The sequence below is a fragment of the Luteibacter yeojuensis genome, from assembly GCF_011742875.1.
Lineage (GTDB): Bacteria > Pseudomonadota > Gammaproteobacteria > Xanthomonadales > Rhodanobacteraceae > Luteibacter > Luteibacter yeojuensis.
The window spans coordinates 57,672-114,941 of sequence record NZ_JAAQTL010000003.1; the positions used below are offsets into that span (position 1 = coordinate 57,672).

At 67.0% G+C, this 57,270-nt stretch carries 47 protein-coding genes, 1 tRNA gene and 1 riboswitch (2 of these 49 running past the window's edge); of the genes, 22 read left to right on the forward strand and 26 right to left on the reverse strand.

The window, feature by feature from the left end; genetic code table 11:
- A protein-coding gene (locus HBF32_RS17805) for a bifunctional 2',3'-cyclic-nucleotide 2'-phosphodiesterase/3'-nucleotidase (protein WP_166701154.1) crosses the window boundary here: on the reverse strand, positions 1-1,493 show its 5' portion. The gene continues 499 nt to the left of window position 1, outside the view; the window shows 1,493 of its 1,992 coding nt (coding positions 1-1,493); it begins with the start codon at positions 1,491-1,493; its stop codon lies beyond the left edge, outside the window.
- Between the two features lie 135 nt (positions 1,494-1,628).
- Here HBF32_RS17805 and HBF32_RS17810 point away from each other — a divergent pair, with 135 nt between their 5' ends.
- The 3 genes from HBF32_RS17810 (at position 1,629) to HBF32_RS19755 (ending at position 4,895) form a co-directional block, all read left to right on the forward strand.
- Positions 1,629-2,663 carry a glycerophosphodiester phosphodiesterase gene (locus HBF32_RS17810; RefSeq protein ID WP_240148063.1) on the forward strand — a complete coding sequence of 345 codons (1,035 nt, stop codon included), beginning with the start codon at positions 1,629-1,631 and terminating at the stop codon, positions 2,661-2,663.
- A 92-nt stretch (positions 2,664-2,755) separates the two neighbouring features.
- Complete coding sequence (locus HBF32_RS17815) at positions 2,756-4,264, forward strand: amino acid permease (RefSeq protein WP_166701156.1); 1,509 nt, start codon at positions 2,756-2,758, stop codon at positions 4,262-4,264.
- A 331-nt stretch (positions 4,265-4,595) separates the two neighbouring features.
- Entirely contained in the window at positions 4,596-4,895 is a 300-nt protein-coding gene (locus HBF32_RS19755; RefSeq protein WP_205287770.1) for a DUF4879 domain-containing protein, read from the forward strand.
- 117 nt (positions 4,896-5,012) lie between these two features.
- Here the strand turns inward: HBF32_RS19755 and HBF32_RS17825 are convergent, their stop codons facing one another.
- Complete coding sequence (locus tag HBF32_RS17825; RefSeq protein WP_166701158.1) at positions 5,013-5,657, reverse strand: outer membrane protein; 645 nt, start codon at positions 5,655-5,657, stop codon at positions 5,013-5,015.
- Positions 5,658-5,976: 319 nt separating this feature from the next.
- Here HBF32_RS17825 and HBF32_RS17830 point away from each other — a divergent pair, with 319 nt between their 5' ends.
- The 9 genes from HBF32_RS17830 to HBF32_RS17870 all read left to right on the forward strand — a co-directional run bounded on the left by HBF32_RS17830 (position 5,977) and on the right by HBF32_RS17870 (position 17,038).
- Positions 5,977-6,483, forward strand: a complete 507-nt coding sequence (locus HBF32_RS17830; protein ID WP_166701159.1) for a hypothetical protein — start codon at positions 5,977-5,979, stop codon at positions 6,481-6,483.
- Positions 6,484-6,627: 144 nt separating this feature from the next.
- Complete coding sequence (locus HBF32_RS17835) at positions 6,628-7,332, forward strand: glutathione binding-like protein (protein WP_166701160.1); 705 nt, start codon at positions 6,628-6,630, stop codon at positions 7,330-7,332.
- Between the two features lie 253 nt (positions 7,333-7,585).
- A complete protein-coding gene (locus HBF32_RS17840) occupies positions 7,586-9,490 on the forward strand; it encodes a M61 family metallopeptidase (protein ID WP_166701161.1) in 1,905 nt (634 codons plus the stop codon).
- Between the two features lie 147 nt (positions 9,491-9,637).
- Positions 9,638-10,543 (forward strand): LytTR family DNA-binding domain-containing protein, encoded by a 906-nt coding sequence (locus HBF32_RS17845; RefSeq protein ID WP_240148054.1) that lies wholly within the window; start codon positions 9,638-9,640, stop codon positions 10,541-10,543.
- Between the two features lie 56 nt (positions 10,544-10,599).
- Positions 10,600-10,676, forward strand: a tRNA-Arg gene (locus tag HBF32_RS17850).
- Positions 10,677-10,790: 114 nt separating this feature from the next.
- Positions 10,791-11,186 carry a hypothetical protein gene (locus HBF32_RS17855; RefSeq protein ID WP_166701162.1) on the forward strand — a complete coding sequence of 132 codons (396 nt, stop codon included), beginning with the start codon at positions 10,791-10,793 and terminating at the stop codon, positions 11,184-11,186.
- Positions 11,187-11,253: 67 nt separating this feature from the next.
- Positions 11,254-12,537 (forward strand): TolC family protein, encoded by a 1,284-nt coding sequence (locus HBF32_RS17860; RefSeq protein ID WP_166701163.1) that lies wholly within the window; start codon positions 11,254-11,256, stop codon positions 12,535-12,537.
- The gene (locus HBF32_RS17865) at positions 12,534-13,835 is read left to right on the forward strand and encodes an efflux RND transporter periplasmic adaptor subunit (protein ID WP_166701164.1); all 1,302 of its coding nucleotides are present in this window, start codon (positions 12,534-12,536) and stop codon (positions 13,833-13,835) included. Before HBF32_RS17860 ends, HBF32_RS17865 begins: the two co-directional genes overlap by 4 nt.
- Positions 13,832-17,038: an efflux RND transporter permease subunit gene (locus tag HBF32_RS17870; protein ID WP_166701165.1), complete on the forward strand. Its 3,207-nt coding sequence runs from the start codon at positions 13,832-13,834 to the stop codon at positions 17,036-17,038. Before HBF32_RS17865 ends, HBF32_RS17870 begins: the two co-directional genes overlap by 4 nt.
- On the opposite strand, the gene HBF32_RS17875 is transcribed toward HBF32_RS17870, so the two are convergent.
- The 6 genes from HBF32_RS17875 to HBF32_RS17900 all read right to left on the reverse strand — a co-directional run bounded on the left by HBF32_RS17875 (position 16,957) and on the right by HBF32_RS17900 (position 21,737).
- Entirely contained in the window at positions 16,957-17,964 is a 1,008-nt protein-coding gene (locus HBF32_RS17875) for a TolB family protein (protein WP_166701166.1), read from the reverse strand. The two genes, HBF32_RS17870 and HBF32_RS17875, sit on opposite strands and share 82 nt — an antisense overlap.
- Positions 17,965-18,062: 98 nt before the next feature.
- Positions 18,063-18,812, reverse strand: a complete 750-nt coding sequence (locus HBF32_RS17880) for a LytR/AlgR family response regulator transcription factor (protein ID WP_166701167.1) — start codon at positions 18,810-18,812, stop codon at positions 18,063-18,065.
- A complete protein-coding gene (locus HBF32_RS17885) occupies positions 18,809-19,894 on the reverse strand; it encodes a histidine kinase (protein ID WP_166701168.1) in 1,086 nt (361 codons plus the stop codon). Before HBF32_RS17885 ends, HBF32_RS17880 begins: the two co-directional genes overlap by 4 nt.
- A gap of 195 nt (positions 19,895-20,089) precedes the next feature.
- Positions 20,090-21,118, reverse strand: a complete 1,029-nt coding sequence (locus HBF32_RS17890) for a D-cysteine desulfhydrase family protein (protein WP_166701169.1) — start codon at positions 21,116-21,118, stop codon at positions 20,090-20,092.
- 207 nt (positions 21,119-21,325) lie between these two features.
- Positions 21,326-21,499: a DUF1328 domain-containing protein gene (locus HBF32_RS17895; protein WP_072323948.1), complete on the reverse strand. Its 174-nt coding sequence runs from the start codon at positions 21,497-21,499 to the stop codon at positions 21,326-21,328.
- 28 nt (positions 21,500-21,527) lie between these two features.
- Entirely contained in the window at positions 21,528-21,737 is a 210-nt protein-coding gene (locus tag HBF32_RS17900) for a CsbD family protein (RefSeq protein WP_166701170.1), read from the reverse strand.
- 216 nt (positions 21,738-21,953) lie between these two features.
- Between HBF32_RS17900 and HBF32_RS17905 the strand changes: the two genes are divergently transcribed.
- Entirely contained in the window at positions 21,954-22,730 is a 777-nt protein-coding gene (locus HBF32_RS17905; protein WP_205287771.1) for an isocitrate lyase/PEP mutase family protein, read from the forward strand.
- A 63-nt stretch (positions 22,731-22,793) separates the two neighbouring features.
- Here the strand turns inward: HBF32_RS17905 and HBF32_RS17910 are convergent, their stop codons facing one another.
- The 7 genes from HBF32_RS17910 to HBF32_RS17940 form a co-directional block, all read right to left on the reverse strand.
- Positions 22,794-23,369, reverse strand: a complete 576-nt coding sequence (locus HBF32_RS17910; RefSeq protein WP_166701172.1) for a hypothetical protein — start codon at positions 23,367-23,369, stop codon at positions 22,794-22,796.
- A 130-nt stretch (positions 23,370-23,499) separates the two neighbouring features.
- The gene (gene queF / locus HBF32_RS17915; RefSeq protein ID WP_166701173.1) at positions 23,500-24,327 is read right to left on the reverse strand and encodes an NADPH-dependent 7-cyano-7-deazaguanine reductase QueF; all 828 of its coding nucleotides are present in this window, start codon (positions 24,325-24,327) and stop codon (positions 23,500-23,502) included.
- 55 nt (positions 24,328-24,382) lie between these two features.
- Complete coding sequence (locus HBF32_RS17920) at positions 24,383-25,375, reverse strand: aldo/keto reductase (protein ID WP_166701174.1); 993 nt, start codon at positions 25,373-25,375, stop codon at positions 24,383-24,385.
- A complete protein-coding gene (locus tag HBF32_RS17925) occupies positions 25,372-25,827 on the reverse strand; it encodes a MerR family transcriptional regulator (protein WP_166701175.1) in 456 nt (151 codons plus the stop codon). The genes HBF32_RS17920 and HBF32_RS17925 overlap by 4 nt, the downstream gene beginning before the upstream one ends.
- Positions 25,828-25,893: 66 nt before the next feature.
- Entirely contained in the window at positions 25,894-26,301 is a 408-nt protein-coding gene (locus HBF32_RS17930) for an acyl-CoA thioesterase (protein ID WP_240148055.1), read from the reverse strand.
- A gap of 24 nt (positions 26,302-26,325) precedes the next feature.
- Positions 26,326-27,354 (reverse strand): ribonucleotide-diphosphate reductase subunit beta, encoded by a 1,029-nt coding sequence (locus HBF32_RS17935; protein WP_166701176.1) that lies wholly within the window; start codon positions 27,352-27,354, stop codon positions 26,326-26,328.
- A gap of 114 nt (positions 27,355-27,468) precedes the next feature.
- The gene (locus HBF32_RS17940) at positions 27,469-29,976 is read right to left on the reverse strand and encodes a ribonucleoside-diphosphate reductase subunit alpha (protein WP_166701177.1); all 2,508 of its coding nucleotides are present in this window, start codon (positions 29,974-29,976) and stop codon (positions 27,469-27,471) included.
- 153 nt (positions 29,977-30,129) lie between these two features.
- Positions 30,130-30,340: riboswitch (cobalamin riboswitch) on the reverse strand.
- 125 nt (positions 30,341-30,465) lie between these two features.
- On the opposite strand from HBF32_RS17940, the gene HBF32_RS17945 reads away from it, so the two are divergent.
- Positions 30,466-32,055 (forward strand): response regulator, encoded by a 1,590-nt coding sequence (locus tag HBF32_RS17945; RefSeq protein ID WP_166701178.1) that lies wholly within the window; start codon positions 30,466-30,468, stop codon positions 32,053-32,055.
- A 23-nt stretch (positions 32,056-32,078) separates the two neighbouring features.
- Here HBF32_RS17945 and HBF32_RS17950 read toward each other — a convergent pair whose 3' ends face one another.
- The gene (locus HBF32_RS17950; RefSeq protein WP_166701179.1) at positions 32,079-32,987 is read right to left on the reverse strand and encodes an SDR family oxidoreductase; all 909 of its coding nucleotides are present in this window, start codon (positions 32,985-32,987) and stop codon (positions 32,079-32,081) included.
- A gap of 79 nt (positions 32,988-33,066) precedes the next feature.
- The gene (locus tag HBF32_RS17955) at positions 33,067-33,498 is read right to left on the reverse strand and encodes a DUF2501 domain-containing protein (protein ID WP_166701180.1); all 432 of its coding nucleotides are present in this window, start codon (positions 33,496-33,498) and stop codon (positions 33,067-33,069) included.
- A 92-nt stretch (positions 33,499-33,590) separates the two neighbouring features.
- On the opposite strand from HBF32_RS17955, the gene HBF32_RS17960 reads away from it, so the two are divergent.
- Both HBF32_RS17960 and HBF32_RS17965 read left to right on the forward strand, forming a co-directional pair.
- On the forward strand, positions 33,591-36,197 hold the full coding sequence (locus HBF32_RS17960; RefSeq protein ID WP_166701181.1) for an alpha-L-rhamnosidase: 2,607 nt from the start codon (positions 33,591-33,593) through the stop codon (positions 36,195-36,197).
- 58 nt (positions 36,198-36,255) lie between these two features.
- A complete protein-coding gene (locus tag HBF32_RS17965; protein WP_193570549.1) occupies positions 36,256-37,926 on the forward strand; it encodes a methyl-accepting chemotaxis protein in 1,671 nt (556 codons plus the stop codon).
- A gap of 96 nt (positions 37,927-38,022) precedes the next feature.
- On the opposite strand, the gene HBF32_RS17970 is transcribed toward HBF32_RS17965, so the two are convergent.
- Both HBF32_RS17970 and HBF32_RS17975 read right to left on the reverse strand, forming a co-directional pair.
- Positions 38,023-39,237, reverse strand: coding sequence for an MFS transporter (locus HBF32_RS17970; RefSeq protein WP_166701182.1), 1,215 nt, complete (start codon positions 39,235-39,237; stop codon positions 38,023-38,025).
- A gap of 118 nt (positions 39,238-39,355) precedes the next feature.
- Positions 39,356-39,871, reverse strand: coding sequence for a gluconokinase (locus tag HBF32_RS17975; protein WP_166701183.1), 516 nt, complete (start codon positions 39,869-39,871; stop codon positions 39,356-39,358).
- A 93-nt stretch (positions 39,872-39,964) separates the two neighbouring features.
- On the opposite strand from HBF32_RS17975, the gene ltaE reads away from it, so the two are divergent.
- A complete protein-coding gene (gene ltaE / locus HBF32_RS17980) occupies positions 39,965-40,978 on the forward strand; it encodes a low-specificity L-threonine aldolase (RefSeq protein WP_166701184.1) in 1,014 nt (337 codons plus the stop codon).
- A gap of 84 nt (positions 40,979-41,062) precedes the next feature.
- Here the strand turns inward: ltaE and HBF32_RS17985 are convergent, their stop codons facing one another.
- The 4 genes from HBF32_RS17985 to HBF32_RS18000 form a co-directional block, all read right to left on the reverse strand.
- A complete protein-coding gene (locus HBF32_RS17985) occupies positions 41,063-41,848 on the reverse strand; it encodes an N-acetylmuramoyl-L-alanine amidase (protein ID WP_166701185.1) in 786 nt (261 codons plus the stop codon).
- Entirely contained in the window at positions 41,845-42,288 is a 444-nt protein-coding gene (locus tag HBF32_RS17990) for a hypothetical protein (protein WP_166701186.1), read from the reverse strand. Before HBF32_RS17990 ends, HBF32_RS17985 begins: the two co-directional genes overlap by 4 nt.
- 90 nt (positions 42,289-42,378) lie before the next feature.
- Complete coding sequence (zapE, locus tag HBF32_RS17995) at positions 42,379-43,482, reverse strand: cell division protein ZapE (protein ID WP_240148056.1); 1,104 nt, start codon at positions 43,480-43,482, stop codon at positions 42,379-42,381.
- Positions 43,483-43,487: 5 nt separating this feature from the next.
- A complete protein-coding gene (locus tag HBF32_RS18000; protein WP_425482254.1) occupies positions 43,488-44,138 on the reverse strand; it encodes an alpha/beta hydrolase in 651 nt (216 codons plus the stop codon).
- A gap of 96 nt (positions 44,139-44,234) precedes the next feature.
- Here HBF32_RS18000 and HBF32_RS18005 point away from each other — a divergent pair, with 96 nt between their 5' ends.
- The gene (locus tag HBF32_RS18005) at positions 44,235-44,825 is read left to right on the forward strand and encodes an acyl carrier protein phosphodiesterase (protein WP_166701189.1); all 591 of its coding nucleotides are present in this window, start codon (positions 44,235-44,237) and stop codon (positions 44,823-44,825) included.
- A 92-nt stretch (positions 44,826-44,917) separates the two neighbouring features.
- Here the strand turns inward: HBF32_RS18005 and HBF32_RS18010 are convergent, their stop codons facing one another.
- Entirely contained in the window at positions 44,918-45,415 is a 498-nt protein-coding gene (locus HBF32_RS18010) for a c-type cytochrome (protein ID WP_166701297.1), read from the reverse strand.
- A 362-nt stretch (positions 45,416-45,777) separates the two neighbouring features.
- Between HBF32_RS18010 and HBF32_RS18015 the strand changes: the two genes are divergently transcribed.
- The 4 genes from HBF32_RS18015 to HBF32_RS18030 all read left to right on the forward strand — a co-directional run bounded on the left by HBF32_RS18015 (position 45,778) and on the right by HBF32_RS18030 (position 56,006).
- A complete protein-coding gene (locus HBF32_RS18015; protein ID WP_166701190.1) occupies positions 45,778-47,022 on the forward strand; it encodes an efflux RND transporter periplasmic adaptor subunit in 1,245 nt (414 codons plus the stop codon).
- Between the two features lie 69 nt (positions 47,023-47,091).
- Positions 47,092-50,337, forward strand: coding sequence for an efflux RND transporter permease subunit (locus HBF32_RS18020; RefSeq protein ID WP_166701191.1), 3,246 nt, complete (start codon positions 47,092-47,094; stop codon positions 50,335-50,337).
- A gap of 133 nt (positions 50,338-50,470) precedes the next feature.
- A complete protein-coding gene (locus HBF32_RS18025) occupies positions 50,471-53,605 on the forward strand; it encodes an efflux RND transporter permease subunit (RefSeq protein WP_166701192.1) in 3,135 nt (1,044 codons plus the stop codon).
- Between the two features lie 163 nt (positions 53,606-53,768).
- Positions 53,769-56,006: an NADP-dependent isocitrate dehydrogenase gene (locus HBF32_RS18030; RefSeq protein ID WP_166701193.1), complete on the forward strand. Its 2,238-nt coding sequence runs from the start codon at positions 53,769-53,771 to the stop codon at positions 56,004-56,006.
- Between the two features lie 98 nt (positions 56,007-56,104).
- Here HBF32_RS18030 and HBF32_RS18035 read toward each other — a convergent pair whose 3' ends face one another.
- Together HBF32_RS18035 and HBF32_RS18040 are read right to left on the reverse strand one after the other, a co-directional pair.
- The gene (locus HBF32_RS18035; protein ID WP_166701194.1) at positions 56,105-57,052 is read right to left on the reverse strand and encodes an aldo/keto reductase; all 948 of its coding nucleotides are present in this window, start codon (positions 57,050-57,052) and stop codon (positions 56,105-56,107) included.
- Positions 57,053-57,119: 67 nt separating this feature from the next.
- A protein-coding gene (locus HBF32_RS18040; protein WP_166701195.1) for a hypothetical protein crosses the window boundary here: on the reverse strand, positions 57,120-57,270 show its 3' portion. It continues 38 nt past the right edge of the window; the window shows 151 of its 189 coding nt (coding positions 39-189); its start codon lies beyond the right edge, outside the window — the gene reads right to left on this strand; the stop codon is at positions 57,120-57,122.

Below are 57,270 nucleotides of genomic sequence, written 5' to 3' on the forward strand. Positions count from 1 at the left end.
CGTGTGGCGGCCTTCTCCAGCCAGGCCTTCACGCCTGCGCCGTCGGTCTTCACCGCGGCGAGCGTGTTCGGATAGAAGTAGAGGTCCGCGGCGTTGCGGATCGTCATCGGACCCTTGGGCACGTCGGTGAAATCGTCCGGTCCGCCGAAGCCGGTGCGGAAAGCGGAGGCCGAGGAGATGACCGGCACGTCTTTCAGTTCGGGATGCGTTCGCCCGAGTTCCTCGCGGGTGTAGTCGATCTGCGCGGCGTTCACCACCGCGAGCGCGGACATGTTGCCCTCGTCGGCGAAGTAGCTCGTGAGGTCGTGGTCGGTGGCGCCGATCGGCGTGTTCACGTAGGCGACGGCCGCTTCGTGCGCCTCGTGCACGATCGGGGCGATCGCCGGATCCGGCGCGACGCACGCGTTCTTCTTCGGGCAGATCGGACGCACCTCGCTCCGGCTCTTGTCCTTCTCCACTGTCCAGCGCCCGTCGTCGCGGCGCAGGGTCAGCCGGATCACGCCGAGGTCCTTGCCGAAGAAGCCGCCCATCACGGCGGGTACGCCGCGCACGGTACCGCGCTTCGCGTCGACGTCCTTCATGCCGGCATAGTGCGGCCCCGGGAACTCGGTATGCGAATGGCCGAGCAGCAGTGCGTCGATCCCCGGCACGCCCGCCAGGTACCAGCCCCCGTTCTCCATCTGCGGCGTGTAAGGCGCCGTGTTGAGGCCGCCATGCAGGATGGCGACGACGAGGTCGGGCTTCTGCGCGAGCACCTCCGGCATGTAGCGGTTCGCCGCTTCCACGACACCGTCGACGGTGACCTTGCCGGCGAGGTTGCGCTTGTCCCAGTCCATGATCGGCGGCGGCGTGAAGCCGATGATGCCGATCTTCAGCGTCGCGGGTACCGGCTTGCCGTCCATGCCGAGGGCGCTGACCGTCTTGGTCACGATCGTCCACGGCTTGAAGATCGGCTTGCCGTCGCGCGCGCTGTAGACGTTCGACAGTACGAGCGGGAACGTCGGTCCGGCGCACTTCCGCGCCTCGACCCCGTCCACGTTCATCGCGGTGCCGGTGACCTGGGCGAGGAAGGGCAGGCCGTAATTGAATTCATGGTTGCCGGCGGTGCCGCCGTCGTAGCCCATGGCGTCCATGGCCTTGTAGATCGCCAGTTCCGAATCGCAGCCCAGCGGCTTCACGAGCGCCTGGTAATCTGCGAGCACGCTACCCTGGATGGTGTCGCCGCTGTCGAACAGCACGGTGTTCGGGAACTCGGCGCGCGCCTGCCGGATCAGCGTGGCGACACGCTCGTAACCGAGCGTGGGATCGTCCTTCTGCTTGTAATAGTCGTAGGACAGGATGTTCGAATGAACGTCGGTGGTTTCCAGGATGGCAAGATCCAGCGTCGCGCCATCCTTCACGCCGGCGGAGGCGGCGGACTTTCCGGCGGGCGCGCCGGTGCAGGCGGCGAGCAGGGCGACCGAAAGCGTGGCGAGGGCGAGGGGCTTGAGCATCGTGGGGATCCGGCGGAAACGAGGTTCGGAGCGGGAAACTAGCAGAAACACCATGACCTTACCCACCCTGCCATGAAAGCGTTTGCCCTATCCTCCTGTGTCCTGATCCTGGCCCTTGGAGCGCTCCCGGTGCATATGTCCACCGCCACCACGACGCCCATCGCGTCGAAAGTCCTCGTCATCGGCCATCGCGGCGCGAGCGCGTTGCGGCCCGAGCACACGCTGGCCTCCTATGCGGTGGCGATCGAGGATGGCGCCGACGTCGTCGAACCCGACCTGGTGTCGACGAAGGACGGCGTGCTGCTGGTTCGTCACGAGAACGAGATCGGCGACACCACGGACGTCGCCGCGCATCCGGAATTCGCCTCTCGGCGCACGACGAAGACCATCGACGGGGAGGCGGTGACGGGCTGGTTCACCGAGGACTTCACCCTGGCGGAGCTGAAGACGCTGCGTGCCCGCGAGCGGCTGGGCGAGGTGCGCAAGGCCAGCGCCGCCTACGACGGCCAGTTCGCCGTGCCGACCTTCGACGAGATGATCGAGTTCGTGGCCGCCGAGGCGTCCGCGCGTCGCCGCGTCATCGGCATCATCCCGGAGATCAAGCACGCCACGTATTTCCGCGGGTTGGGTCTTCCCCTGGAAGACAAGCTGCTGTCGACGCTCGCCGCACACGCCTATACGCGCACGGCACCGGTGGAGATCCAGTCCTTCGAGGTCGGGAACCTGAAATACCTGCATGGCAGGCTCGGCAAGGATCACCCGAACGTGCGCCTGCTCCAGCTCATGGGGTCGGCCGGCGAGCATCCGGCCGACCTGCCCTCGACCACCTATGGGCAGATGATGACGCCGGCCGGCCTGAAGGACGTCGCCGGATATGCGGGCGCCATCGGTCCGTCCATGCGGAGCGTGATTCCCCTGGACGAGGACGGCCGGCTGGCCGCGCCCACGTCGCTGGTGCGGGACGCGCACGCGGCGGGACTCGAAGTGCATCCGTATACCTTCCGGCCCGAGAATCGCTTCCTCGCCAGGGAATTCCGCGGCGAGGGAGGCGATGCGGCGCGCAACGACGCCGGCTCGATAGCCGAGATCCGGACCTATCTCGCCGCGGGCATCGACGCGTTCTTCACCGACGACCCGGCGTTGGGGCGCAAAGCCGTGGACGGACGCTGAGTCGAAACCCCCGCGGATTCGGAGCATTCCCTGACGACACCCCGGGGCTGCCCCGCTATGATCGCCCGTCAGCCAGTCCCAGGGGTCTCCCGATGTCGTTAGCGAAATTCCTCCGCCACAAGTCCGTCGAACAGCTCCAGGCCGAGGTCGGCCAGCGCAAGGACTTCCGGCGGGTGCTGGGCCTCTGGCAACTCACCGCCATCGGCATCGGCGGCATCATCGGCGTGGGCATCTTCGTGCTGGCCGGCCAGCAGGCGGCCCTCAACGCGGGCCCGGCCGTGGCGCTCAGCTTCATCATCGCCGGCTTCGGCAGCGCCTGCGCCGCGCTCTGCTACGCCGAGTTCGCCGGACTGATCCCGGTCACCGGCAGCGCCTATACCTACGGTTACGCGGTGCTGGGCGAAGGAGCGGCCTGGATCATCGGCTGGGACCTCCTGCTCGAATACGCACTGGTGGTCGCGGTGGTGGCGATCGGCTGGTCGGGTTATGTGCAAGTGCTGCTCGCGAGCGCCGGTGTGCACCTGCCGGAGTGGGCGCAGAAGAGCATGAGCGCCGACACCATGAAGTACTACTGGCAGCAAGGCCTCGGCTCGCTCGGCGTACACTTCGCGAATCCGGTCGCCGGCCCCACCGACGCGCATCGCTTCAATATCATCGCCGCGGGCGTTTCGCTGCTGGTCGCGATCCTCCTGTCGGTGAAGACCGAGTGGGGCGCGCGGCTGAACACGCTGATCGTCGGCATCAAGGTGCTCGGCGTGGCGCTGGTCATCGGTGTCGGCGCGTTCTTCATCAACACGGCCAACTGGCACCCCTTCATTCCCGAGCGCATCTTCGACGACAAGGGCGTCGGCCATTTCGGTTGGCACGGCGTGCTCACGGGCGCCAGCGTGGTGTTCTTCGCCGTGTTCGGCTACGACACGCTCACTACCGCGGCAGAGGAAGCGCGCAATCCGCAGCGCGACCTGCCGCGCGCGGTGCTCCTGTCGCTCGCCGTGGCGATGGTCCTCTACATCGCGGTGTCGCTGGTGCTCACCGGCATCGTGCCGTACTCCACCCTGAGCGGCGAAGCCTCCGTCTCCGATGCGTTCAACGCGATCGGCCTGCCCTGGATCAGCAACGTGATCGCCATCGCCGCCGTCATCGGCGTGATCAGCGTCCTCTTCGCCTTCATGCTCGGGGCGGCGCGTATCTGGTTCGCGCTCTCCCGCGACGGCCTGCTGCCGGCATGGTTCGCCCGCGTGCATCCGCGTTACGGCACGCCGGCACGTCCGACGATGATCCTCGGCATCTTCACCGCCGTCGTCGCCGGCCTGCTGCCGATCGGTGAAGTGGCCGAACTCGTGAACATCGGCACGCTGAGCGCCTTCATCCTCATCTGTGCCTCGGTACTGGTGCTGCGCGTGCGCAAGCCGGGGCTGGAGCGCAAGTTCCGCACCCCGGCCGTGTGGTTCATCGCGCCGCTGGGCATCCTGTTCTCGCTGGCGCTGATCTGGGGCCTGCCCTGGATCACCTTCGAGCGCTTCGCGATCTGGATGGCGATTGGCCTGATCGTTTACTTCGCCTACGGCGTCCGCCACAGCAAGCTCAATCGGGGCGGCTGACCTTAGCCGCCGCGCTGCTCGGCTCGGCTCCGCCATCGCGTCTGGTTCGTACACTATGGCGCTTGACGGGGAGGCGCCGGGCTGTGCCCCTCAGCGCTCAAACAGCGGTCGCAAGCGACCGAACTCGCTCTGAGGGGCACAGCCCGACACCTCTCCGATCACCGAGGTAGTCCGACGGGCGAGCAAAGGCGAGGCACTACGGTGCTGCGCCGAGCGCTCACGCTCTTGCTGTGGGAGCCGCTATAGCGGCTCCTGCGCCTGGGTGGCAGTCGCCGCGCGGGATTGTTCCCACACCATGCGTCCGTGCGCTTCCGCTGCGCAACGCATGCCGATGCTCATCATCCGCTTACCGTCCACGCCACCCGCTTCGCGAACGAGGTCGATCAGCAGACGGTTGAGTCTTCGCGTGTGCTACTGCAACGATGAATGCGTCGTTCTGAGGGAGCTCAAGACGGTCGGTGTGTGCGATCGTGGAGGTGGGTATTGGGTCCAATGCAGGAATGGTCAGACGATCGAAGGCCGCTTGCGTGTATGGGACGCGACAGGCAAGGGCAGCGGCAGGTTTGTCGTACGATCGACGTCAACTAACTCGCCGTATAGGACCATGTCCAAGTCCCTTTCCATCTGGTGAGGGAAGCTTTGCCTGAGCAGGATATAGAAGGGCCGGAGTCGTTCGTCGGGTGACGAATCCGGCCCTCCTCGCGGCGGCGTCGCTCGCAGGCATCCGGCCCGCCGCGTGTCCATCGCGTCAGAAGCGATATTCGACACCCGCATTGAACGTGTTGGCGGACCAGTCGCGGACACCGCCGTTCTTGTACTGCGCCCGAACGGATCGCGCATCGTAGCGGGTGGCCTGTACGGTCAGGTCGAGTTCGCGGGTAAGGGCGTAGCCGAGCCCCACGCCGAAGTAGGGAGTGTTCCGCGACACGGTGCCCAGGGTCGCGGAGGCCGACGTGGCGAGATTCTCGGTCGCGAGACGGCTGCGCACGCGGGCGATGCCGGTGCGTCCGATCAACGACAGGTCGTCGCTCATGTTCCACCTTGTGTTCAGGCCGGCGAGCCAGGCGCCCGTGAACAAGCTGTTCCGTGTCCCAGCCGGCGAAGCGTCGTCGTAGACGCGCTGGCGGATGCTGCCGAGATAGGCGAACCCGCCTTCGGCACCCAGGGCGAGGTTGCTGCCCAGGCCCCAGCGGTATCCGGCCATGATGTCGTAGCTGTTGGGCCTTCTCTGGTCGGGCGTCTTGCCGTCGACTATTTCGATATGGCTGTTGTGCCGCGCTTTACCCGCACCGAGGTGCACGAATGCCCCGTCGGAGCCATTGGCGGCGACTGCCGCGAAAGACGCGAGGGAGACGGAGGCCGCGACGGCAGTCGCAAGAAGCAGCTTTTGCATGACATGTCCTTGTGTCGGGAATATGCCCGCGGCGAGTGGGCGCGGACGGAAAGAGTCTACGTGTGCAAATTGCCGAAGAGGGAACGGCGGGAGAGGGCGGGGCATTCCCCTACAAAACACCAAGGCACATTCCTACCGCGATGTCGGCCGCGTTGAGCATTTACCTTCCCAGGGAGCGTAGAGGTGGCGCGTGGCGCCTCCACGCCCTGCGAGCGGCATCGGTATTCCAGTCCGGCGTCGTATGTCTACGCTCGTGGCCGAGCTGCGCCATAATGTGCCGCCGGCGGATGGTCGGCAGGAACACATCAGGGGGAAGATAGTGAGGAAATGGACCTATACCGCGTTGCTCATGCTGGCCGCCGCGCCGGCGGTGTTCGCCTCGGACAGCGTGACCGTGCAGAAGCCCGTGAGCATCGATGACGACGCCGACGTGCCGCAGGCGGTGCTCGACGAGTGCAAGCTCGATAGCGAGTTGCCCGATGCCGTGGCCGCCAAGGCCAAGGAGTCCGGCATCGCCATCGCCTTCGCCGACAAGGTGAGCGGCAGCGAAGCGGGGAAGACCTTGCAGATGGAGATCACCGCCGTCGTTTCGGATGGCAACGCCTTCCTGGGCCACCACAAGTCGATGACCGTAAAGGGCAAGCTGTACCAGGACGGCGCGGTGGTCGCTACGTTCAGGGATCGGCGCAACTCCATGGGCGGTGCCTTCGGGGGCTTCAAGGGCAATTGCGCCGTACTCGCGCGCACCGCCAAGGCCATCGGCGAGGACATCGGCGAATGGCTTGCCGCGCCAAAGATGGACGCCCGCTTGGGCGACCTGGAATAACGGCGTAAGTCGCCGGGTTCCCGCTTTCACGGGAGCGACTTTCCGGAGACCGGCCGGTGGAGGGTTCCGCCGGTCAGGTCGGCACATTGAATACAGGGATGGCACGCCTTACCTTCGAAGCTTTCAGGCCCAGGAATACGCGCCATGTCCGATCTATCCGCCTTTCCGATCACCAAGCGCTGGCCCGCCGCGCACCCGGACCGCATCCAGCTCTACTCGCTTCCGACACCCAATGGCGTGAAGGCCTCGATCATGCTCGAGGAAGTGGGCATCCCTTACGAAGTTCACCTCGTCGACATCGGCAAGAACGAAAGCAAGCTGCCCGAGTTCGAATCGCTGAACCCGAACGGCAAGATCCCCGCGATGATCGACCCGAATGGCCCGGACGGAAAACCGCTCGGCCTCTTCGAATCCGGCGCCATCCTGCTCTATCTCGCGGAGAAGACCGGCAAGTTCCTCCCGAAGGACCCCGCGAAGCGCTGGGAAGCCATCCAGTGGGTGTTCTTCCAGGTGGGCGGCATCGGCCCGATGTTCGGACAGGTCGGCTTCTTCCATAAATTCGCCGGCCGCGAATGGGAAGACAAGCGGCCGCTGGAGCGCTACGTCAACGAGTCGAAGCGCCTGCTCGGCGTGCTCGACCGGCAGCTTGCCAGCCGCACCTGGATCGTCGGCGACGAATACACCGTCGCGGATATCGCCACGCTGGGGTGGGTCAACAACCTGGTGACCTTCTACGGCGCACGCGAACTCGTCGGTTTCGACGACTTCCCGAATGTCATCGCCTGGCTCGAGCGCGGCATGTCGCGTCCGGGCGTCGAACGGGGACTGAAGATTCCGTCCCGGACCTGATCGTCGCGACCGATCGGAGGGAAAGGGCAGCCGCAGGGCTGCCTTTTCGTTTCCGGGAGGGGCTGCGGGGGAGGGCGGGGCGTTATTTCTTGCGGGGCGCGGTGGCGCGTTTGCCCGGTCGCCCGTGACCTCTGGCATAGGGCGCCCCGAACGGTGGCGATTAGCATCGAGTGCTTGCGCGGACCACAGGGGACCGTGCCGACCCGCTCGCAGGGATGGCCGGGCGACCTACCCGTTTCTCGGAGACTTACCAGTGAAATCCACCCTTCTCGCCTCCGCGCTGCTGGCCGCCCTGGCCGGCATCGGCGCTTCGGCCGTACATGCCGACGAAGCTTCCATCGTCCCGCCGCCGAAGGATGTCGCGTTTAACGGCACCCTGAAGCTCACCGTGGATGCGACCGACACCGACCGTCGCATCTTCCGCGTCAAGGAAACCGTCCCCGCTCAGCCCGGCCCGCTGGTCCTCCTCTTCCCGGAATGGATTCCCGGCCACCATTCGCCGACCGGCCCGATCGACCAGTTCGCGGGTCTCGTCGTGCATGCGGGCGGGAAGCGCCTCGAGTGGACGCGCGACAAGTACAACGTCTATGCCTTCAGCGTCGAGGTGCCGGCCGGCGCGACGTCGGTGGACGTCGAGTTCCAGACGCTGACGCCGCAGGATGCACGCCAGGGCCGCATCGTCATGACGCCCGACATCGTCAACGTGCAGTGGAACCAGGTCTCGCTGTATCCGGCGGGCTATGACGCCGACCGCATCCCCGTCGATGCGTCGTTGAAGCTCCCGGCCGGTTTCCAGTACGGCAGCGCCCTCGAGCAGGCGAGCAAGAGCGGCGACACCGTCACGTTCAAGACGATCGACTACGACGACCTCGTGGATTCGCCGGTGTTCGCGGGCCGCTACTTCAAGCGCGTGGACCTCGATCCGAACGGCCGCTCGCCCGTGCACCTGAACATCGTGGCCGACAGCGCCAAGTCGCTGGAAATCAAGCCGGAAGCGCTCGAGATCCATCGCAACCTCGTCAAGCAGATGGACAGGCTCTACGGCGCCCGTCACTACAACCACTACGACTTCCTCCTCGCCCTCACCGACAAGCTCGGCGGGATCGGCCTGGAGCACCATCGCTCGTCCGAGAACAGCGCAGCACCCAACTACTTCACCGAGTGGGACAAGAGCTGGCTCGGCCGCGACCTGCTGTCGCACGAGTACAACCATTCCTGGGACGGCAAGTACCGCCGTGGCGCCGACCTCGCCACGCCGAACTTCAACGTGCCGATGGGCGACAGCCTTCTGTGGGTGTACGAAGGCCAGACGCAGTTCTGGGGCAACGTCGTCGCCGCGCGCTCGGGCCTCGTGTCGCAGGAGCAGGCACGCGACCTGCTCGCCTTCGTCGCCGCCACATACGACAAGGGCCGCCCGGGCCTCTCCTGGCGCAACATCCAGGACACCACCAACGACCCGACCATCGCCCAGCGCCGTCCGCTCTCGTACCGCAACTACCAGATGAGCGAGGACTACTATTCGGGCGGCCAGATGGTGTGGCTCGACGTCGATACCAAGCTGCGCGAGCTGACCAAGAACAAGCGCTCGCTGGACGATTTCGCCAAGGCCTTCTTCGGCATGAAGGACGGCGACTGGAAGGTCAATCCGTACACGTTCGAGGACGTGGCATCGACCCTCAACGGCATTGCGCCGTATGACTGGGCCACCTATCTGCGCGAGCGCATCGACGGCCACAAGGGCGACCTGGAAGGCATCGAGCGCGGCGGTTGGAAGCTGGTCTACAACGACAAGCCGTCCGACGTGGTGAAGGCCGCCGAAGGTCGCCGTCATTACACCGACCTGACCTATTCGGCCGGCTTCGCTGTGTCTTCGAAGGGCGACATCTCCGACGTCCGCTGGGACGGCCCGGCCTTCAACGCCGGCCTCTCGCCGGGCATGACGATCGTCGCGGTGAACAACAAGGAATTCGACGGCGACACGCTGAAGGATGCCGTCACCGCCGCGAAGACCGACAAGTCGCCGATCGAACTGCTGGTGAAGAACTTCGACACCTACAAGACGATCAAGATCGACTACCACGAAGGCCTGAAGTACCCGCACCTCGAGCGGGACAAGAGCAAGCCCGACTGGCTGGGCGAGCTGTACAAGGCGAAGTAAGCAGACGAGGGCGCCGCAAGGCGCCCTCTCTTTTTCCGCCTGTAGGAGCCGCTATAGCGGCGAGGAAAGCCTGGCGACAGTCCCGCAAGATTCCCTTCGCCGCTATAGCGGCTCCTACAGGCGCAGTCCTGCCGCTACTATCGCCGTATGACCCGGCAACCCGCGCCTCCCGGCCTAGAACTCGACCGCGCCCACCGCCGCCGCCGGCTGTTCATGCTCGTCTTCTGGGTGCTCGCCTTCGGCAGCGCGGCCGTCAGCAATATCCTCACGCTGCGCATCGACGCGCATCGCTATGGCCTCGACGCCGGAACCTGGCAGATCGTCACCAACGAATTCACCAGCATGGCGGTGTCGCTGCTCATGTTGCCGTTCCTGCTGCGCGCCTGCGATCGCTGGCCACTGCACGCGGACACCTGGAAGCGCCGCCTCCCGCTCTATGTCCTCGGCAGCATCGTCTGGTGCCTGCTGCACATCGCCGGCATGGACCTGCTGCGCCTGGCCGTCTTCAGCCTCATGGGAGTACGGTTCGAGCCAGGCTCGCTCCGGCTGCAGCTCATCTACGAATACCTGAAGGACGTGCGCACGTTCTTTATCGTCGTGGCGGTCTGGCACCTCGTCGAATGGTTCGGTCGCCACGCCAGGGGGGAGGCCAGCCTGCTGGACGCTCCGGACGAAGGGCCGCCGGTCGAGCCGGTCGATCGTCCCGGGCGTTTCCTCGTCCGCAAGCTGGGCCGCGACTTCCTCGTCGCGACAGCGGATATCGAATGGGCGCAGGCGTCCGGCAACTACGTGAACCTGCGCGTGCGCGGCCGCGACTACCCGTTGCGCAGCACGCTGGCCGCGCTGGAAGCCCGCCTCGATCCCACCGTGTTCGTCCGGGCCCATCGCAGCTACCTTGTCCGGCTGGCCCAGGTGAGCGCGATCGAGCCGCTGGATGCCGGAGATGCGCGTCTGCACATGGCCGATGGCACCGTCTTGCCATGTAGCCGTCGCTACCGGGAAAGCCTGCGTTCGCTGGCGGCAGGGACCGATCCGGCTCCCGGCAGGACCTGACAGCCGAGGCTAGGCCACGGTGGGCAATCCCGCTACAATGCCCGTCCGCTGTTTACGCGCCCGTAGCTCAGCCGGATAGAGTAGTGGCTTCCGAAGCCATTGGTCGGGGGTTCGAATCCCTCCGGGCGCGCCATTCTTCCCCTCGCTCGCCTCCCGGTGCCGTCATACGGGGCTGGCGTGCTCGCCAGGCATCGCGTTCGGTCCCGGTCCCGCCCTGCGTCAAAGCCGGGTTAGAATGATCCCTGTCATGCGCACACCTTTCCGCCTTCCTCGCCGTCGCCGAGTCCTGTGCATCGGACTGGTGATGTTCTGCCTGCTGTTCCAGCAGCTGGCGATGGCGGCATACGTGTGCGCCGTGCCGTCCACGGATACGGTCATGACAGGCGCTTGCGCGGCCATGCCCACGCATCACCTGCCGGCCAAGCATATCGTCGATGCACGCTGCGCCGAGCACTGCGCCGACCATACGCCCGCCATGTCCGATGCGCGGGTGCCGACGCCGCCCCCGCTGCTCCTTCCCATGGATTGGCCGGTCTTGACGGCGACACTGATGGATCGCCCCGAGCGTGTGGCGCTGCCCGATTCGTCCTTGCTCCCTCCCGACCCGCCGCCTTCGCTGCGGTTCTGCTCGCTCCTGATCTAGCCCCCGATCGCGCGTTCCTCGTCGGCCGTGTCCGCACGGCCACGCGTGCTTGCGATCGGAGATCACCATGCCTTTGTTCATCAACCGTGCCCGATGGGTACGGCGTACCCGGCGGCTTGTCGCCGCCCTCCTTCTCGCGCCCTCCCTTGCGATGGCTTCCGGCGCATCGGCCATGCTCACGCTGCAGGCCGCCACCGACCAGGCGGTTGCAGAGGCACCGCTCATGGCGGCGAGGCGCGCGCAGGCGGAATCCGCTCGTCAGGAGGCGGCCCGTGCGGGCGCCTTGCCGGACCCGCAGTTGACGTTTGGCATCGACAACCTGGCGACACAAGGCCCCGGCGCCTTCACCGCGGGCGGCGACAACATGACGATGCGTAGCGTGGGCATCAGCCAGTCGCTGCCTTCGCGCGGCAAACGCGAGGCCGAGCGCGCCATGGGCCAGGCAGAGGCGATGGCGGCCGGCGCCATCGAAGTGGCCACGTCGACGTCCATCCGACAGACGGCAGCCGATGCCTGGATCCGCGCATGGGGGGCGCACCACGAAATCGGGATCCTGCGCGCCTTGCGCTCGGCCTGGTCGCAGGATGTCGATGCCGCGACCGCGCGCTTTCGCGGTGGGTCCGGCAGTGCGGCGGACGTGCTCGCGGCACGCATGGAAGCGCTGGACCTGGACAACCGTCTCGATGAAGCGACGGCGCGGGAAGCGCAGGCACGCGCAAGCTTGTCGCGCTGGGTCGACACGGCCACCGATACCCCCCTGGCAGACCCACCGGATTTCGCCACGCTTCCGTTCGACGAGCAGGGCTTGCTCGCCCATGTGGATGTACAGGGCGCGCTACTCGCATGGCCGGCGCGCGAAGACGCCGCGGCGGCCGCCTTGAGGGCCGCGCAGGCGGACAAGCGCCCGGCGTGGAACCTGGGCGTCAGTTATGGCTCCCGCATGCGCGGCCTGTCCGACATGGTCTCGTTGCAAGTGGGTGTGAGCTTGCCGCTATTCACCCGCAACCGGCAGGACCGCGGCATTTCCGCCCGGGCCGCCGACCTGGACGCCGTGCGTGCCGAGCATGCCGATGCCAGGCGCGCGCAGATCGAGGCCATCCGTGGTGCCTGGTCGCGGTGGTTGGCGTGGGGTGAACAGGTCCGCCGTCATCGCGACATCTTGCTTCCGCTGGCCCACGATCGCGTTGCCCTGGCCTTGGCCGCCTATCGCGGCGGCGGCGACATCGCACCGTTGCTCGCCGCCCGTCGCGACGAACTCGCCCACCACGCCGATTACGCGCGCGTGCAGACCGAATACGGCCGCGCATGGGCTGCCCTCGCTTACCTGATCCCCACCGGAGCCGACCGATGAACCGTTCCGTACGTATCTCGCTGGTCGCCCTCGTCCTGCTGGCGGTGGCGACCGTCGCTTATTTCATCGGCCGTCATGGCGCGACATCGTCCGCACCCGGCTTCCGCCAGGGCGCCGCCAAGCCCTCGGCGAAGGCGCCGCTCTACTGGTACGACCCGATGGTCCCGGAACAGCATTTCGATCACCCGGGTCTCTCGCCCATGGGCATGGAGATGATTCCCAAGGTCGCCGACGAGGGCGCGTCGGGAGGCGTCCGCATCGACGCCGCGACACGCCAGAGCCTGGGACTGCGAACCGCCCTCGTGGAACGACGGGTGATGGCATCGACCGTGGATGTGCCCGGAAACGTGACGTGGGATGCACGCCAGGCCGTGACGGTCAGCGCGCGTGTCGACGGTGTCGTCCAGCGGCTGGATGTGCGGGCGCCTTTCACCGCGGTGACCCAAGGAGCGCCCCTGCTTTCGCTGCTGGCACCGCAGTGGCGCAGTGCGCTGGCCGAGGCCGAAGCCCTGCGCCATGTGCAATCGCCGGACGCCCGGGCACTGCGCGAGGCCTCGCAGGCCAGGCTGCGCGTGCTCGGTCTGCCCCCCGGTGACCGCCTCACGACAGGCGGCGACGGCGCCGCGATTCTCCTTCATGCGCCGCAAGCGGGCATCGTCACGACGCTGGACGTGCGGGAAGGCCAGCGCGTGAGCGCGGGACAGACGCTGATGACCATCAACGGCATCGACACGGTATGGGTCGAGGCTGCCATTCCGCAGGGACAGCTGGCCGTCGTCCATCCGGGTATGCCGGTGAGCGTACGCACCGATGCGTGGCCTGGTCGGGCTTTCGCCGGCAAGGTAGAGACGTTGTTGCCCGATATCGATGCCACCACACGCGCGCAACGCGCTCGCATCGTGCTGGCCAATCCCGATGGGGCCCTCGTGCCAGGCATGTTCGCGCATATCGCGCTGACGGGGTCCGAGGCGGCGCCGACTCTCGTCGTACCCGACGAGGCCTTGATCGCCGACGGCCGCGGTACGCGCGTGATCGTGGCCGGGCAGGGGGAGCGATTCCATCCGACGCCGGTCGTCACGGGGCGGACGGCCGCAGGCATGACGGAAATCCGCGATGGGCTTTCGGCAGGCCAACGCATCGTCGTCTCGGGTCAGTTCCTCATCGACTCGGAAGCCAACCTGTCCGGTGCGTTGGGTCGACTCGAAGGGGCCAGCCATCCGTCGTCCGCGCCGCCGCCCGTTGCCGGTGAGGGCGACATGTCGGGCATGCGGGGCACGCAACCGGAGCGTCGCCCATGATCGCGCGCGTGATTCGTGCCGCCATCGCCCACCGTGTGTGGGTGTTGATCGCCTCGGCGGTTCTCGCGGTCGTCGGCGTCTTCTCGGTAGCGCGAACGCCGATCGATGCCCTGCCCGATCTGTCGGATACCCAGGTGATTATCCGTACCAGCTGGGCGGGTCAGTCGCCGCAGGTCATCGAAGACCAGGTGACTTATCCGCTGGTCACCACGATGCTTTCCGTGCCTGGGGCGACCAGCGTGCGCGGCTATTCCTTCTTCGGCGATTCCTACGTCACCGTGCTGTTCGACGAGAAGACCGACCTGTACTGGGCGCGCTCGCGCGTGCTCGAGTACCTGAGTCAGGTTCGCGATCGCCTGCCATCCGGCGTATCGCCCGCGCTCGGAGCCGATGCGACGGGACTGGGCTGGATCTACGAATACGCCCTGGTGGATCGCACCGGAAAACACGATCTCGGTCAATTGCGGAGCCTGCAGGACTGGTTCCTTCGCTACCAGCTGAAGACCGTGCCCGATGTGGCCGAGGTGGCCACCATCGGCGGCATGGAAAGAGCATGGCAGATCGTGCCCGATCCCGCTGCGCTCGCCGCGCGCGGCATCACCGTCGATCGTCTCGTCGCGGCGGTGGGTGCGGCCAACGGCGCGAGTGGCGGTTCGGTCATCGAGCAGGGCGAGGCGGAGTTCATGGTCCGCAGCGAGGGCTACCTGCGTACCGCCGCCGACTTCGAAGGCATTCCGATCGCGACATCGACCGACGGCACGCCCGTGCTCCTTCGCGACATCGCTTCCGTGCGGCGCGGCCCCACGTTTCGCCGCGGCATCGCCGAACTCGACGGCGAAGGCGAGGTAGTCGGCGGCGTGATCGTGCTGCGCTCAGGCAAGAACGCGAAAGCCGCCATCGCCGCGGTGAAGGAGAAACTGCGCGTCTTGCAGCGCAGCCTGCCCGAAGGTGTCCGGATCGTGCCGACGTACGACCGCTCGACCTTGATCGATGCGGCCGTGGAAAACCTCCGCGACAAGCTGGTCGAGGAATTCCTCGTCGTGGCGCTGGTCTGCGTACTCTTTCTCGGTCACCTGCGGTCCGCCCTCGTGGCGGTGATCACCCTGCCTCTGGGGGTGCTTTCCGCCTTCGTGGTGATGCACCTGCAAGGCGTCTCGGCCAACCTGATGTCGCTGGGCGGTATCGCGATCGCCATTGGCGCGATGGTGGATGCCGCGGTGGTGATGATCGAGAACGTGCACAAGCACCTGGAGCACTGGCGGGACGCCCACGACGGCGACGAACCCGTCGGTACCGCGCGTTGGGCGCTCATCGGCGAGGCATCGATCGAAGTCGGTCCGGCCTTGTTCGTCAGCCTGCTGATCATCGCGTTGTCGTTCATGCCGGTCTTTGCGCTGGAAGCTCAGGAGGGCCGGCTGTTCAAGCCCCTCGCGTTCACGAAGACCTATGCGATGGCCTCGGCCGCGGGACTCGCGGTGACGCTGGTGCCGGTGCTGATGGGCTACCTGGTCCGCGGCCATATCCGCGCCGAGGGCGACAATCCGCTCAACCGCGCGCTTATCGCCATGTACCGGCCCCTACTCGATACGGTGCTTCGTTTCCCGAAGACGACATTGGCGCTCGCCGCCCTCCTGTTCGCGAGCGCGGTCTTTCCATGGAGCCGGCTGGGCAGCGAGTTCATGCCGCCGATGGACGAGGGCACGCTGCTGTACATGCCGACGGCTCTGCCTGGCCTGTCGGCGGGCAAGGCGGCGCAGTTGCTGCAGCTGACCGACCGGATGATCAAGACGGTGCCCGAGGTCGATCACGTCTTCGGCAAGGCCGGCCGCGCGGATACCGCGACCGACCCGGCGCCGCTGGAGATGTTCGAGACCACGATCACCTTCAAGCCGATGAACCAATGGCGCCCGGGCATGACGATGGCGAAGCTCAAGGACGAACTGAATCGTGCCGTCCATGTACCGGGCCTCACCAATCTCTTCGTTCCCCCGATACGCAATCGTATCGACATGCTGGCGACGGGCATCAAGAGCCCGATCGGCATCAAGATACTCGGCGGCGACCCGGCCAGCCTCCAGGCTGTGGCGGATAGCGTCGAAGCCGTGGCGCGGACGGTTCCCGGAGTCGCTTCCGCCGTTGCCGAACGTAGCGCGAGCGGGCGGTACGTGGATGTGCGGGTGCGCCGCGCCGACGCCGCGCGTTATGGGCTGACTCAATCCCAGGTGCAGTCCATCATCGGAACGGTGGTCGGTGGGGATCCGGTCGGGCAGACGGTCGAGAGACGCGAGCGCTATCCCATCGTGGTGCGCTATCCACACGCGGACCGCGATTCCATCGCCGCGCTGAGACAGCTTCCGCTGATCGCGGCGGGGGGCGCGCAGATCACTCTCGGCCAGGTCGCCGACGTCACCGTCGCCGCCGGTCCGCCGATGCTGAAGAGCGAGGACGGGGCGCTTGCCACCTACGTGTACGTCGATACGTCCGGCCGCTCCCTGAGTGCGGTGGTTGCCGATCTGCAGCGCAGCATCGGGGCGCACGTCTCCTTACCTGCCGGTACGACGCTTGCGTGGTCGGGTCAGTTCGAATACCTCGCCCGAGCCATGAACCGGTTGGTCTGGGTCGTGCCTGCCGTTCTCGCGATCATCTTCGCGCTGATCGCGGCGGTATTCCGCCGCTTGAGCGAAGCAGCGATCATCATGGCCAGCATTCCCCTCGCCCTTGTCGGAGGGCTCTGGCTCATCTGGGCGATGGGACATGCGATATCGGTTGCGACGATCATCGGCTTCATCGCCCTGGGCGGGGTCGCCGCGGAATTCGGCGTGGTGATGCTGCTTTACCTTCGTCATGCGTGGGATCGCGCGCTGGCCGCGCATCCCGACGCAGGAGACGCCGAACTCGATGAGGCCATCCGCGAGGGCGCCGTGCAACGCGTCAGGCCCAAGGCCATGACGGTAGGCGTCATCCTGGCCGGCCTGCTGCCGATTCTGCTCGGCCATGGCGCCGGCTCCGAGGTGATGCAGCGTATCGCCGCGCCGATGGTGGGTGGCATGGTCACGGCGCCGTTGTTGTCCATGCTCGTCTTGCCCGCGGCGTTCCGGATACTCGTGCGCAGACGTCTCCGTCATGGCGAGGGGCGGTGCGGGCTCGTGGACGTCGAGTCACGCGCCAGACCGTGTCGACGCAATACATCCGAGATGTCGTGACGCCAGAGGTCGCGCGAGCCGTTCCCCGGTCCCGACAGGCGGCGCTGCAGCGCCCCTGCGTCGTCGCGCGTCTTGGGGAAAGTCACCTCGGACTGGCGATTGCTCGCGACGTACAGTTCGCCGAAGCCGGGGCCCAGGGATGGCGCGTTGTCCAGGTCATCGCTGTTCACGTCCCCGTCCAGGTGCTCGGGCTTGCTCCAGCGCCCGTCCGGCTGGCGGAAGGCGATGTAGATGTCCGCGCGGCCCAGCGAATCGCCTTCGTCGCCGGCGAACAGGATGAAGCGTTCCTGCGGGTCGATCGCGGGATCCATGCGATTGCGTGCGATATCGCCGAGGTCCACCCGTTCCGGAGGTGCCAGGCCCTGCGCTGTGCGGCGCGCGACATAAACCTGGTAGAACTTGCCCGAATCGGCGCGGTGGGCGGAGAAGTAGACATCGCCGTTCGCGGCGATGGAGGGGTTGTAGATCATCGCGCCGTCGTTGAGGGAGCCTTCGACGTGCACGGGTGCGTTCCAGCGCCCGTCGCCGCCGCGTTCCACGTACCAGAGGTGGGTGCCGGGAAAGCGGTGGCCATTCATTTCCGCCATGAGCGGCGGTTCGCCGGCATGGGGTGGACGGTTGGAAACGAAATACAGGCGCTTTCCATCGGGAGAGAGCGCCGGTTCCGAGTCGTGCCACTGACCGGAGAACGGCGCGACCTCGGGCGTCGCCCAGCGGCCGCCCTGCTTGTGCGAGACAAGGATCGTGTCGTCCTTCTCGCCGAGGTCGGAACGCATGAAGTAGAGCGTGGCACCGTCGGGCGACAGGGCAACGGAGGTTTCCTGCATGCCCGTGGAAACGACTCCCGGACCGAGCAGCTCTCCGGCGCCGGCGGTGGTGCAGGTCAGGGCCAGCAGCAGGGCCAGGGTGGAACGGTGCGTTGCCATGGGTCTCTTCCTCGCGACGGGAGCCGGAAGCCTGCAACGTTCCCACCCTGGATGCCGTGGCTTTGTGACCAGCGGTCGCCCCGGCGAGGCGAGCGGTCTCAGGCGAAGCCCAACGCGCGCCGCGCATGCGGCCTGAAGCGACGGCTCAGGCTGAGTTGGGTGCCGTCGTGAAGCAGCACTTCGGCGTTGCCCTGGAAGAGCGGATGCACTTCGCGGATGCGGTCGATGTTGACCAGCGTGCCACGATGGATGCGCAGGAAGCGTTGCGGGTCCAGCGTGGCCAGCAAGCCACGCAACGTCTCGCGGTGCAGATAGGATTGCTTGCCGACGTGGATCTGCACGTAGTTGCCGTCGGCCTCGATCCAGTCGATGGCCTCGGTGGCGATCACGCGGATGTGTTCGCCGACGCGCACGCTGATGCGTTGCAACGGTTCGGCCGATGCCGCCGGCGGCGACATGGCGGGCTTGTCCGCATGCAGGCCACGCCAGTGCTTGCGCACGCGCGCCATGGCCTGATCGAAGCGCGCCTGGTCGATCGGTTTCAATACATAGTCCAGCGCATTGGCGTCGAAGGCTCGCAAGGCATGCTGGCCGTAGGCGGTGGCGAACACCACCATGGGCAGGGTGTCCGGCTTCAGTTCACGCAACAGCTTGAACCCGTCGAGCCCCGGCATGCGGATGTCCAGGAACAGCAGGTCCGGCTTGAGCGCGCCATACGCCTGCAAGGCTTCGGCGGCGTTGCCGCATTCGCCCACGATGTCCACGTCGGCATGCGTGGCCAACGCCTGGCGCAATGCCAGGCGCGCCAGCACCTCGTCGTCGACCAGCAGGGTGCGTATCGGTTTCATGCCACATGCTCGCGAAAGGGAAAGCACAGTTCCACGCGCGTGCCGCCGCCCGCGTTACGGGTGAGTTCCATGCTGGCGGCCGCGCCGAACAACACGTCGAGTCGAGCCCGTGTATTGCCCAGTCCGAGGCCTTCCGTGGGCCCTTCCGGCGGCAGGCCCAGGCCGTCGTCGTCCACGCGCAGGCGAAGAAGCTGGCCTTCGCGGTGGCTGGCGATATGGAGACTGCCCGGCTCGGTCTTGGCCAGCAGGCCATGGCGCAGCGCGTTCTCGACGAGCGGCTGGAGGATCATGCTGGGTACGGCGGCGTGCAGCGTGTCCTCGGCCATGTCCAGCCGGGTCGACAAGCGGTCCTGGAAGCGCACCTGCTGGATGTCCAGGTAACAGCGCAGGAACTCCACCTCGCGCGACAGCGGCACCTGTTGCGCGTGGCGCTGCTCGAGCGTCATGCGCAGGAAGTCGCTGAGGCGGGCGATCATCAGCCGTGCCCGCAGCGGCTCGGCCAGGGCCAGCGCGGAGATGGCATTGAGCGTGTTGAACAGGAAATGCGGTTGCAACTGCATGCGCAGGGCCTGCAATTGCGACTGGGCGAGCTGGACTTCCAGCTGGGAGCTGCGCCATTGCTCGTCGCGCAGTCGTCGCCGCGACTCGAGTCCGCGCAGCACGACGAGGATAAGCCAGTAGGTGAGCAGCGACAGATGGTAGTTATATGCGAACTGCATACCCACGAAACCGGCGAAGGTATGCACCGGCGCATGGCCGGGACCGCACAGCGTCCAGAACACGAACAGCTGGGCCATCATCTGCGTGAGCGCCACCAGCAGGCCGGCGGGCACGTGCACCGCGCAGAAGCGTTGCCAGCCCGCACCGGCGGCCTGGCGCCCCAGCCACGCGATGAGGGGCACGAACGCCATCCACAGCCAGAAATTGGCCAGGTTCCAGGCGAGCGCCCGTGGCCAGTCGGGCGACCGGCCTTCGCTGAGGGACGACAGGCCCGCGCTGAGTGCATACGACAAAGCCAGCAGCGTCCAGAAGACGAATGCCAGCGCATGCCGCACCGCCCGGGTCCGACGGGTCGTGTCCACCTCGCGTTCTCCTCGAAAGCCAGGGCGCAGTGTGCGACTGCCGACGGGCGGGGGGAAGTGACGTGAGGACCAGCGGCCGGATGCCGGTGACGAGCGGTCGGTCGCCCACGCCGCCGATCCAGCCGGCAGCGAACCCGTCCGGCAGGAGGACACGCTGCCGCCGTCCCTGCACGGACAGGAGATGGTGATGCCCGCTCAGCCGGCCAGATCGGCCCGATAGGCATACAGCCCCGGCGCACCGCCGGTCGCGACGAAGAGCACCTGCTCTCCGTCGCGCACGATGCCGTGGCGAAGATCGTGCAGAAGTCCGGCAAACGCCTTGCCCGAATATACCGGGTCGAGCAGCAGGCCTTCGCGGCTGGCGGCAAGGCGCACGGCGTCCTTCATCCCTTGCGTCGGTATGCCGTAGCCGTCGCCGAGCTGCGCATCGTCGATCCGCACGTCATCGACGTCCAGCGTCGCGTCGGAACCAAGGAGGGCGAGGGCGCCTCTCGCCAGTTCAAGCGTCGTGCGCCGTGCCACGTCCGCCGGAGCGAGCACGGTGTATGCCGTGACCTTGGCCGGCGACTGGCCCATGGCGGCGAAACCGGCGACGAGCCCCGCATGCGTGCCGCTGCTGCCGTTGGGTATCGCGATCCGGTCGAAGCGTTGGCCGCTTGTTTCTTCCTGCATGGCGATCTCGCGGGCGCAGCGCACGTAGCCGAGCGCGCCAAGCGGCGTCGATCCGCCGGTCGGCAGCACGAGCACCGTGTGCCCGGCGGCGCGCAACGCGTCGGCGCGGGCCTCGGCTTGCGCCAGCCCGTTCGTCCCGCGCGGAAGCAGCGTGGGGCGGGCGCCGAAGAGGTCGTCGAGCAGGACGTTGCCGTTCGTCTCGTAGTCGGTGTCGTCCTTCGGCACGAGCCGCGAGAGGATCAACTCGCAGGCAAAGCCGTGCCTTGCCGCCGCCGCCGCCGTGAGCCGCGCGTGGTTCGACTGCACGCCGCCGACACTGACGATGGTATCCACGCCCGCCGCACGCGCATGCCCCAGGTGGTACTCGAGCTTGCGCAGTTTGTTGCCGCCCCCGCCGAGCGACATGACGTCGTCGCGCTTCGCGAAGAGCGCGATCCCGCGCGAGGCGAGCCCCAGTTCCTCCTCGATGCGTGCCAGTCGTTGGATAGGCGTCGGTCCGTCGAGCAGGTCGAGGCGGGGAAAGCTGTCGAATACGTGCTGGATAAGGGGCATCGGTTGTCTCCGGCGATGCACGATGATAATCCCCGGGCGCCACTGTGTTACACGGCGATTCGTGCCGGCGCCGCTGAAGCGGCTCCCATGAAGACGGCTGCCGCAGTGACGATGGGGTTCCCGCCGCTGGAGCGCTTCCTGTCCGCGCCGTGAAAAAAAAGCCCCGGTCTGGGGCCGGGGCTTCGTGCGCTGTCGAGGTACCGCTGCCTATATCCTCGGGCCGCGACGCAAGCCGCCGAACAGCAGCGAAAGGATGAACAGGATCAGGAACACCACGAAAAGGATCTTCGCGATGCTGGCGGCACCAGCGGCGATGCCGGTGAAACCGAAGACCGCGGCGATAAGCGCGATCACGAAAAAGATGACGGCCCAATGAAGCATGGCGTTCTCCTCGGCAAGCAGGTGGAGGTCAATAGTTGCGATCGATGTGTTTACGGAATTCCTTCACCTGCGCTTCCGCTTCGTCCTTCGCCACGCCATAGCGCTCCTGGACTTTGCCCGCGAGGTATTCGCTGCTCCCCTCGGCGGCCTTCAGGTCGTCGTCGGTGAGCTTTCCCCACTTTTCCTTCATTTTGCCGGCCAGCTGCTTCCACTGGCCCTTGATGGTGTCTTCGTTCATGGCGGATCCTCGATCGTCTGTGCCCGCACGACGTCCATCGCCGCGCCAGGTCGGGGCATTCGAGCATCGGCGTGTTGAAAGCCGCGTCTGTGAGCGGTGAGGCGCCGGCTCACCGGTCCTTGGCATCCCGTACACGGAATGGCGGCCCGGAAGGCAGTTGCGGGAGCGCCCGGCATCGTGGATCGTGGCGGTTCCACCCCATCAGGATCACGCGGCATGAATGCGCAACGCTTCCGAGAGCTCCACGACGGTCCGGCCCTGCTCGTGCTTCCCAACGCGTGGGACGCCGCGAGCGCGGCCGTCGTCTGTCACGCCGGTGCCAGCGCCGTGGCCACGACCAGCGCGGGCGTGGCCTGGTCCTGCGGCTGGCCGGACGGCGACTGCCTGCCGGCGAACGAGATGCTTGCCGCGGTCCGCCGCATCGTCAGGACGATCGACGTGCCGCTCAGCGTGGATGCCGAAGAAGGGTGTTCGGACGATCCCGCCGAGGTGGCCGCCTTCGTCTCGGCACTGGTAGACGCCGGCGTGGCCGGGATCAACATCGAGGACGGCACCCATGCCCCCGACCTGCTGGCGGCGAAGCTGCGCGCGATCCGTGCGGCGCTGGGCGGCCGCGACCTCTACATCAATGCGCGCACCGACGTATTCCTGCGCGGCATGGCCTCCGGCGACGCGGGCGTGGAAGAAGTGCTGCGCCGGGCGGCACTGTACCGGGAGGCCGGCGCGGACGGGTTCTTCGTTCCGGGCATCAAGGCGGTCGACGATGTACGCCGGGTAGCCGCGGGTATCGCGCCGATGCCGCTGAACGTCATGCTGGTGCCGGGGCTGCCGTCGCGCGAAGCGCTGTACGAGGCGGGTGCCCGCCGCTTGAGCGCGGGCATCGCATTGTCGGTGGAGGCGTATGCCACCGCGGGACGGATGGCGGCCGAGTTGCTCGAGCGCGAGGCGCCGGAGATCGGCTACGCCACGCTCAACAAGCTGCTCGACCGCTGATTTGCAAAGGACACAAAAAAGGCGCGATGTCTCGCGCCTTCTTCGTTCGACCGGCTAACGGTCTTACTTCTTCTTCACCTCGAACGACTCGTTACCCGCGGCCTCGCCATTGAGCGAAACGGTGAGCTTGTACTTGCCTTCCGGCCATTCGTTCGGGTTCTGGATCTTGAACGTGGTGACCGCCGGGCCGTCGGTGCTGATCGACTGGCTGATGTCGCTGACGGTCGTGGTCGTGTCGCCGTCCTGGTAGGTCCACTTCGCGTTCAGGGTGGCGCCGGCGGTGGTCCCTTCGGTGGCGACCGAGGCGTAGATGGTCTTGTCGTTCGGCGAGAACGTGGTCTTCTCCTTCGACACCTTCTTGTCGGCGCCCACGGCGCTGCCCAGCGTGACCGAGCCGACCTTGATCGTGTCGACGGCGGCGGGCGTGGCGGCGGGCTGTGCGGCCGCTGCCGGGACGCTGGCGGCGGTGGTCGCGGCGGCCGGGGCGGTGGCCGACGGTGCCGGTGCCGCGGCCGGTGCCGTGGAAACGGCGGCCGGGGCGGCGTTCTGCTGCTCTTCCTTCTTGCCGCAGGCGGTGAGGACCAGCAGGCCGGCGACGGTGGCCGTGCAGAGGGCGGACGTGCGGAAGGAAAGCTTCATGTTCTGGATTCCGGAATGGCTTGTCGGGTTCTAACGAGGCATGGAAGGGGCAATCCCCTCGGCTGCCGCAGGGTACAGGCTACACAACTAAAGGCAAGACCAATGAAGAGCGCATGAATGCACCACGGCATCACTGGCGGGCGCCGCGTGGATTCCCCGGTACGGCGGCCGGGTCGGTGCTGCGGAACGGGTTGATGTCCAGGCCGCCGCGACGCGTGTAGCGCGCATACACCGAGAGCGCTTCCGGCACGCAGCGGATGCTGAGGTCCATGAAGATCCGTTCCACGCACTGCTCGTGGAATTCCGTGTGGTTGCGGAAGGAGACCAGGTAACGCAGAAGACCCGCACGGTCGATGGGCGCCCCGGTATACGAGATCTGGACGCTTCCCCAGTCCGGCTGCCCCGTCACCGGGCAGTTCGAGCGCAGCAGGTGGGACACCAGGACCTCGCGCACATGGCCTTCGTGCGTGCCGAGGAATTCGGCCCGCGGCGGCCCATAACTGTCGAAATCCAGGTCCTGCGCATCGAGGAGGATGCCTTCCGGCTCGCCCAGCGGGGTGCCGTCCAGTGCCTCCGGCGTGCGAAGGACGACGGTCACCGGCCCGCCCGCGGCGGTGGAGAGGTCGCGGACCAGGGTGTCGCGCACGAGCGAGGCATCCGCCATCCGCTCCTGCGCGAACCCGTTCAGGTACAGCTTGAAGGACTTCGATTCGACGATGTTCGGCGTCGTGGCGGGGAAACGGAATTCCGCCACGGCCACCACCGGCTTGCCCCGCGCGTCCAGCCAGGACAGCTCGTAGCCGTTCCAGATATCCACCCCGTGGAAGGGCAGGTCGGCGTCGGAGACACCGATCTCGTCCCGTTTTTCCTGGCGCGGGATGGGGAAGAGCAGTCCGGCGTCGTAGCGGTCGGCGTAGACGGTGGACTTGCCCAGCGGCGAGTGTTCGGGGGACGACATGGCGGTTTGCTGCTGCGAACAAACCGCCATTATAAGCCCTTAGGGGGACAAGGACTTACGCGTTCACGGAGCCCATCATGTTGGAGGCGTAGCGGTCGCCCGCCGCGGCGTCCGCCGGGAACACGGCGTCGATCTCGGCGACCTCGGGGGCGCTCAGCTTCACGTCCACCGCGCCGGCATTTTCCTCCAGGTACCGGACCCGCCGGGTGCCCGGTATGGGCACGATGTCGTCGCCCTTGGCGATCGTCCAGGCGAGGGCCAGCTGGCTGGGTGTGCAGCCCTTGTCGGCGGCGATTTTCTTCACCTTGTCGACGATGGCAAGGTTCTTCGCGAAGTTCTCGCCGATGAAGCGTGGATTGACGCGGCGGTAATCGTCCTCGGCGAAGTCGTCCGGCGACGCGATCGCGCCGGTGAGAAAGCCGCGGCCGAGCGGGCTGTAGGCTACGAGGGCGATGCCGTTTTCACGACAGGCCGCCAGCGCGCCCGTGGTTTCCGGATCGCGCGTCCACAGCGAATATTCGCTCTGCAGCGCGGCGATCGGATGGACCTTCACGGCCTTGCGGATCGATTCGGCGGAGGCCTCGGACAGGCCGAGGTAGCGCACCTTCCCTTCCTCCACCAGCCGCGACATCTCGCCGACGGTCTCCTCGATCGGCACCGTGCGATCCACGCGGTGCTGGTAGTAAAGGTCGATGTGATCGGTCTTCAGGCGGCGCAGGCTACCTTCCACCGATTCGCGAACGTAGGCCGGGCGGCCGCTGATACCGCGCTTCATCGGATCGTTCGGATCGCGGACGATGCCGAACTTGGTCGCCAGGAATACTTTCTCGCGCCGGCCCGCGAGGGTGCGGCCGAGCAGCTCTTCGTTCGTATGCGGGCCATAGGCGTCGGACGTGTCCCAGAAGGTGATGCCCAGTTCCAGGGCGCGTTCCAGCGTGGCGATCGATTCCTTTTCGTCGCTCGCGCCGTAGAACTCGCTCATGCCCATGCAGCCGAGGCCGAGGATGGAGACCTCCGGGCCGTGCTTGCCGAGTTTGCGGGTGATCATGCGTGTCTCCTTCGATTCGAGGGGGCTTTCGCCGCTGCCGCCGGGGTGGGCGGTTCGGCGGGGGAGGGATGGGGAACGGGCTCGTCCGGGTAGATCGAGCGGTAGAGGGCGATCTTCTCGTCCAGGCGCGCGATCGTCTCGGTCAGGTCGGCCAACTGATCGCGCAGCTTCGCGGCGTGCCGGGCGAGCAGGTCGCCGCGCTCGCGGATACTCTCCGGCGTCTCGCCAAGACGGCGCAGGCGCACGTATTCCTGGATGTCGCGCATGGACATGCCGGTGCAGCGCAGTTTCAGGACGAAGCGGATGAGCCGCATCTCGGCGTCGCCGTAGACGCGCTGGCCGCTCCGTCGCGGCACGGGCTCGATCAGGCCGATCTGCTCGTAATAACGAAGCGTATGCGTGGTCAGGCCGGTCGCGAGAGCGGCCTCGGCGATGGTCATGGTGTCGGGCATACGGAAAGCGTACGCCTTCGAGTGCGCTCTAAGTCAACACCGGGCCCACACCGAGCGCGTCGCGGGTCAGGCCTGCGGGGGATCGACCGGCGTCGGCTTCAGGTCGTTGTCCAGCGCGATCATCGTGAAGGTGCCGCGGGTGCAGAGCTCCCTCGCGCCGGTGAGGAGTTCTTCCGTGAACATCGCAACGTCCACCTTCATCGACGTGCGGCCGACCGAGACCACCGTGGCGACCAGTTCCACCATCTGCCCCTTGCGGACGGGGACGTGGAAGTCCACCTGCTCCGAGCGGGCGGTCACCACCACCTTGCGCGAATAGCGCGAGGCGGCGAGGAAGGCCGCCTTGTCCATCCACGCCAGCGCCTGGCCGCCGAACAGCGTGCCGAGGTGGTTCGTGTGGTCCGGGAAGACGATCTCGAGGACACGGGTCTCGGTCGGTCGGGCGATGGGAAGCATGGCGGGGTCTTCGGTCATGATGCCCTGCATTCTACGCGCACATCAGAAGGCCTGGTCGAAGGCAACTTCGCCCTGTACGCCCACCTGGTAGGACGACACCCGCCGTTCGAAGAAGTTGGTCAGTTCCTGCACGTCTTGCAGATCCATGAAGTCGAACGGATTCTTCGCGCCGTACTTCTTCGGCATGTCCAGTTGCGTCAGGCGCTGGTCGGCGCAGTACTCGAGGTACTGGCGCATGTCGGCCACCGAGAGGCCGGCGACGCCGCCGGAGAGCACGTCCTGGGCGAACTGCGTCTCGCAGGCGATGGCTTCCTCGAGCATCGCTTCCACCTGCTCGCGCATCCTGTCGTCGAACAGGTCGGGTTCCTGCTCGCGCACGGTGCGCACCACGTCGAAGGCGAACGCCATGTGGCCGGATTCGTCGCGGAAGACCCAGTTGGTGCCCGAAGCCAGGCCGTGCAGAAGGCCGCGCGAACGCAGGTAATACACATAGGCGAAAGCCGCGAAGAAGAACAGGCCTTCGATGCATGCGGCGAAGCAGATCAGGTTGAGCAGGAACTGGCGACGGTGCTCCCGCGTCTCGAGGCGGCCGAGGTCCTGGATCGAGTCGATCCACTTGAAGCAGAACTCGCCCTTCTGCCGGATCGAGGGGATGCTCTCGATGGCGGCGAAGGCCTTGTTGCGCTCCGCCGGCTCCGGGATGTAGGTGTCCAGCAGGGTGAGGTAGAACTGCACGTGCAGCGCTTCCTCGTAAAGCTGTCGCGAGAGGAACATGCGCGCCTCGGGCGAGTTCACGTGCCGGTAGAGGTTCAGCACGAGGTTGTTCGACACGATGGTGTCGCCGGTGGCGAAGAACGCCACGAGGCGATGGATCAGGTGGCGGTCCGCGTCGGACATCTTCGCCGAGAGGTCGGTGACGTCGAGCGAGAAATCCACCTCCTCCACCGTCCAGGTGTTGCGGATGGCGGCGCGGTACATCTCGTAGAACCGCGGGTACTTCATCGGGCGCAGGGTCAGTTCGAAACCCGGGTCGAGGATGTGGGCGTCGCGGGCGATCGGGGAAGCGGACATGGAATCTCCGGGTAATACGTGTAGGAGCCGCTATAGCGGCGAGGGGAATCCGCCTCGCCGCTTCGCCGCTCCATGGGTTTCTCGCCGCTATGGCGGCTCCTGCAGGGAGTGGAGCTACTGGCAGGCTTCGCAGTATTCGGGGTTTTCCAGCGAGCAGAAGACGGCGGCTTCCGCCTGCTCCTGCGCATCGGCGACGACCGGTGCCGGCGCGACGGCAGCCGCGCTGACCGTCGTCTTGGCGATGCGCGTGGCAGGCCGCGAGCGCAGGTAGTACGTCGTCTTGATCCCGGCCTTCCATGCGTACATGTACATGGAGGAAAGCTGGCCGATGTTCGGATTCTCCATGAACAGGTTCAGCGACTGGCTTTGGTCGATGTATGCGCCGCGCGCGGCGGCCAGGTCGATCAGCGCCTTCTGCGGCAATTCCCAGGTGGTGCGGTACACGGCGCGCAGCTCGCCGGGAATCGCGGCGATACCCTGCACCGACCCCTCGGCCAGCTTGATCTGGTCGCGGATCTCCGCGGTCCACAGGCCCAGCGTCTTCAGTTCTTCCACGAGGTAGCGATTCACCACGAGGAAGTCGCCCGAGAGCGTCTCGCGCTTGAACAGGTTGGACACCTGCGGCTCGATGCACTCGTAGCAACCGGCGATGGACGCGATGGTCGCCGTGGGGGCGATGGCGATCAGCAGCGAGTTGCGCAGGCCGTTCGCCTTGATCTTGGCGCGCAGTTCGGCCCAGCGCGTGTCCTTGCCGGAAGGCGACGACGCCGGCCAGTAGTCGAACTGCAGCTCGCCGTTCGCGGCGCGGCTTTCCTCGAAGCCCGGATGCGCGCCCTCGTTCTCCGCGATCTCGTTGGACATCGACAGCGCGTGGAAGTAGATCTCCTCGGCGATGCGGGTGGAAAGCGCGCGCGCCTCTTCCGAGTCGAACGGCAGGCGCAGCTTGAAGAAGACGTCCTGCAGGCCCATCACGCCGAGGCCGACCGGGCGCCATTTCATGTTCGCCGTCTTCGCCGTGGCGATCGGGTAGAAGTTGAGGTCGATCACGCGGTTGAGCTGGCGCACCGCGGTGCGGACCGTCGTGGCGAGCTTGTCGTAGTCGAACCGTCCGTCCGTCACGTGGCGGGCGAGGTTGATCGAGCCGAGGTTGCACACCGCGGTCTCGTTCTCGTTCGTCACCTCGAGGATCTCGGTGCACAGGTTCGAAAGGTGGATCACGTTCTGCGGCAGCGCCGTCTGGTTGCTGGTGGCATTGGAACGGTCCTTGAAGGTCATCCAGCCGTTGCCGGTCTGCGCCAGCGAGCGGAGCATGCGCGCATAGAGCTCCCGGGCCTTGACCGTCTTCGCGGCCAGGCCGTCCGCCTCGGCCTTTTCGTAGGCGGCATCGAAGGCGGCGCCCCATGTGTCGACGAAGTGCGGCACGATCTTCGGGTCGAACAGCGACCAGTCGCCGTCGGCTTCCACTCGGCGCATGAACAGGTCCGGCACCCAGTTCGCGAGGTTGAGGTTGTGCGTGCGGCGCGCGTCGTCGCCGGTGTTCTCGCGCAGCTCGAGGAATTCCTCGATGTCGGCGTGCCACGATTCCAGGTAGACGCAGGCCGCGCCCTTGCGCTTGCCGCCCTGGTTCACCGCGGCCACCGACGCGTCGAGCGTCTTCAGCCACGGCACCAGGCCGTTGGAATGCCCGTTGGTACCCTTGATGAGCGAGCCGCGCGAGCGGATGCGCGAATAGGCGAGGCCGATGCCCCCCGCGAACTTCGACAGCTGCGCCACGTCGCCATATTTGGCATAGATGGATTCCAGCGCGTCCTGCGGCGAATCGAGCAGGAAGCACGAGGACAGTTGTTCGTGCGCGGTACCCGCGTTGAACAGCGTCGGCGAGCTGGCCAGGTACTCCAGCGACGAGAGCATGCGGTACAGCTCGAGCGTCTCCGCCACGTCGTTGCCGCCGAGCGCGCACGCGATGCGCATGAAGAAGTACTGCGGCGTCTCGATCACGAAGCGCCTGGTCGGGTGGCGCAGCAGGTAGCGGTCGTACACCGTGCGCAGGCCGAAGTACTCGAAGCGGCGCGAGGCGCCCGTGTCGACCGCGTCGTTGAGCTTGCGCGCGTTCGCCTGCACGAAGTCGCGCAGCCGCTCGTTGAGGATGCCCAGCTCGAAGCCGCTGGCGATCGACTGCGAGAAGGAATGGATGTCCTGTCCGGACACTTCCTTGTCGACGAAGGCGGCGAGCAGGCGCGCGGCGAGCTGGCCGTATTCCGGCTCTTCGGCGGTGAGCGCCGCGGCCGTGCGGATCGAGAGCTGGTCGAGTTCCTGCGTGGTGGCGCCGTCGTAGAGACCGCCGATCGTCTTCAGCGCCACGCGCATCGGATCGACGGCGTACAGCCCGTCGGCGGTGCGCGTCACCGCGCGGACGATCTTGTTCACGTCGACCGCTTCCTGGCCGCCGTTGCGCTTGGTGACGCGCATCTGTCCCGGATTGTGCGGAGGCGTCAGGACGAAGGCGGGGGGCGCATCGTGGCGGTAGCCCGCGGCGGGTGCCTTTTCGGCGGTCGCGGTGGGGGTGACGGCAGCGTCGGCCGTCTCGGTGCGCTCGCGCGCGGCGGAATCCATCGTGGTCATGTGTGGCGTGCCCCAGGGCCAGGTTCAAACTCCCGTTCCCTCGGACGGGGCTCGAAGTGGCGGCGACACGGGACAGGCCGTGGACGGACGCCGCAGGGCGGCTCCGGTCCTCGACGTGCTTCCCCGCGGAAGCCGTCACTGAGATCGGCACCGATCAGGTACCGATTGCTGGCAGGTCTTCGGACTCGTGGACGGGGCCCGGAGGCCTTGCCTACCCGTCGCTTCCCAGTCACGGAGGACCAGTGCAATGAAACGGGGTCGTTTCCACTTACCGCTGCGGGGCAGTTCCGGATTCGCACCGGATTCCCTCAAGTCCGGCACGGCGATTGTCGCCACCCCGGACACCAGCGAGACACACGATATAGACACCGGTGCTGGCGGTCAACACAAGATATAGTGCTGCGCCGTGGTGTGAAGACCGTCTACACAAAGCGCACGAAGCTCCGACGCTAGAATCGGCGCCCGACCGGACACCCCGCCCAGAGGCCGATGCTGCCACCATCCACCGAGGAACCCGCCTCCTTCACCCACGACCAGCTGCGCCAGGCGCAGAAGATGGATGCCATCGGCAAGCTCACGGGTGGCGTCGCACACGATTTCAACAACCTGCTGCAGGTCATCAGCGGCAACCTCCAGCTGCTCGCGTCCGACGTGGCCGGCAATCCCCGTGCCGAGAGACGCCTCGCGAACGCGATGGCCGGCGTCAATCGCGGCACCAAGCTCGCGGCGCAGCTGCTGGCCTTCGGCCGCCGCCAGCCGCTGGCGCCCAAGGTCGTCAACATCGGGCGCTTCGTCCGCGACATGGACGACCTGTTGCGCCGCACGCTGGGCGAGGAGATCGAGGTCGAGACCGTGGTCGCCGGCGGGCTCTGGAACACGCTGGTCGATCCGGGCAACGTGGAAAACGCGTTGCTGAACCTGGCGATCAACGCCCGCGACGCGATGGAGGGCAGGGGGCGGCTCACCATCGAGGCCGGCAACGCCCTGCTGGATGCCTCCTACGCGTCCGCGCACGGCGACCTTCGCGCGGGGCAGTACGTGATGATCGCCGTCACCGACACCGGCAGCGGCATCGCCCCGGAAATCATCGAGCAGGTCTTCGAGCCGTTCTTCACCACGAAGCCGGAGGGACAGGGCACGGGCCTCGGCCTCTCGATGGTTTACGGCTTCGTGAAACAGTCCGGCGGCCACGTGAAGATCTACAGCGAGCCGGGACACGGCACCACGGTCAAGATCTACCTTCCGCGGTCCACCCAGAGCGAGGATCGCGTGGTGGATATCGAGGAAGACCATCCTCGCGGCGGCGACGAGACCATCCTCGTGGTGGAAGACGACGACGCCGTGCGCGACACCGTCGTGGCCATGCTGGGCGACCTGGGCTACCGCGTGCTGAAGGCGCGCGATGCGCAAAGCGCGCTGTCTATCGTCGAGAGCGGCATCGCCGTCGACCTGTTATTCACCGACGTGGTGATGCCCGGCGCGCTGCGCAGTCCGGAACTCGCGCGCAAGGCCGCCGAGCGACAGCCCGGCATCGCCGTGCTGTTCACCTCCGGCTACACCGAGAACGCCATCGTCCACGGTGGCCGACTGGACGAGGGCGTGGAGCTGCTGAGCAAGCCGTATTCGCGCGACCAGCTGGCTCGCCGCGTGCGCCACCTGCTCGCGGACAGGGCACGGAAGGCGGCGGTGGCCGACGGCCTCTCTCATGTCGCAGTGGTGCCGGAGAAGGCCCTGCGCGTGCTCGTCGTGGAAGACGACGCCCTGATCCGCATGTCGATCACGGAGATGCTGGAAAGCCGCGGCCACATCGCCTTCGAGGCAGGCGACGGCAACGAGGCCCTGCGTCTGCACGGCGCGCAGCCGATCGACGTGCTGCTCGCGGACGTGGGCCTGCCCGGCATGAACGGCGTGGAAGTGGCGGAGAAGCTGCGCGAGACGCAGCCCGACCTGCCCGTGCTCTACGCCACCGGCGACCACACGGCGAACGGCGTGCAGCGCGACGACCGCACGGCGATCATCGTGAAGCCGTACGGCGTGGCGGACCTGATGGACGCGATCGGGCGCATCGCCGGCCGTTAGGCTCGTGGCGCCGCCGCTCGCGCTCAGGGCAGCATGTGCCCGCCGGTGACGCCATAGGTCTCGCCGGTCACGAAACTCGCTTCCTGGCTCGCCAGCAGCACGTACACCGGCGCGCATTCCACCGGCTGTCCGGGGCGGCCAAGCGGCACGTTCTTGCCGAATTCCACCAGCTTGTCCTGCGGCTGGCCGCCGCTCGGTTGCAGTGGCGTCCACACGGGACCGGGCGCCACGGCGTTCACGCGGATACCTTTCTCCGCCGCCTGCTTCGCCAGCGACTTCGTGAACGCGACGATGGCCGCCTTGGTCGGGGCATAGTCGAGGAGGATGTCCGACGGCTCATAGGCCTGGATGGACGCGGTATTCACGATCGCCGCACCCGGCGGCATGTGCGGCATGGCCGCCTTGGTCAGCCAGAACAGCGCGAAGACGTTGGTGCGGAAGGTGGCCTCGAACGCTTCGGTATCCAGTTCCTCGATCGACTTCGCGAACTGCTGGCGACCGGCGACGTTGGCGAGGATGTCGAGTCCACCCAGTTCCTTCACCGCCTTCGCGACCAGCTCCTTGCAGAATGCCTCGTCCTTGAGGTCGCCGGGAACGCCGGCGACCTTGCAGCCTTCGCCCCTCAGCAAGGCGATGACCTCGTCGGCATCCTTCTGTTCCGAGGGGAGGTAGTTGATCACCACGTCCGCGCCCTCGCGCGCGAACGCGATCGCGGCGGCACGTCCGATGCCGGAATCGCCGCCGGTCACGAGCGCCTTGCGGCCACGCAGGCGGCCGTTGCCCCGATAGCTGGCTTCGCCATGGTCCGGCTTCGGCACCATGTCCTTTGCCAGGCCAGGCGCGGGCTGCGGCTGCTTGGCGAATGCAGGGCGGGGATACTGCGTGCGCGGATCGCGCATGGCGTAAGGGTCTTTGCGGGCGGCGTCGGCCATGGGGAAGGTTCTCGCATCGGGGGAGGGGCCTTCCTGTTTACGGAGCGGGACGTCCATGTCCCGTCCACGTCATGTCACGTCACGAGCCCATACCGATCATCTTCTTGCCCTGCTTCAGCACGGCGTCGCATACCTTGCGCGCGAGCTGGGCCTTCATGTCGCCGGCCCCGGCGCCGTCGGCACCGGAGATGTCCAGGGTCTTGCCGCTGCTGGATTTCAGGAGGCCCTTGGCGCCGTCCAGGTAGCCCGGATCCTTGGTGGCCGTTTCCCGCGACTTGCCGCCGAGGCTGCCGAGGAGCTGGTCTTTCACGCCCGCGGCGCCACTGTCGCCGCCAAGATAGTTGTTGCTCATGCAGTACTGGAGGATGCCCGCGGCGTTACCCGCCGTCCCGGAGGTGAGCGAACCGCTGCCGCCGCCCATGAGGCCCTTGAGGCTGTCGAGCTGTACGGCCGATGCGGGCGTGGCGGTCACGGACGCGGAGAGGGCGATACCGGCGAGGAAAGTCTTCATGACGTGGCTCCAGGGATTCGAGGTGGGGCAGGCATAAACCCTCGCGCGTTAGGGAGATGTAAGGGCGGCCGCGCGCTATCCTCGGGATAGTCATGCCCGGAGCAAAGGTCGTTCCCTTGCAAGCACGTTGCCTTCTCGCCAGCGCATGGCTGTGTGCCGCCCCGCTCGCCCACGCGACGGCCGCCGTTTCCTCTCTCCGCGTCGAGCGCAGCGATGCGCCCACCTATGTGGACGTGGCCGCGCCGCGTTTCTCGTGGATCGTCCACGACGATACCAACGGCACCGTGCAGAAGGGTTACCGTATCGTGGTGTCGCGCGGCGACCGTGTCGTCTGGGACAGCGGATTCGTCGACAGCGCCCGCTCTTTCGACATTCCGTACGGCGGTACCCCGCTGGCTGCCGGCGAGCGCTACGCGTGGCGGGTGGACGTGCGTACGTCCGACGGCGACGCCTCGTCCTCGTCGCGGTTCGCCACGGCACTCGACGAAGCAGGCTGGCACGGTGCCCGCTGGATCGGGAAGGGCGACGACACGCTTCCCGCGCCCTTGCTGCGCAAGACGTTCCGTGTCGACGGCGATGTCGAGAGCGCCATGCTCTACGTCGCCGCCGGGGGGTACGCCGATCTCTCGGTGGACGGTAAGCCGGTCAGCGACGCGGTGCTCTCGCCCGGCTTCACCGATTACGACAAGCGGGTGGAAGTCGTCGCGACCGAGGTGAAGCTCGGTGCCGGCGAACACATGCTCGGCGCCGAATTGGGGCGTGGTTTCTACGGCCTGACGAACCGGGACGTCTGGCATTGGGAGCGCGCGCCATGGCACGGCCGGCCGCGCATGCGCGCGTTGCTGCGCATCCGGTATGCGGACGGCCGCACGCAGGATGTCGTCAGCGACGCGAGCTGGCAGGTGGCGGACGGTCCCACGCGCCGGGACGACCTCTATGGCGGCGAGACCTACGACGCACGCCTCTCGCAACCCCGCGACTGGAAGGCGGCGGCCCAGCTTCCCGCGCCGCGCGGCACGCTGGTGGCGCAGATCGAGCAGCCGATCCGCGTCGTCGAAACGCTCGCCGCCACGGCGGTTACCGAACCGCGGCCGGGCACCTACGTGTTCGTGTTTCCGCGGGTGATCGCCGGCTGGGCGGATTTCGACGTGACCGGTCCGGCGGGGACCGCGATCGTCGCGCATTACGGAGAGAAACGGCTTCCCGACGGCACCGTCGATGCACGCGACGAACACCACTACTTCAAGGACGGCTTCCAGACCGACACCCTGATCCTCGCGGGCGGCCGGGTGCGCTGGCATCCGCGCTTCTCGTACAAGGGATTCCGTTACGTGCAGGTGGATGGCTGGCCGGGCGACAAGCCATCCGCCGACGCCGTGCGGGCGCAGGTGGTCCATACCGACGTCGCCGTCACCGGGCGCTTCGACAGCTCGAACGCGCTGCTCGACTGGATCCATCGCGCCGCCGTGGACACCATGCTCAACAACCTTTACGGCATTCCCACCGACACGCCGATGTACGAGAAGAACGGCTGGACGGGCGACGGCATGCTCGGTGCGGACATGTTCCTGCGCAACGTCGATGCCGGCCGGCTGTTCGCGAAATGGCTACGCGATATCGCCGATACGCGCCAGGCCGACGGTGCGCCCCTGCTGATCGCGCCGAATCCCGGCTGGGGCAAGGTACGGGCGCCGACCTGGCACTCGGCCTACGTGTTCATTCCCTGGTCGTTGTGGATGTTCACGGGCGACAGGCAGCCGATCGAGGAGCACATCGCCGGCATCGACCGTTACGTGGCGATGGAGGATGCCCGTTCGCCCGACGGTATCGCCGATACGGAGCTCGGGGACTGGGTGAGTCCCGAAACCGATCCGGGCGGCGAGAACGCACCGGAGGACAAGCGCATCGCGGCCACCGCCTACCTTTATGGCATGCAGCGCAGGACGGCCGACATGTGGCGCCTCATCGGGAACGACGCGCGCGCGGCATGGTTCGACCGGCGCGCCGGGGCGGTGCGGGACGCGTTCAATGCGCGCTTCCTCGATCGCGCGGCCGCCCGTTACCGCGGTGAAGGCGACCAGGGTTACCGGCAGGCGCACAACCTGCTGGCGCTGTCCTTCGGGCTGGTGCCGGACGACCTGGTCGCGAAGGTGGCCGCCGGTGTGGCGGCCGACGCGAAGGCCCGCGGCGACCATCTGGATACCGGCGCGCTGGCGACAAAGGTCATCCTGCCGGTGCTCACCGCCACCGGCCATGCCGGGGAGGCCTGGGCCATCGCCACGCAAACGACCTTCCCCAGCTGGGGCTTCTGGCGCGCCAACGGTGCCACCAGCCTGTGGGAGCACTGGAAGCTGGCATCGCGCTCGCGTGGCCACTACTTCCTTGGCACGATCGACGACTGGCTCTTCGAGGACGTCGCCGGCCTGCGTCCTCTGGCACCGGGCTGGCGGCGTTTCGAGGTGCGGCCAATGCTTACGGGGTTCCTCGATCGGGCTTCGGCGTCCGTCATGACGCCGTATGGCGAGGCCTCGGTGGCATGGCGCAAGGCAGCGGGTAAGGTGGAAGCCGAGGTCGCCGTACCCGTAGGAACCGAGGCCGTGGTCCGCCTGCCGGGCGCACCGTCCCGGACGCTGGGTCCCGGCCGGCACCGGATTTCCTCATCCCGCCAACCCAGTCCCAGGGCGGCGGGGGATTCGTAAAGTCTTGCCCGATCTTGCCGTTACAGCCTCACGGGGGATAACACCGAGGGTGATGGCGATGTCGGCGGTAATGAACTGGTTTGGGCGCACGCGGCTCAATACGCGCGTGTGGATGGTGATGACGGTGGTCGTGCTGGGCCTGGTGGCGCAGACGGTCATGTCGGGCATCGAAAGCCGACGCGTGCAGATGGACAGGCTGGAAGAGACGCTCGCGCAGCATGTGACGGCGGCCGCGGCCGTCGCCGAAAGCTTTCGCGTGCGCGCGGAGAATGGCGAGATGAGCGTCGAGCAGGCGAAGGTCGAGGCGTTCCGGGACATCGAGGCGATGCGCTGGGCCGACGGCTCGGGTTATGTGTTCGCCTTCGATTCGTCGCTGAAGATGCGCATGCATCCGCTGCGTCGCGTCGACATCGGCAAGGACATCCGCAACGATGTCGATGGCAAGGGCTTCCATCACTACGAAGCGATGCAGGCCGTCGATCGCAAGGACGGCCACGGCATGACCCGCTATACGCAGATCATGCCCAAGACGAAAGAGCTGCGCGACAAGATCAGCTACTCGACCTGGTACAAGCCCTGGGACATTCACTTCGTCTCCGGCGCGTATTTCAACGACATCGACGCCAACTTCGCTGCACAGTTGGAAAGCAACCTCGTAAAGTCGGGCATCATCGCTTTGCTGGCGCTCTTCATCGTGTGGTTCTCGATGAGCAGCATCCGCGCGACCGTCGGCGGCGAACCGCGCGATGCCGTGGATATCGCCGGCCGCATCGCCGGTGGCGATCTCCGTGACGACGCCTCCGCGGACTATGCGCCGCAGAGCCTGCTGGGCGCGCTCGAGCGCATGCGCGGCACGCTCGCCTCGATCGTCGTGGAAGTGCAGGAAGGCGCGCACGTCGTCTCCACGACCTCCGGCGAGATCGCTCGCGGGAACGACGATCTTTCGCATCGTACGCAGGAGCAGGCATCGAGCCTGGAAGAGACCGCGGCGTCGATGGAAGAAATGACCGCGACGGTCCGCCAGAATGCCGACAACGCCCTGGCTGCCGACAGGCTGTCGCGCCATGCGCGCGGCGAGGCGGAGAAGGGCGGATCGGTGGTTGCCCAGGCGATGGGCGCCATGCAGCAGATCGGCGATTCCAGCCGGCGCATCGGCGACATCGTCGGCCTCATCGACGACATCGCCTTCCAGACCAACCTGCTGGCGCTCAACGCGGCGGTGGAAGCGGCGCGCGCCGGTGAGCAGGGCCGCGGCTTCGCGGTCGTGGCCGCGGAAGTGCGCCGCCTGGCGCAGTCGAGCGCCGCGGCGTCGCGCGAGATCAAGGGGCTCATCGCCGAGAGCAGCGAGCGCGTCGAGGCAGGTACCGCGCTGGTGGAGCAGTCGTCGCTGGCATTGCGCGACATCGTCGACAGCGTGAAGAAGGTGACCGACATCGTCGCGGAAATCGCCGCGGCGAGCGCCGAGCAGTCGTCCGGCGTCGACCAGGTGAACCTTGCCATCGCGCAGATCGACCAGGTGACGCAGGAAAACGCCGCGCTGGTGGAGGAAGCCGCCGCCGCCGCGAAGTCGATGCAGGACCAGGCGAAGTCGCTGCGCGAGCAGGTGGCGTTCTTCACCGTCGACGACCATGGCAAGGCACCCGCCGCCGCGGATCGCACCGCGCACGACCTGAAGTTCGGCCAGCAGTCCGTCGTCGGAGCCGAATCGGCATGGGCCGAATTCGCCTGATGTCTTTACTGTAGGAGCCGCTACAGCGGCGAGGGAACGTGCCTCGCCGCTTCGTCGCTTCGTTGGCCTTTCGCCGCTATGGCGGCTCCTGCGGACTCAGCGAGTGGCCAGCCGCTTCGGATCCGGCAGCAACGCCGCCAGCAAGCCGATCGCCGGAAGGAATGCGCAGATGCGGTATACGGCCTCGATGCCGATGTGGTCGGCCAGCTCGCCGAGCACCGCGGCCCCGAGGCCGCCCATGCCGAACGAAAAGCCGAAGAACAACCCGGAGATCATCCCGACCTTCCCCGGTACCAGTTCCTGCGCGAAGACCACGATCGCGGGGAACGCCGAGGCCAGGATCAATCCGATGACGATCGCGAGCGGCGCCGTCCAGAACAGGTTCGCGTGCGGGAGCAGCAGCGTGAACGGCAGCGCGCCCAGGATCGAGAACCAGATGACGTGCTTGCGGCCGAAGCGGTCGCCCAACGGTCCGCCGAGGATGGTGCCGACCGCCACCGCGCCGAGGAAGGCAAAGAGGTAGTACTGCGCGCTCTCCACCGATACGCCGAAGCGGTGGATCAGGTAGAAGGTGAAGTAGCTCGTGAGACTGGCGAGGTAGACGTACTTCGAGAAGATCAGTGCGAGCAGCACCGCGATGCCGCGACGCGCCTCGGCACTCGCCGGTACGGCGTCGTGGTGGATACCGGCGCCGGTCTTAAGGCGCGGCAGGCCGTGATGGCGGTACCACTGGCTGACATTCCACAACACCGCGCACGAAAGCAGCGCCAGCAGCGCGAAGAACGCCAGGCTCGACTGGCCCCAGCGGACGACGACGAGGGCGGCGGCAAGAGGACCGAGCGCCTGGCCGGCATTGCCGCCCACCTGGAACAGCGACTGCGCGAGACCGTGCCGACCGCCCGAGGCCATGCGCGCCACGCGCGAGGATTCGGGATGGAACACCGACGAGCCCATGCCGAGCAGGGCGGCGCCGACCAGCAGGACCGGATACGCATGCGCCTCCGAGAGCACGAGCAGGCCCGCGAGGGAAAACAGCGTGCCGGCGGGCAAGGCCAGCGGCGTCGGTCGGCGATCCGCGTACAGGCCCACGAGGGGTTGCAGGATCGACGCCGTGATCTGGTAGGTGAGGGTGATGAGACCGATCTGGCCGAAGTCGAGCTGGAAGTCCGTTTTCAGGCCCGGATAGATCGCCGGGAGCAGCGACTGCATCATGTCGTTGAGGAGGTGGCAGAAGCTGATCGCGAAGATCACGCCGAAGACGGTCGTGTCCGCGCGCCGACTGTCCAGCGCCGCGTCGACGGGGGCTTGCATGGGCGTTTCCTGGGTGTGGGGAAGCGATATGAGAGCACGAGGCGAGCCGCGGGACTACTGCCCGGCCTTGCCCATCGCCGTGGAATCGCCGGCCAGGCCGGTGCCGGCAGTCAGTTTCTCAAGGCCTGTGTTCGTCGTCGGTCCGGTGACACCCGTCCCGGATGATGCATTCCACGATCTCGGCCGGCGGCGGCCCGACGTCCACCCTCAGTGCTTCTTCCGCCGCCGGCTCCTCCAGCGTCTCCAGCTGGCTGTCCAGGAGCTTCGGATCGAAGAAATGCCCCGCGCGGCGACCGAGCCGTTCGGACAGCAGTTCACGCGTGCCGCGCAGGTAGACGAAGCGCACATCCTCATGCCCCGACCGCAGGAAATCGCGATAGCGTCGCTTGAGCGCGGAACAGGCGAGCACCAGCGATTCGCCGGACGCGCGGTACCTGTCCATCTCGGCCACGATGGCCTCCAGCCAGGGACGACGATCGTCGTCGTCAAGCGGCAGGCCGCGGGCCATCTTCGCGAGGTTCGCCGGCGGGTGCAGGTCGTCGCCATCCAGGAAGGCCTGACCCAGCCGCGTGGCGAGCGCCTCGCCGATGCGACTCTTTCCGCTGCCGGAGACGCCCATGAGGATCGTGATCATGGCACCGAGCTTAGCCGCGGCACAGTCGCTAGGGAACCGTGAACGGCATCGATTACCATCGTCGTTCGCCACCACCGAGGAAGCGGCATCCCCATGGAAACGATCGACCTGCGCAGCGACACGGTAACCCGGCCCACCGATGCCATGCGCGAAGCCATGCTCCGTGCGCCGGTTGGCGACGACGTGTATGGCGAAGACCCCACGGTCAACGCCTTGCAGGATCGCCTGGCCGCGGACCTGGGTTTCGCCGCCGGTTTGTTCGTGCCCACGGGCACGCAAAGCAACCTGCTGGCGCTCATGAGCCACTGCGAGCGCGGCGACGAATACATCGTGGGCGCCGACGCGCATACTTATCGCTTCGAAGGCGGCGGCGCGGCCGTGCTGGGCTCGATCCAGCCGCAGCCGATCGTGCAGGATGCCGACGGCACGCTTCCGCTGGACAAGGTGGAGGCGTCGATCAAGCCGGTGGACCCGCATTTCGCGCGTACGCGGCTACTGACGCTGGAAAACACGTGGCATGGTCGCCCGCTGCCGTTCGAATACCTGGGGAAGGCGCGCGACCTCGCGACCCGTCGCGGTCTCGGGTTCCACCTCGACGGTGCCCGTCTCTATAACGCGGCGGTGGCGTACGGGCGTCCGGCCCGGGACGTGGCGGCGCCGTTCGACAGCGTATCGGTATGCCTGTCCAAGGGGCTGGGCGCGCCGGTCGGTTCCGTGCTGCTGGGCGACGCCGCGCTGATCGAGCGCGCGCGGCGCTGGCGCAAGGTAGCCGGCGGCGGCTGGCGCCAGGCCGGGATGCTCGCCGCGGCGGCGATGCATGCTCTGGATCATCACGTGGAACGCCTTGCCGACGATCACGCGCGTGCCGCGCGCCTCGCGGACGGCCTGCGCAGGGTCGAGGGGCTGGAGGTCAAGGGCTGCCATACGAACATGGTCTTCGTGGACGTGCCGGCGGCGCGCCTCAAGGATCTCGCCACGCACATGGACACGCACGGCGTGAAGCTCAGTATCGGTTACCTGCCGTCGATCCGCATGGTGACCCATCTGGATGTGGACGATGAAGGGATCGAAAGGACCATCGCCGCGTTCGCATCGTTCGCCTGCTAAAGCGATGTGGGAGCCGCTATAGCGGCGAGAAGCCAACGAGGCGATGAAGCGGCGAGGCAGGTGCCCTCGCCGCTATAGCGGCTCCTACGGGGTGGCGCGCGGCGCCATCAGCTTGCGCTGCAGGGAGTAGAGGATCGCCGCATCCGTCGTGTCGAGGGGCGCGTCGTTTTCCATCGCGCGGTAGTGGCGATGGAACGCCGCGATGGCCGCACGCGGATCGGACACGTCGTAGCCGACGAGGCGCATGGCCGCGAGGCTGTCGAAACCGGGCGGGGCGGGGATCAGGACGGCATCCGGCCAGAGGCCGAAACCATGGCTGGCCAGTGTGGCCCAGGGAAACAGTGCGCTGGGATCGTTCTTGCGGCCCGGGGCGATGTCGCCGTGACCGACCACGGCCTCGCGAGGAATGCCCAGGCGCGAGGTGAGATCCGCGAGCAGCGTCACCAGGGACTGGATCTGTGGCTGGCTGAAGGGCGATTCGCCGTCGTTGTCGATCTCGATGCCGATGGACGACGAGTTGAGATCGGTCATGCCACCCCAGCTGGACGCGCCGGCGTGCCACGCGCGATCGCCGTCGTCCACCAACTGGTCGATGCGGCCGTCGGCTTCCACGAGATAGTGGGCGCTGACCTGGCCTTCGCTGTTGTGCGTGCTGAGGACGCGCAGCGATTCCTTCGCGTCGCCGATCGAGGTGTGGTGAAGCACGATGATCTGGGCCTTGCGCGCGTTGTAGTTCGGCGAAGGCGTCCAGTGCGCGAGAGGGCTGCGCTGCGGCGGAACGCGCGGCGTGGCGCAGCCGGCGAGGGCGGACAGCGCCACCACGGCGGCCGCGACGCCCAGGCGGCGCACGACGGCGAGGGGCCGCGTCATTCGACGCGGAAGTCGCTGCTGGTGATGACCCAGGCGATCTCGGCGCCCACCTCGCCGCTGTCCTCGCGCGAGGCCACCACGATCTGGAGGTCGACGCAGTCGTGGCCTTCGGAAAGCCACTCGGTTTTCTCGAGGGCCATGCCGCCGCGCCCCAGGTCGTTGCGCAGCGTGTGGATGTCGGTGGCGAGAAGCTCGATGCCTTCGTGGATGAGGCTCCCGCCGAGGACCTCGATGTCGCAGAGCTTGTCGTCGAGGAAACGCAGGCGTAGCCAATCGCCCCCCTCGGCGTCGGTGTATTCGTCCTCGTCGTCCCACATGGAGTCGCCACCGGGCTTCTCGTTCCGGAGGGCCTGGCGCAGCTTCGTGCGCGGCATGCCGAAGAAGATGTCGATATCGTCGCGACGAATGCCGCGACCGGGGATCAGCTCGCAATGTTCCATGGCGTACCTCGTCAGATGGCGCGGGAGACCCGCCCATGAAGCATGCGGGTTGGGGGATGCGACGGAACAGCCGTTTCCGTCCACGTCGGGTCAGGGTTTATGGTCACGGCCAAGGTAGTCCTCGCTCTGCATTTCGATGAGACGCGATTCGGTGCGGCCGAACTCCGCGCGGACCTTGTTGCCGTCGTACAGCTCGGTGATCGGCGCGGCCGCCGACAATACCAGCTTCACGTTCCGGTCGTAGAACTCGTCGACGAGGAGGACGAAGCGTTTCGCCTCGTTTTCGGTGTAGACGGTGAACTGCGGCACGTTGGACATGATCACCATCGGATAGGCCTTCGCCAGCTCGATGTAATCCGCGACGGCGCGTGGACCCTCGCACAGCGCGGCGAAGTCGAACCACACGATGTTGTCGGCGCGCTTGCGCAAGGTCACGTCCCGGCCCTGCACGTGGATGCTGCCGTTCTCGACGACGGGGCCCTGGGCCTGGTCCGCGAAGATCCGGGCGAGCGAGCGTTCCGCTTCCGCGCCCGGCGGCACCAGGTAGACGGGTGCCTGGCTGAGCGCGCGCAGGCGCCAGTCGCGCGGCGAGACCATCTCGTGGACCACGCAGTGCTTCTCGATGGCCGCGATGGCCGGGAGGAAGCGCGCCCGCTGCAGACCTTCCTTGTAGAGGCCTCCAGGGGGCGTGTTCGAGGTCGTCACGAGGCTGACTCCTCGCGAGAACAGCCCTTCGAGCAGGCCGGCGAGGATCATGGCGTCGCCGATGTCGGAGACGAGGAATTCGTCGAGGCAGAGCACGCGGCATTTCGCGGCGAGTCGCTCGGCCACTTCGTCGAGCGGGCTCTGCCGGTCGCCGAGTTCGCGCAGCGTCGCGTGCACTTCGAGCATGAAACGGTGGAAATGCCGGCGCAGGGCGAGGCCGGGGGACAGGCTCGAGACGAAGAGGTCCATGAGGAACGTCTTGCCGCGTCCGACGCTGCCCCAGAGGTACAGTCCCGGCACGCTCCGGCGCGGCTCGTTGCCGAGCATGTTGCGCAGGCGGCCGAAGAGGCCGCCGTTGCCCGGGTCGGGCGCGCACAGCGCGGCATGCAGGCGGTCGAATTCCACGATCACCGGCAGCTGGGCCGGGTCGGATTCCCAGCGGTGGCCCGCGATGCCGTCCCGGTAACGTTCCCCGGGCGTCGCTTCCATGCAGGTCATGCCTTTCGCAGCCCCGGCAGCCAGTCCTTCACGGCGTTCTTGATCACGCCACGCAGGTCCATGAGGCGGCGATGGAAGAAATGACTGGTCTCTTCCATCCTCACCAGATGGGGGCGGTTCGTTTCGGGCAGGCTGTCCACCCAGTCGTACACGGCCTGCGGCTCCACGATCTCGTCGGCGTCGCCCATGACCACAAGCCATTGGCACGAGGGGAGTTCCACCTGGGAGAAATCCCAGCCGCGTCCCGCCGCGGGCGGCGCGATGCTCACCAGCGCGTCCGCTCCGAGTTTCGCCGCATTGCGCAGGGTCACGTAGCTGCCGAAGGAGAATCCCGCCAGCCACAGGGCGGCGCCCGGCCGGACCCTGCGCACCCACGCGACGACGGCGGCGAGGTCGTCGCTTTCACCCTGGCCGCTGTCGAAGTCGCCTTCGGACCGGCCCACGCCCCGGAAGTTGAAGATGACGGTGTCCAGGCCCGACTCGCGCAGCGCGCGCTCGACCATGGTCACCACCTTGTTATGCATGGTGCCGCCCTCGGTGGAAAGCGGATGGCAGATCACGGCCACGCCGTCGCGTGCGACATCGGCGGATGCGGCCTTGCTCTCGCATTCCAGCTTGCCCACGGGGCCGGCGAGCGCGAAGCTCATGGTATCGGCCGGAAACTGATCCGGCGCTGCAGGTAGAAGATCGCTCATGTCCGCCATGATACCCGCTGCCCGCCACCCTCGCGGCGAGGCCATGCGATGAACGTGCTGGCGCACGCCCTCCTGGCGGGGAACGACGCGGCGCTCCGGCTCGGCGGAGCAATGGGCGATTTCGTCCACGGCACGCCGGATCCGTCGCTTCCCGAGCGGGTCCGCGAGGGCATCTACCTCCATCGCGCCATCGACACCTTCACCGACAGCCATCCGGAGGTGCGCGCGGCGCGCGAACGCATGCCGCCGCCGTTCCGCCGTTACGCGGGCATCCTGCTGGACGTGTGGTTCGACCACCTGCTGGCTCGCGACTTCGCGGCATGGAGCGAAACGCCGCTGGAGGAATTTTCCGCGGGCATCCGCGCGGAGCTGCATGCCGCCGAAGGCCTCCTGCCGGATGGGCTGAAGCGTTTCCTTGCCTACATGGACCGGCACGGCCTGCCGGCTGGCTACGTGCACATCGAGCGCGTGGCCGGCGCCTTTGCCGGCATCTCGAAGCGCCTGTCGCGAGCCAATCCGGTGGCCGACGGCGTCGAGGTGCTCCAGGCGCAGTCCGGCTCGCTCGAAAGAACTTTCGCCGCGTTCTTCCCGGACTTGCAGGCGTTCGCGGAAGAACGGATCGCCCGGCGCCCTCGATAACCCTACTCCCGAATGGCCCTCGCCCCTGCGAAGGCTTTCGGAACAAAAAAGCCGCGATCGCTCGCGGCTTTTTCCGTCATCGGGACCGGACCTTACTTCGCCTGGTCGGCCATCCACTTCACCGTATTGGTGACCTGCTCGTCGGTGAGGGCCGGATTGCCGCCCCTCGCCGGCATGTGGTTGCCGTCCGGACCGGTGTAGCCCTCGATCGCATGCTTGGCGAGCGTGGCGAAGCCCTGGGCGATACGCGCGGCCCACGCACCCTTGTCGCCCAGCTTGGGCGCACCGGCCACGCCGGCGGTATGGCAGCTATGGCAGAGGTTGTCGTAGATGGTCTTGCCGTCGGTGCTGCCGCCATAGGCGACCTGCGAGGCGGCTGCCTTGGCCGCGGCTTCCTGGGCGGCCAGCATCGCGGCGCGGCCCGTGTCGCCGGCGTAGACGCCGCCGACGGGGGCGATCCGGGCCTCGGTGCGCTTCGCTACCGCCGGATCCCGCTCTTTCGGGATGTTGCTATAGATGGCATACGCGATGACCATCAGGACGAGGGCCAGGACACTGAGGCCCGCGGTCAGCCACGAGAACTGACGCATGAAGTTCTGGTCGGACTTGCTCGGAGAACCGCTCACGCATTGACTCCACTGATTTTGGGTGTGCCGTCCCCCTCCCCGGGATCCGGCGTGCCTGCCGGCCGCTACGCGGCGTCGAACCCAGCGAGTATAGCGGAACCTCCGCGCGAGTCAGCGGTCCCGGTTTCGGCGGCCGTGGGGGGAAGTATCCGGGGACATGTCGTCAGTCATGCCATACCCCTGTCAACCGGCATTGTTCAATCCCGTTCCCGTACACCTATATTGGCGCCGTCTATCGTTAACCTTTTGGGGGTATAAACCCCCGTGGCGCAGGGCGCATCGGACGGAACTGTGAGGCCGTCCGGCTATTCATCTGGGAGTGTTGCATGTCGCGTTTTTGGAAGATCGCGCTGGCGGTCATCGTGGTTCTGGTGATAGCGGGCATTATTGTCGTTCCCCGCCTGGGCCACCACGCTGGCGCCGCCAATGCTCAGGGCAAGCCCAATGGCGAAGGCCAGGGCGAGCAGCCGCCGGTGCCCGTGACCGTCGTTCCGGTCGTGTCCCAGGACGTGCCGGTCTATCTCGTCGCCACCGGCACCGCCCAGGCGCGTAACTCCGTGGTCGTGCGCCCGCAGGTGGGCGGGCAGCTGATGAAGCTCAACTTCCAGGAAGGCCAGGAAGTGAAGGCCGGCGACGTGATCGCGGAAATCGACCCGCGTACCATCCAGTCGCAGTACGACCAGGCCGTGGCGAAGCTGCGCCAGGACCAGGCCGCGGCGGCCACCGCGAAGAACAACCTCGAGCGTTCGCAGAACCTCGTCAGCAAGGGCGGCCAGCAGTACGTCTCCAAGCAGGACCTGGACAACCTGAAGAACACGCTCGACCAGGCCAGCGCCACCGTGGTCGCCGACCAGGCCTCCATCCGGGCCTCGCAGGTGCAGCTGGGCTTCACCAAGGTGGTGGCGCCCATCGACGGCCTCGCCGGCATCCGCGCCGTGGACGTGGGCAACATCGTCTCGACGACCGATTCGATCGTGACCCTCACCGAAGTGCATCCGATCTACGTGTCCTTCAACCTGCCCGAGAAGAACCTCGACCTCGTCCGCAGCGCCATGCGCGCGGACCCGGCCACGCCGCTGCAGGTCGACGCGCTCGATCGCGTGGATGCCCACGTGATGGCTACCGGCAAGCTGGACGTGATCGACAACGCCATCGACACCACCACGGGCACGTTCCGCCTGCGCGCGCTGTTCGACAACCAGAAGACCGAGCTCTGGCCGGGCCAGTTCGTGAACGCCCGCGTGAGGGTCCGCACGGTGAAGGGTGGCCTCGTGGTGCCCGCGCAGGCGGTGCAGCGCGGCCCCGAGGGCGATTACGTGTACCTCGTGCAGGGCGACAACACGGTCAAGATGCAGGCCGTGGAAACCGCCAGCGAAGTCGGCGACAGCCACGTGCTGCTCAGCAAGGGCGTGAAGCTGGGCGAGAAGGTGGTGACCGAGGGCCAGTTCCGTCTCAAGCCGGGCTCGAAGGTGCAGCCTCTGGCGCCTGGCCAGGTGCCTGCCGCGCCGACGGCCGACGAACTGCAGAAGGCCGCCGCCAAGAAGGGCCAAGGCCGCCGCCGCGGCGGCTGATAGCGTGCGGCGCGCCCACGACGGGCGCGCCGACCACGGACCGCGAGGTCCCGACACCAGGAACACACAGTGGGTTTCTCGACACTCTTCATCCGCCGGCCGATCGCCACGTCACTGCTCATGGTGGCGGTGCTGCTGCTCGGCATCCTCGGCTATCGCCAGCTGCCGGTGTCGGCGCTGCCGGAGATCGACGCGCCGAGCCTGGTCGTCACCACACAGTACCCGGGTGCCAGCGCCACGACGATGGCGGCGCTTATCACCACGCCGCTGGAACGTAATTTCGGCCAGATCTCCGGCCTCAACATGATGAGCTCGGACTCGTCGGCGGGCCTGTCCACGATCATCCTGCAGTTCAACATGGACCGCGACATCGACATCGCGGCGCAGGACGTGCAGGCGGCGATCAACCAGGCGCGCGGCACGCTGCCCAACAACCTGCCCTATCCGCCGGTGTACAACCGGGTGAACCCGGCCGACGCGCCGATCATGACGCTGATGCTCACGTCGGACACCCGTCCGCTGCGCGACGTCAACAACTACGCGGATTCGATCCTGGCGCAGAAGCTCTCGCAGGTGCAGGGCGTGGGTCTCGTCTCCATCGCCGGCAACGTGCGCCCGGCCGTGCGGATCCAGGTGAACCCGGCGCAGCTGGCCAACCTCGGCCTGACCATGGAAGACGTGCGCAGCGCGCTCACCCAGGCCAACGTCAACGCGCCCAAGGGCACGCTGAACGGCAAGACCCAGTCCTACAGCATCGGCACGAACGACCAGCTCGCCGACGCCGCGGAGTACAAGGACACCATCATCAGCTACAAGAACGGCGCACCCGTGCGCCTGTCCGACGTGGCGAACGTGGTCGACGGCGTGGAGAACGACCAGCTCGCCGCCTGGGCCAACGGCAAGCCCGCCGTGCTGCTCGACATCCGCCGCCAGCCCGGCGCGAACATCGTGCAGACGGTGCAGCAGATCCGCCAGACCATCCCCGACCTGCAGAAAGTGCTGCCGGCCGACGTGCACCTGAAGGTGTTCTCGGACCGCACGATCACCATCCGCGCCTCGGTCGAGGACGTGCAGTTCACCCTCATCCTCACCATCTGCCTCGTGGTGGCGGTGATCTTCGTCTTCCTGCGCCGCCTGTGGGCCACGGTGATCCCCTCGGTGGCCGTGCCGCTGTCGCTCATGGGCACGTTCGGCGTCATGGCCTTCGCGGGGATGTCGCTGGACAACCTCTCGCTGATGGCGCTGGCGGTCGCGACCGGCTTCGTGGTCGACGACGCCATCGTGATGATCGAGAACATCGTCCGCTACATCGAGCAGGGCCAGGACGCGAAGACCGCGGCCGAGGTCGGCGCGAAGGAAATCGGCTTCACCGTGCTGTCGTTGACCGTGTCGCTGATCGCGGTGTTCCTGCCGCTGCTGCTGATGCCGGGCGTCACCGGTCGCCTGTTCCACGAGTTCGCCTGGGTGCTGACGATCGCCGTGGCGATCTCGATGCTGGTGTCGCTGACGCTCACGCCGATGATGTGCGCGTACCTGCTGCGTGCCGACCAGTTGCCCGACGCCGAGGATGCCCACGAGCACGCCGCCGCGGCGGGCAAGCACACCACGTGGTCGCGCATCGTCGAGGGCTACGGCCGCAGCCTGGACTGGGTGCTCGACCATCGCCCGCTGACGATGATCGTGGCGGGACTCACCGTGGCGCTCACCGTCGCGCTCTACGTGGTGATCCCGAAGGGACTCCTGCCCGAACAGGACACCGGCCTCATCACCGCCGTCGTGCAGGCCGACCAGAACGTGGCCTTCCCGCAGATGGAACAGCGCACGAAGGCCGTGGCCGACGCCCTCGCCAAGGACCCCGCCGTGGCCGGCGTGGCCGCGTTCATCGGCGCGGGTTCGATCAATCCCACGCTCAACCAGGGCCAGATCTCGCTGGTGCTGAAGGACCGCGGCGATCGCGACGGCCTCGACGAGGTGCTGCCGCGCCTGCAGCGGGCGGTGGCCAACGTGGCCGGGGTGGCCCTCTACCTGAAGCCCGTGCAGGACGTGACGCTGGACAGCCAGGTGTCGGCCACCGAGTACCAGTACTCGATGTCGGACGTGAACTCGAGCGAGCTTGCCGGCTACGCCCAGCAGATGACCTCGGCGCTGCGCAAGCGGCCCGAGCTGGCCGACGTCGACAACAACCTCGCCGACAAGGGCAACGCGCTGAAGCTCACCATCGACCGCGATAGCGCCAGCCGCCTCGGCGTGCCGGTGCAGACGATCGACGACACGCTCTATGACGCCTACGGACAGCGCCAGATCTCCACCATCTTCACCCAGCTCAACCAGTACCGCGTGGTGCTGGAGGTGTCGCCGGAATACCGCAACAGCACGGACCTGCTGAACAAGCTCACCGTGCGCGGCAATGGCAACGGCGCGCTCACCGGTTCCAACGCCACCAGCTTCGGCCAGCTGGCCTCGAGCAACTCGGCCACGCCGGCGGGCATCGGCAACACCGGCAACGTGGGTTTCCAGGTCGGTGCCGGCGGCACGATCCCGCTCGCGGCGCTGGCGAGCGCCAAGCTCACCAGCGCCCCGCTGGTGGTGAGCCACTTGCAGCAACTGCCATCGGTGACCATTTCGTTCAACCTCGCACCGGGCTATTCGCTGTCGACCGCGGTGGACGCGATCCACGAGGTGGAGCAGCAGATGAACTTCCCGCCGCAGGTGCGCGGCCAGTTCATCGGCAAGGCGGCGGAATTCTCCTCGTCCGTGGGCGACGAAGTCCTGCTGCTCCTGGCTTCCATCATCGTCATCTACATCGTGCTGGGCGTGCTCTACGAGAGCTACATCCATCCGCTGACGATCATCTCCACGCTGCCCCCCGCCGGCGTGGGCGCCCTCCTGGCGTTGCTGATGTGCGGCATGAGCCTGTCCGTGGACGGCATCGTGGGTATCGTGCTGCTGATCGGCATCGTGAAGAAGAACGCGATCATGATGATCGACTTCGCCATCGAGGCGAAGCGCACCGGGATGAACGCCACCGAGGCCATCCGCCGCGCCTGCCTCCTGCGTTTCCGCCCGATCATGATGACCACGGCGGCGGCGCTGCTCGGCGCCTTGCCGCTGGCGCTGGGCAACGGCATCGGCTCGGAACTGCGCAAGCCGCTGGGCGTGTCGATCGTCGGCGGCCTGCTGCTCTCGCAGCTGGTCACGCTCTACACCACGCCGGTGATCTACCTGTACATGGAGCGGTTCTCCGACTGGCTGGCCGAGCGCAAGCGACGACGCGCCCTGGCGCACGACGCCGAACCCCAAGCCGCGGGCGGATGACGGCCCGGCTTCGGGCCACCGAGCCACCCCCTTTTCGCCGGACGGTTCGCCGCCCGGCGAAACCTTTTTCCGGCTGGCGCGTTAGGGACCGGATGCCCCGAATTCCCACGCCTCCCAGAAGCCTGTCCGCGCAATGAATATCTCCGGTCCGTTCATCCGTCGCCCCATCGGTACGTCGCTGCTGGCGATCGGCATCTTCGCGATCGGCGTCATCTGCTATGCCCTGCTCGGGGTGGCCGCCCTCCCCAACATCCAGTTCCCCGCCATCTTCGTCCAGGCGTCCCAGTCGGGCGCGGACGCCAGCACGATGGCCTCGACCGTCGCGGCCCCGCTGGAGCGGCACCTCGGCCAGGTGCCGGGCGTGGAGACGATGCGCTCCAATAGCTCCGAGGGCAGTGCCTTCGTGCTGCTGTTCTTCCAGAACGGCGTCAATATCGATGCCGCGGCGCGCGATGTGCAGGCGGCGATCAACGCGGCACAGCCCGACCTGCCCTCCGGGTTGCTCAACCAGCCTTCCTATACGAAGGCCAACCCGAACGACGATCCGATCATCGTGCTGGCGCTCACCTCGGACAGCGTGGCGCCCACCGACCTCTACAACATCGCGGACTCGGTGCTCGCCCAGCGCCTGCGCCAGCAGGAAGGCATCGCCAGCGTCGACATCGCCGGCAGCGCCACGCCGGCGATCCGCGTGGACGTAAACCTGCGTGCGCTGAATTCCATGGGGCTCTCGCCCGACCAGCTGCGCAATGCGCTTACCGCGGCCAACGTGACGTCGCCGCAAGGTTTCCTGAGCGACGGTCACACGACCATGGCGGTCACCGCGACGGACTCGCTGCACAAGGCCGACGAATTCGCGAAGCTCATCATCGGCGTCAAGGACGGCGTGCCGATCCGCCTCTCGGACATCGCCAAGGTCTACGACGGCCAGCAGGACGCATACCAGGCCGCCTGGTTCAACGGCCGACCGGGTATCCTGATGTACGTCTACAAGAAGGCGGACGCCAACGTCATCGAGACGGTGGACCGGGTGAAGGCACTGATGCCGCAGATGCAGAGCTGGCTGCCTGCCGGCGTGCGGCTGCATTCGTTCTTCGACGGGACGCCGACCATCCGCGCCTCGCTGCACGAGGTGCAGGCCACGCTGCTGATCAGCCTCGCCATGGTCATCATGACGATGGCGCTGTTCCTTCGGCGCCTGGCGCCGACGCTGATCGCCGGCCTCGCCGTGCCGTTGTCCCTGGCCGGCGCGTTCATCGCGATGTACGCCTTCGGCTATACCCTCAACAACCTCACGCTGCTGGCGCTGGTGATCGCGATCGGCTTCGTGGTCGACGACGCCATCGTGGTGATCGAGAACGTGATCCGCCACATGGACGAGGGAATACCCCGTTTCGAGGCGGCGCTGCTCGGCGCGCGCGAGATCGGTTTCACGATCGTCTCGATCACCGGCTCGTTGGTCGCGGTGTTCATCCCGCTGCTGCTGGCGCCCGGCGTCATCGGCATGTTCTTCAAGGAATTCACCGTCACGCTGGTCTCGGCCATCGTCGTCTCGGCGCTGGTGTCGTTGACGCTCACGCCGTCGCTCTGCGCGCATTTCCTCACCGCGCACAAGGACGCCAAGCCGGAATCGCGGCTGGGCCACGTGTTGGAGCGCGCCCAGGCCCGCCTGCTCGGCGCATACCGCCGGGCGCTGGACTGGACGCTGCGCCACGCGTTGCTCATGGCCTTGACGCCGCTGGTCCTGGTCGGTGTCACCATCGTCCTCGCCGGCATGGTCAAGGGCGGTTTCTTCCCGCCGCAGGACACCGGCCTGATCGGTGCCCGCGCCACCTCCGGTTCCACCGTGTCCTTCGGCGAGATGAAGGAGCGCCAGGCGCGCATCACCGAGATGCTGCTGGCCGATCCCGCGGTGAAGGCCGTCGGCTCGCGACTGGGAACGAGCCGGACCGGCTCCAGCGGCTTTTTCAACATCGAGCTGAAGACGATGGACGAGGGGCGCAAGGAAAGCACCTTCGTGGTGCTCGACCGCCTCTCGGCCAAGGCGAACAAGTATCCCGACCTCAACCTGCGCCTGCGGCCCATCCAGGACCTGCCCACGGGCGGCGGCGGTGGCAGTTCGCAGGGCGGGCAGTACTCGGTCTCGCTGAAGGGCGACGACGTCGCCGAGCTGCAGGCGTGGATACCGAAGTTGGTGGACGCGCTGAAGAAGAACCCGATGCTCAAGGACGTCGGCAGCGACATCGACGCCGCGGGCCTTCGTCAGAACATGGTCATCGATCGCGACACGGCCGCGCGGCTGGGCGTGTCGATCGGCGACATCGACGGCGCCCTGTACAACGCCTTCGGCCAGCGCGCCGTGTCCACCATCTACTCGGACATCAACCAGTATCGCGTCATCGTCAACGCCTTGCCCCAGATGGCGGCCACTCCCGAGGCGCTGAACCAGATCTACGTGCGCGCGAAGTCCGGCGCGATGGTGCCGATCACCGCGGTGACGCGGCAGGAGCCGGGCCTCGCGCCTACCCAGATCGTGCACGAGGACCAGTACACGAGCATGGATGTCAGCTTCAACCTCGCGCCCAACGTGAGCATGGGCGAGGCCGTGGACATCATCCAGAAGACGGTCGAGGGCATGCGCATGCCCGGCGACATCCACCTGGATACCGGCAGCAGCTTCGGCCGGTTCCAGCAGGCGCAGAGGAACATGCCGCTGCTGATCCTCGCCGCGATCGTCGTCGTCTACCTGCTGATGGGCATGCTCTACGAGAGCCTCATCCACCCGGTGACGATCATCTCGACGCTGCCCGCCGCGGGCGTGGGCGCGCTGGCCGCGCTCGTCATCACCGATACCGAGCTGTCGGTGGTGGCGATGATCGCGCTGGTGCTGCTCATCGGCATCGTGAAGAAGAATGCGATCATGATGATCGACTTCGCCCTGGTAGCCCAGCGCGACCATGCGTTGACCTACAAGGAAGCCATCCGCGAGGCCTGCCTGGTCCGCTTCCGGCCGATCATGATGACCACGATGGTGGCGATCCTCGCCGCCACGCCGCTGGCGATCGGCCTGGGCGAGGGTGCGGAACTGCGCCGCCCGCTCGGTATCGCGATGATCGGCGGCCTGGTGATTTCGCAGAGCCTGACCCTGCTCTCCACCCCGGCCCTGTACGTGATCTTCGCCTGCCTGTCGGAGCGCTGGAAGGCGCGCAAGGTGCGGCGGAAAGAGCGGCGGAAAGAGCGGCGCCAGGCCCTGGCCAGGGCCTCCTGATCCTTGTAGGAGCCGCTATAGCGGCGAGAAGCCAACGAAGCAATGAAACGGCAAGCGAGGTCCCCCAGGCTTTGAAGCCCGAGGCGCGGCCCCTCGCCGCTATAGCGGCTCCTACAGGGCTTGCGCCACAATGGACAGGTTTTCCCCCCAAGGATTGCCGAACATGTCCAGCTCGCCCAAGATCATCTACACGCTCACCGACGAAGCGCCGTTCCTCGCCACCGCCTCCTTCCTGCCCATCGTCGAGGCCTTCGCCGGCACCGCGGGCGTGGCGGTGGAAACGCGCGACATCTCGCTGGCCGGCCGTATCCTGGCGCAGTTCCCGGACCGCCTCACCGACGCGCAGAAGATCGGCGACCACCTGGCCGAACTGGGCGAACTGGCCACCACGCCGGATGCGAACATCATCAAGCTGCCGAACATCAGCGCCTCCGTGCCGCAGATGAAGGCCGCCATCCGCGAGCTGCAGTCGCAGGGCTACCGGTTGCCCGACTATGTGGACGCACCCTCCACCGACGAAGAGAAGGACATCAACGCGCGCTACGGCAAGGCCATGGGCAGCGCGGTGAACCCGGTGCTGCGCGAAGGCAACTCAGACCGCCGCGCCCCGCTCTCGGTGAAGAATTACGCCCGCAAGCATCCGCACCGCATGGGCAAGTGGTCGCCGGAATCGAAGTCGCATGTCGCGCATATGGACGGCGGCGATTTCTACGGTAGCGAGAAGTCCGCCACGATGGACAAGGCCGGTAACCTGCGCATCGAATTCGTCGGCAGGGACGGCGCCACGAAGGTGCTGAAGGAAAAGGTCGCCGTGAAGGCGGGCGAGATCGTCGACGCCGCCGTGATGAGCCGCAAGGCGCTCGCGGCCTTCGTCGGCGCGCAGATCGCCGATGCGAAGGCGAAGGGCGTGCTCTTCTCGCTGCACCTGAAGGCCACGATGATGAAGGTTTCCGACCCCATCATGTTCGGCATCGTGGTGCGCGAGTTCTACAAGGACGTGCTGGCAAAGCACGCCGACACGCTGAAGCAGGTGGGTTTCGACGCCAACAACGGCATCGGCGACCTTTACGCGCGTCTGGACAGGATCGAAGCGGGCAAGCGTGCAGAGATCGAGGCCGACCTGAAGGCGGAGTACGCGCAGCGCCCGGGCCTGGCCATGGTGAACTCGGACAAGGGGATCACCAACCTGCACGTGCCCAGCGACGTCATCGTCGACGCGTCCATGCCGGCGATGATCCGCGACTCCGGCGGCATGTGGAACGCCGAGGGCAAGCTGCAGGACGCGAAGGCCCTGATTCCCGACCGCTCCTATGCGGGCGTATACCAGGCGGTGATCGAGGACTGCATTGCGCACGGCGCATTCGATCCGGCGACCATGGGCAGCGTGCCGAACGTGGGCCTCATGGCGCAGAAGGCCGAGGAATACGGCTCGCACGACAAGACCTTCCAGATGGTCGCGGACGGCAGCGTTCGCGTGGTGGCGGAAGACGGTACGGTGGTGTTCGAGCATGCCGTGGAGCAGGGCGACATCTGGCGCATGTGCCAGACCAAGGACGCGCCGATCCAGGACTGGGTGAAGCTCGCCGTGCAGCGTGCCCGCCTCTCGTCCACGCCGGCCGTGTTCTGGCTCGACAAGCGCCGCGCGCACGACGCGCAGGTGATCGCCAAGGTCGAGCGTTACCTCAAGGACCACGACACCGCCGGACTCGATATTCGCATCCTCCCGCCCGTGGAGGCCACGACGTTCTCGCTCGCTCGCATCCGCAAGGGCGAGGACACCATCTCGGTGACCGGCAATGTGCTGCGCGACTACCTCACCGACCTGTTCCCGATCATGGAACTGGGCACGTCCGCGAAGATGCTTTCCATCGTGCCGCTGATGGCCGGTGGCGGCCTCTTCGAGACGGGCGCGGGCGGCTCCGCGCCGAAGCACGTGCAGCAGTTCGTGGAAGAGGGCTACCTGCGCTGGGATTCGCTGGGCGAATTCCTCGCCCTGGCCGCATCGCTGGAGCACCTCGCCGAGCGCTACGACAACCGGCAAGCACGCGTGCTCGCGAAGACGCTCGACCAGGCCAACGGCCGTTTCCTCGACAGCAACAAGTCCCCGGCGCGCAAGGTCGGCGAGATCGACAACCGCGGCAGCCACTTCTACCTCGCCCTGTATTGGGCGCAGGCGCTTGCCGCACAGTCGGACGATGCCGAGTTGAAGGCGAAGTTCGCCGGTGTGGCGAAGGCGCTGGAAGAGAACGAGGCGAAGATCGACGCCGAACTCATCGCCGCGCAGGGCAAGCCGCAGGAGATCGGCGGCTACTATCACCCGGACATGCGACGCGTCGACGCCGCCATGCGTCCGAGCGCCACGTTCAACGCGGCGATCGACGGACTCCGCGCTTCGGGCTGATGCTTGCATGTATGAGCCGGCATGCCGGCGAGGCAGGTCGCCTCGCCGCTTCGTTGGCCCTCGCCGCTATAGCGGCTCCTACAGGAGGTAGGAGCCGCTCATGAATCGCTGGCGGCTTTCAAGGTCGCCAATTCTTCGGCCGTAAGCACCAGCGACGCCGCCTTCGCGATGTCGTCCAGCTGCTCCACCGACGTCGCGCTCGCGATCGCGGCCGCGATCGCGGGCTGGGCCATCACCCAGGCCAGGGCGACTTGCGCGGGCGTGGCGTGCTGCGCCTCGGCGACCTGGTCGAGTGCGGCAAGTACCCGCGAGCCGCGCTCCCCGAGGTACGACTTCACCCTTCCGCCGCGCGCCTTGCTCTTCCCGAGATCGGCTTCGCTGCGATACTTGCCGCTCAGGAAACCGCTGGCCAGCGAGTAGTAGCTGATGACGCCGACCTGCTCCTTCACGCACAGTGGTTGCAGCGCTTCCTCGAAGCCCTTTCGATCCATGAGGTTGTATTCGGGCTGCATCGATTCGTAGCGCGCCAGCCCTTTTGCCGCGCTGGTATCGAGTGCGTCCTGGAGGCGCGTGGACGCGTAGTTGGACGCGCCGACGACGCGCACCTTGCCGGCCGTCACGAGGTCGTCGAACGCGCGCAACGTTTCCTCGAGGGGAACCTTGGGATCGTCCTCGTGGGATTGGTAAAGATCGATGCGGTCCGTGCGCAGGCGGCGCAGGGAGTCCTCGACGGCCTCGCGGATGTTGGTCGGCGACAGGCCGGGATAGCGGGCCCACTTGCCCACCTTCGTGGCGATCACCACCCGGTCGCGCTTGCCGCTCCGCGCGAGCCAGTTGCCGATGATCGTCTCGGATTCGCCACCTTCGTTGCCGGGCACCCAGGCTTCATAGACATCGGCGGTGTCGATGAGGTTGAAGCCGTGGTCCACGAAGGCGTCCAAAAGGTCGAACGAGCGTGGCTCGTCGACACTCCATCCGAACACGTTGCCCCCGAAGGCGAGCGGAGCCACATGCAGGGGCGAACGGCCGAGTTGGCGAAGCTTCATGCGTCATCTCCCTTGGGGCGGAAAACACCCATGATGACGCAAGCCAGGTTGAAGCGGCGTGTCTGCCTCAGCAGGTGGCGCAGGTCGGCTGGAGCGGGGCACGGAGGGACGGCGTGTCGCAGCAGGGCCGCGCGGGCGTCTCGGTCCGGCGGACGCCGGCCCCGCGATCCTGGTCGCCACGCCCCAGGCGGAGCACGAGTTCGCGATCGACGATATGG

Bases quoted from the DNA above. Each gene is read 5' to 3' on its own strand.
- HBF32_RS17965 (WP_193570549.1), top strand. From the start codon at position 36,256: ATGTCGGCGGTAATGAACTGGTTTGGGCGCACGCGGCTCAATACGCGC.
- HBF32_RS17875 (WP_166701166.1), bottom strand. From the start codon at position 17,964: ATGGCAACGCACCGTTCCACCCTGGCCCTGCTGCTGGCCCTGACCTGC.
- HBF32_RS18025 (WP_166701192.1), top strand. From the start codon at position 50,471: ATGAATATCTCCGGTCCGTTCATCCGTCGCCCCATCGGTACGTCGCTG.
- HBF32_RS17990 (WP_166701186.1), bottom strand. From the start codon at position 42,288: ATGGAACATTGCGAGCTGATCCCCGGTCGCGGCATTCGTCGCGACGAT.
- HBF32_RS18005 (WP_166701189.1), top strand. From the start codon at position 44,235: ATGAACGTGCTGGCGCACGCCCTCCTGGCGGGGAACGACGCGGCGCTC.
- zapE (WP_240148056.1), bottom strand. From the start codon at position 43,482: ATGGAAGCGACGCCCGGGGAACGTTACCGGGACGGCATCGCGGGCCAC.
- HBF32_RS17815 (WP_166701156.1), top strand. From the start codon at position 2,756: ATGTCGTTAGCGAAATTCCTCCGCCACAAGTCCGTCGAACAGCTCCAG.
- HBF32_RS17925 (WP_166701175.1), bottom strand. From the start codon at position 25,827: ATGCCCGACACCATGACCATCGCCGAGGCCGCTCTCGCGACCGGCCTG.
- HBF32_RS17855 (WP_166701162.1), top strand. From the start codon at position 10,791: ATGCGCACACCTTTCCGCCTTCCTCGCCGTCGCCGAGTCCTGTGCATC.
- HBF32_RS17810 (WP_240148063.1), top strand. From the start codon at position 1,629: ATGTCCACCGCCACCACGACGCCCATCGCGTCGAAAGTCCTCGTCATC.
- HBF32_RS17985 (WP_166701185.1), bottom strand. From the start codon at position 41,848: ATGACGCGGCCCCTCGCCGTCGTGCGCCGCCTGGGCGTCGCGGCCGCC.
- HBF32_RS17930 (WP_240148055.1), bottom strand. From the start codon at position 26,301: ATGACCGAAGACCCCGCCATGCTTCCCATCGCCCGACCGACCGAGACC.
- HBF32_RS17945 (WP_166701178.1), top strand. From the start codon at position 30,466: ATGCTGCCACCATCCACCGAGGAACCCGCCTCCTTCACCCACGACCAG.
- HBF32_RS17880 (WP_166701167.1), bottom strand. From the start codon at position 18,812: ATGAAACCGATACGCACCCTGCTGGTCGACGACGAGGTGCTGGCGCGC.
- HBF32_RS17835 (WP_166701160.1), top strand. From the start codon at position 6,628: ATGTCCGATCTATCCGCCTTTCCGATCACCAAGCGCTGGCCCGCCGCG.
- HBF32_RS17860 (WP_166701163.1), top strand. From the start codon at position 11,254: ATGCCTTTGTTCATCAACCGTGCCCGATGGGTACGGCGTACCCGGCGG.
- HBF32_RS17920 (WP_166701174.1), bottom strand. From the start codon at position 25,375: ATGATCACCCGCAAACTCGGCAAGCACGGCCCGGAGGTCTCCATCCTC.
- HBF32_RS17935 (WP_166701176.1), bottom strand. From the start codon at position 27,354: ATGTCCGCTTCCCCGATCGCCCGCGACGCCCACATCCTCGACCCGGGT.
- HBF32_RS17910 (WP_166701172.1), bottom strand. From the start codon at position 23,369: ATGAAGCTTTCCTTCCGCACGTCCGCCCTCTGCACGGCCACCGTCGCC.
- HBF32_RS17890 (WP_166701169.1), bottom strand. From the start codon at position 21,118: ATGCCCCTTATCCAGCACGTATTCGACAGCTTTCCCCGCCTCGACCTG.
- HBF32_RS19755 (WP_205287770.1), top strand. From the start codon at position 4,596: ATGCTCATCATCCGCTTACCGTCCACGCCACCCGCTTCGCGAACGAGG.
- HBF32_RS17950 (WP_166701179.1), bottom strand. From the start codon at position 32,987: ATGGCCGACGCCGCCCGCAAAGACCCTTACGCCATGCGCGATCCGCGC.
- HBF32_RS17960 (WP_166701181.1), top strand. From the start codon at position 33,591: ATGCCCGGAGCAAAGGTCGTTCCCTTGCAAGCACGTTGCCTTCTCGCC.
- HBF32_RS17865 (WP_166701164.1), top strand. From the start codon at position 12,534: ATGAACCGTTCCGTACGTATCTCGCTGGTCGCCCTCGTCCTGCTGGCG.
- HBF32_RS17970 (WP_166701182.1), bottom strand. From the start codon at position 39,237: ATGCAAGCCCCCGTCGACGCGGCGCTGGACAGTCGGCGCGCGGACACG.
- HBF32_RS17870 (WP_166701165.1), top strand. From the start codon at position 13,832: ATGATCGCGCGCGTGATTCGTGCCGCCATCGCCCACCGTGTGTGGGTG.
- HBF32_RS18000 (WP_425482254.1), bottom strand. From the start codon at position 44,138: ATGAGCTTCGCGCTCGCCGGCCCCGTGGGCAAGCTGGAATGCGAGAGC.
- HBF32_RS17825 (WP_166701158.1), bottom strand. From the start codon at position 5,657: ATGCAAAAGCTGCTTCTTGCGACTGCCGTCGCGGCCTCCGTCTCCCTC.
- HBF32_RS17895 (WP_072323948.1), bottom strand. From the start codon at position 21,499: ATGCTTCATTGGGCCGTCATCTTTTTCGTGATCGCGCTTATCGCCGCG.
- queF (WP_166701173.1), bottom strand. From the start codon at position 24,327: ATGTCGTCCCCCGAACACTCGCCGCTGGGCAAGTCCACCGTCTACGCC.
- HBF32_RS18030 (WP_166701193.1), top strand. From the start codon at position 53,769: ATGTCCAGCTCGCCCAAGATCATCTACACGCTCACCGACGAAGCGCCG.
- HBF32_RS17905 (WP_205287771.1), top strand. From the start codon at position 21,954: ATGAATGCGCAACGCTTCCGAGAGCTCCACGACGGTCCGGCCCTGCTC.
- HBF32_RS18010 (WP_166701297.1), bottom strand. From the start codon at position 45,415: ATGCGTCAGTTCTCGTGGCTGACCGCGGGCCTCAGTGTCCTGGCCCTC.
- HBF32_RS17845 (WP_240148054.1), top strand. From the start codon at position 9,638: ATGACCCGGCAACCCGCGCCTCCCGGCCTAGAACTCGACCGCGCCCAC.
- HBF32_RS17955 (WP_166701180.1), bottom strand. From the start codon at position 33,498: ATGAAGACTTTCCTCGCCGGTATCGCCCTCTCCGCGTCCGTGACCGCC.
- HBF32_RS17940 (WP_166701177.1), bottom strand. From the start codon at position 29,976: ATGACCACGATGGATTCCGCCGCGCGCGAGCGCACCGAGACGGCCGAC.
- HBF32_RS17900 (WP_166701170.1), bottom strand. From the start codon at position 21,737: ATGAACGAAGACACCATCAAGGGCCAGTGGAAGCAGCTGGCCGGCAAA.
- HBF32_RS18035 (WP_166701194.1), bottom strand. From the start codon at position 57,052: ATGAAGCTTCGCCAACTCGGCCGTTCGCCCCTGCATGTGGCTCCGCTC.
- HBF32_RS17975 (WP_166701183.1), bottom strand. From the start codon at position 39,871: ATGATCACGATCCTCATGGGCGTCTCCGGCAGCGGAAAGAGTCGCATC.
- ltaE (WP_166701184.1), top strand. From the start codon at position 39,965: ATGGAAACGATCGACCTGCGCAGCGACACGGTAACCCGGCCCACCGAT.
- HBF32_RS18015 (WP_166701190.1), top strand. From the start codon at position 45,778: ATGTCGCGTTTTTGGAAGATCGCGCTGGCGGTCATCGTGGTTCTGGTG.